The organism is Halomonas sp. SIMBA_159 (genome assembly GCF_046536035.1).
Lineage (GTDB): Bacteria > Pseudomonadota > Gammaproteobacteria > Pseudomonadales > Halomonadaceae > Vreelandella > Vreelandella venusta_A.
Map to the genome: position 1 here is coordinate 56,962 of NZ_JAWJBT010000011.1, position 57,671 is coordinate 114,632.

Annotated in this window: 47 protein-coding genes and 4 tRNA genes (2 of these 51 only partly in view); 30 read left to right on the forward strand and 21 right to left on the reverse strand. The window is 57.0% G+C overall.

Annotated elements, in window-relative coordinates:
- Positions 1-1,201: the 3' portion of an adenosylcobalamin-dependent ribonucleoside-diphosphate reductase gene (locus R0J87_RS08725; protein WP_498885616.1), read on the forward strand. Its footprint begins 911 nt before the window's first position; only the last 1,201 of its 2,112 coding nucleotides appear in the window; the start codon falls outside the window, past its left edge; it ends in the stop codon at positions 1,199-1,201.
- Positions 1,202-1,250: 49 nt separating this feature from the next.
- Positions 1,251-2,012 (forward strand): ribonucleoside-diphosphate reductase, encoded by a 762-nt coding sequence (locus R0J87_RS08730; protein WP_498885618.1) that lies wholly within the window; start codon positions 1,251-1,253, stop codon positions 2,010-2,012.
- Positions 2,013-2,021: 9 nt separating this feature from the next.
- On the opposite strand, the gene R0J87_RS08735 is transcribed toward R0J87_RS08730, so the two are convergent.
- Positions 2,022-2,759, reverse strand: coding sequence for a Crp/Fnr family transcriptional regulator (locus tag R0J87_RS08735; protein ID WP_404344488.1), 738 nt, complete (start codon positions 2,757-2,759; stop codon positions 2,022-2,024).
- A 124-nt stretch (positions 2,760-2,883) separates the two neighbouring features.
- Positions 2,884-5,733 (reverse strand): excinuclease ABC subunit UvrA, encoded by a 2,850-nt coding sequence (gene uvrA / locus R0J87_RS08740; protein WP_498885692.1) that lies wholly within the window; start codon positions 5,731-5,733, stop codon positions 2,884-2,886.
- A 171-nt stretch (positions 5,734-5,904) separates the two neighbouring features.
- Between uvrA and R0J87_RS08745 the strand changes: the two genes are divergently transcribed.
- The 4 genes from R0J87_RS08745 (at position 5,905) to R0J87_RS08760 (ending at position 9,713) form a co-directional block, all read left to right on the forward strand.
- On the forward strand, positions 5,905-7,284 hold the full coding sequence (locus tag R0J87_RS08745; RefSeq protein WP_498885621.1) for an MFS transporter: 1,380 nt from the start codon (positions 5,905-5,907) through the stop codon (positions 7,282-7,284).
- Positions 7,285-7,381: 97 nt separating this feature from the next.
- A complete protein-coding gene (ssb, locus tag R0J87_RS08750) occupies positions 7,382-7,999 on the forward strand; it encodes a single-stranded DNA-binding protein (RefSeq protein ID WP_404344490.1) in 618 nt (205 codons plus the stop codon).
- Between the two features lie 89 nt (positions 8,000-8,088).
- Positions 8,089-8,982 carry a sugar nucleotide-binding protein gene (locus R0J87_RS08755; RefSeq protein ID WP_498885623.1) on the forward strand — a complete coding sequence of 298 codons (894 nt, stop codon included), beginning with the start codon at positions 8,089-8,091 and terminating at the stop codon, positions 8,980-8,982.
- Entirely contained in the window at positions 8,979-9,713 is a 735-nt protein-coding gene (locus tag R0J87_RS08760; RefSeq protein ID WP_498885625.1) for a lysophospholipid acyltransferase family protein, read from the forward strand. The genes R0J87_RS08755 and R0J87_RS08760 overlap by 4 nt, the downstream gene beginning before the upstream one ends.
- An 86-nt stretch (positions 9,714-9,799) precedes the next feature.
- Here the strand turns inward: R0J87_RS08760 and fabB are convergent, their stop codons facing one another.
- Positions 9,800-11,017, reverse strand: coding sequence for a beta-ketoacyl-ACP synthase I (gene fabB, locus R0J87_RS08765; protein ID WP_404344493.1), 1,218 nt, complete (start codon positions 11,015-11,017; stop codon positions 9,800-9,802).
- Positions 11,018-11,029: 12 nt separating this feature from the next.
- Entirely contained in the window at positions 11,030-11,545 is a 516-nt protein-coding gene (gene fabA, locus R0J87_RS08770; protein WP_498885627.1) for a 3-hydroxyacyl-[acyl-carrier-protein] dehydratase FabA, read from the reverse strand.
- Positions 11,546-11,818: 273 nt separating this feature from the next.
- On the opposite strand from fabA, the gene R0J87_RS08775 reads away from it, so the two are divergent.
- Positions 11,819-13,657, forward strand: a complete 1,839-nt coding sequence (locus R0J87_RS08775; RefSeq protein WP_498885628.1) for a putative bifunctional diguanylate cyclase/phosphodiesterase — start codon at positions 11,819-11,821, stop codon at positions 13,655-13,657.
- Here the strand turns inward: R0J87_RS08775 and R0J87_RS08780 are convergent.
- The 9 genes from R0J87_RS08780 to R0J87_RS08820 form a co-directional block, all read right to left on the reverse strand.
- Positions 13,654-14,172 (reverse strand): DUF2878 family protein, encoded by a 519-nt coding sequence (locus R0J87_RS08780; protein WP_498885630.1) that lies wholly within the window; start codon positions 14,170-14,172, stop codon positions 13,654-13,656. The genes R0J87_RS08775 and R0J87_RS08780 overlap by 4 nt on opposite strands.
- A 1-nt stretch (position 14,173) precedes the next feature.
- Positions 14,174-15,442: a class I SAM-dependent methyltransferase gene (locus tag R0J87_RS08785; protein ID WP_404344496.1), complete on the reverse strand. Its 1,269-nt coding sequence runs from the start codon at positions 15,440-15,442 to the stop codon at positions 14,174-14,176.
- Entirely contained in the window at positions 15,439-16,203 is a 765-nt protein-coding gene (locus tag R0J87_RS08790; RefSeq protein ID WP_498885632.1) for a DUF1365 domain-containing protein, read from the reverse strand. The genes R0J87_RS08785 and R0J87_RS08790 overlap by 4 nt, the downstream gene beginning before the upstream one ends.
- Positions 16,200-17,549: an NAD(P)/FAD-dependent oxidoreductase gene (locus R0J87_RS08795; protein ID WP_498885634.1), complete on the reverse strand. Its 1,350-nt coding sequence runs from the start codon at positions 17,547-17,549 to the stop codon at positions 16,200-16,202. Before R0J87_RS08795 ends, R0J87_RS08790 begins: the two co-directional genes overlap by 4 nt.
- Positions 17,546-18,331 (reverse strand): SDR family NAD(P)-dependent oxidoreductase, encoded by a 786-nt coding sequence (locus tag R0J87_RS08800; protein WP_498885636.1) that lies wholly within the window; start codon positions 18,329-18,331, stop codon positions 17,546-17,548. Before R0J87_RS08800 ends, R0J87_RS08795 begins: the two co-directional genes overlap by 4 nt.
- A 65-nt stretch (positions 18,332-18,396) precedes the next feature.
- The gene (locus tag R0J87_RS08805; RefSeq protein ID WP_404344500.1) at positions 18,397-18,828 is read right to left on the reverse strand and encodes a nuclear transport factor 2 family protein; all 432 of its coding nucleotides are present in this window, start codon (positions 18,826-18,828) and stop codon (positions 18,397-18,399) included.
- 96 nt (positions 18,829-18,924) lie between these two features.
- On the reverse strand, positions 18,925-20,337 hold the full coding sequence (gene phrB, locus R0J87_RS08810; RefSeq protein WP_498885638.1) for a deoxyribodipyrimidine photo-lyase: 1,413 nt from the start codon (positions 20,335-20,337) through the stop codon (positions 18,925-18,927).
- A 34-nt stretch (positions 20,338-20,371) separates the two neighbouring features.
- The gene (locus R0J87_RS08815; protein WP_404344502.1) at positions 20,372-21,292 is read right to left on the reverse strand and encodes a MerR family transcriptional regulator; all 921 of its coding nucleotides are present in this window, start codon (positions 21,290-21,292) and stop codon (positions 20,372-20,374) included.
- Positions 21,293-21,528: 236 nt separating this feature from the next.
- Positions 21,529-22,593: an NAD(P)/FAD-dependent oxidoreductase gene (locus R0J87_RS08820; protein ID WP_498885640.1), complete on the reverse strand. Its 1,065-nt coding sequence runs from the start codon at positions 22,591-22,593 to the stop codon at positions 21,529-21,531.
- Positions 22,594-22,778: 185 nt separating this feature from the next.
- On the opposite strand from R0J87_RS08820, the gene R0J87_RS08825 reads away from it, so the two are divergent.
- On the forward strand, positions 22,779-23,681 hold the full coding sequence (locus tag R0J87_RS08825) for a TIGR01777 family oxidoreductase (RefSeq protein ID WP_498885642.1): 903 nt from the start codon (positions 22,779-22,781) through the stop codon (positions 23,679-23,681).
- 24 nt (positions 23,682-23,705) lie between these two features.
- Here the strand turns inward: R0J87_RS08825 and rapA are convergent, their stop codons facing one another.
- On the reverse strand, positions 23,706-26,651 hold the full coding sequence (gene rapA / locus R0J87_RS08830) for an RNA polymerase-associated protein RapA (RefSeq protein WP_498885644.1): 2,946 nt from the start codon (positions 26,649-26,651) through the stop codon (positions 23,706-23,708).
- Positions 26,652-26,766: 115 nt separating this feature from the next.
- The gene (locus R0J87_RS08835) at positions 26,767-27,570 is read right to left on the reverse strand and encodes a TlpA family protein disulfide reductase (protein ID WP_498885646.1); all 804 of its coding nucleotides are present in this window, start codon (positions 27,568-27,570) and stop codon (positions 26,767-26,769) included.
- A 66-nt stretch (positions 27,571-27,636) separates the two neighbouring features.
- Between R0J87_RS08835 and R0J87_RS08840 the strand changes: the two genes are divergently transcribed.
- Together R0J87_RS08840 and R0J87_RS08845 are read left to right on the forward strand one after the other, a co-directional pair.
- Complete coding sequence (locus R0J87_RS08840) at positions 27,637-27,885, forward strand: hypothetical protein (protein ID WP_498885648.1); 249 nt, start codon at positions 27,637-27,639, stop codon at positions 27,883-27,885.
- Positions 27,886-27,982: 97 nt separating this feature from the next.
- Complete coding sequence (locus tag R0J87_RS08845; protein WP_498885649.1) at positions 27,983-29,191, forward strand: ABC transporter substrate-binding protein; 1,209 nt, start codon at positions 27,983-27,985, stop codon at positions 29,189-29,191.
- A gap of 101 nt (positions 29,192-29,292) precedes the next feature.
- On the opposite strand, the gene R0J87_RS08850 is transcribed toward R0J87_RS08845, so the two are convergent.
- From R0J87_RS08850 to typA, 6 genes are all read right to left on the reverse strand, one after another.
- Positions 29,293-30,618 carry a branched-chain amino acid ABC transporter permease gene (locus tag R0J87_RS08850; protein WP_498885651.1) on the reverse strand — a complete coding sequence of 442 codons (1,326 nt, stop codon included), beginning with the start codon at positions 30,616-30,618 and terminating at the stop codon, positions 29,293-29,295.
- A complete protein-coding gene (locus tag R0J87_RS08855) occupies positions 30,618-31,622 on the reverse strand; it encodes a branched-chain amino acid ABC transporter permease (RefSeq protein ID WP_498885653.1) in 1,005 nt (334 codons plus the stop codon). Before R0J87_RS08855 ends, R0J87_RS08850 begins: the two co-directional genes overlap by 1 nt.
- 16 nt (positions 31,623-31,638) lie before the next feature.
- Positions 31,639-32,367, reverse strand: a complete 729-nt coding sequence (locus R0J87_RS08860) for an ABC transporter ATP-binding protein (RefSeq protein ID WP_404344511.1) — start codon at positions 32,365-32,367, stop codon at positions 31,639-31,641.
- 107 nt (positions 32,368-32,474) lie between these two features.
- Positions 32,475-33,245, reverse strand: coding sequence for an ABC transporter ATP-binding protein (locus R0J87_RS08865; RefSeq protein ID WP_404344512.1), 771 nt, complete (start codon positions 33,243-33,245; stop codon positions 32,475-32,477).
- Positions 33,246-33,299: 54 nt separating this feature from the next.
- Positions 33,300-34,736 carry a sodium-dependent transporter gene (locus tag R0J87_RS08870; protein ID WP_404464800.1) on the reverse strand — a complete coding sequence of 479 codons (1,437 nt, stop codon included), beginning with the start codon at positions 34,734-34,736 and terminating at the stop codon, positions 33,300-33,302.
- A 257-nt stretch (positions 34,737-34,993) separates the two neighbouring features.
- Positions 34,994-36,820: a translational GTPase TypA gene (typA, locus tag R0J87_RS08875; protein ID WP_404464802.1), complete on the reverse strand. Its 1,827-nt coding sequence runs from the start codon at positions 36,818-36,820 to the stop codon at positions 34,994-34,996.
- A gap of 163 nt (positions 36,821-36,983) precedes the next feature.
- On the opposite strand from typA, the gene R0J87_RS08880 reads away from it, so the two are divergent.
- The 20 genes from R0J87_RS08880 to rplC form a co-directional block, all read left to right on the forward strand.
- Entirely contained in the window at positions 36,984-37,967 is a 984-nt protein-coding gene (locus R0J87_RS08880) for a biotin--[acetyl-CoA-carboxylase] ligase (protein ID WP_498885656.1), read from the forward strand.
- Positions 37,964-38,803, forward strand: a complete 840-nt coding sequence (locus R0J87_RS08885) for a type III pantothenate kinase (RefSeq protein WP_404344516.1) — start codon at positions 37,964-37,966, stop codon at positions 38,801-38,803. The genes R0J87_RS08880 and R0J87_RS08885 overlap by 4 nt, the downstream gene beginning before the upstream one ends.
- Before the next feature lie 127 nt (positions 38,804-38,930).
- A tRNA-Tyr gene (locus R0J87_RS08890) sits at positions 38,931-39,014 on the forward strand.
- A gap of 106 nt (positions 39,015-39,120) precedes the next feature.
- Positions 39,121-39,194: transfer RNA gene (locus tag R0J87_RS08895), tRNA-Gly, on the forward strand.
- A 15-nt stretch (positions 39,195-39,209) separates the two neighbouring features.
- Positions 39,210-39,284 (forward strand) — tRNA-Thr (locus R0J87_RS08900).
- 150 nt (positions 39,285-39,434) lie between these two features.
- A tRNA-Trp gene (locus R0J87_RS08905) sits at positions 39,435-39,510 on the forward strand.
- A gap of 72 nt (positions 39,511-39,582) precedes the next feature.
- Positions 39,583-39,966: a preprotein translocase subunit SecE gene (gene secE, locus R0J87_RS08910; protein WP_188640082.1), complete on the forward strand. Its 384-nt coding sequence runs from the start codon at positions 39,583-39,585 to the stop codon at positions 39,964-39,966.
- Positions 39,967-39,974: 8 nt separating this feature from the next.
- Complete coding sequence (nusG, locus tag R0J87_RS08915) at positions 39,975-40,508, forward strand: transcription termination/antitermination protein NusG (protein WP_159340656.1); 534 nt, start codon at positions 39,975-39,977, stop codon at positions 40,506-40,508.
- 122 nt (positions 40,509-40,630) lie between these two features.
- Entirely contained in the window at positions 40,631-41,062 is a 432-nt protein-coding gene (rplK, locus tag R0J87_RS08920) for a 50S ribosomal protein L11 (RefSeq protein WP_009098963.1), read from the forward strand.
- A gap of 2 nt (positions 41,063-41,064) precedes the next feature.
- Positions 41,065-41,757 carry a 50S ribosomal protein L1 gene (gene rplA, locus R0J87_RS08925; protein ID WP_404344517.1) on the forward strand — a complete coding sequence of 231 codons (693 nt, stop codon included), beginning with the start codon at positions 41,065-41,067 and terminating at the stop codon, positions 41,755-41,757.
- Between the two features lie 301 nt (positions 41,758-42,058).
- Positions 42,059-42,565 (forward strand): 50S ribosomal protein L10, encoded by a 507-nt coding sequence (gene rplJ / locus R0J87_RS08930; protein WP_404344518.1) that lies wholly within the window; start codon positions 42,059-42,061, stop codon positions 42,563-42,565.
- Between the two features lie 112 nt (positions 42,566-42,677).
- Positions 42,678-43,049 (forward strand): 50S ribosomal protein L7/L12, encoded by a 372-nt coding sequence (rplL, locus tag R0J87_RS08935; RefSeq protein WP_018917741.1) that lies wholly within the window; start codon positions 42,678-42,680, stop codon positions 43,047-43,049.
- Positions 43,050-43,414: 365 nt separating this feature from the next.
- Positions 43,415-47,491 carry a DNA-directed RNA polymerase subunit beta gene (rpoB, locus tag R0J87_RS08940; RefSeq protein ID WP_404344519.1) on the forward strand — a complete coding sequence of 1,359 codons (4,077 nt, stop codon included), beginning with the start codon at positions 43,415-43,417 and terminating at the stop codon, positions 47,489-47,491.
- 10 nt (positions 47,492-47,501) lie between these two features.
- A complete protein-coding gene (rpoC, locus tag R0J87_RS08945) occupies positions 47,502-51,716 on the forward strand; it encodes a DNA-directed RNA polymerase subunit beta' (protein ID WP_498885660.1) in 4,215 nt (1,404 codons plus the stop codon).
- A 197-nt stretch (positions 51,717-51,913) separates the two neighbouring features.
- The gene (rpsL, locus tag R0J87_RS08950) at positions 51,914-52,288 is read left to right on the forward strand and encodes a 30S ribosomal protein S12 (protein WP_009098973.1); all 375 of its coding nucleotides are present in this window, start codon (positions 51,914-51,916) and stop codon (positions 52,286-52,288) included.
- A gap of 141 nt (positions 52,289-52,429) precedes the next feature.
- The gene (gene rpsG, locus R0J87_RS08955; protein ID WP_016915771.1) at positions 52,430-52,900 is read left to right on the forward strand and encodes a 30S ribosomal protein S7; all 471 of its coding nucleotides are present in this window, start codon (positions 52,430-52,432) and stop codon (positions 52,898-52,900) included.
- 167 nt (positions 52,901-53,067) lie between these two features.
- Complete coding sequence (fusA, locus tag R0J87_RS08960) at positions 53,068-55,191, forward strand: elongation factor G (RefSeq protein ID WP_404344521.1); 2,124 nt, start codon at positions 53,068-53,070, stop codon at positions 55,189-55,191.
- Between the two features lie 29 nt (positions 55,192-55,220).
- Entirely contained in the window at positions 55,221-56,414 is a 1,194-nt protein-coding gene (gene tuf / locus R0J87_RS08965; RefSeq protein WP_311065888.1) for an elongation factor Tu, read from the forward strand.
- A 159-nt stretch (positions 56,415-56,573) separates the two neighbouring features.
- Positions 56,574-56,885: a 30S ribosomal protein S10 gene (gene rpsJ, locus R0J87_RS08970; RefSeq protein WP_009098983.1), complete on the forward strand. Its 312-nt coding sequence runs from the start codon at positions 56,574-56,576 to the stop codon at positions 56,883-56,885.
- A 152-nt stretch (positions 56,886-57,037) separates the two neighbouring features.
- Positions 57,038-57,671, forward strand: partial view of a 50S ribosomal protein L3 gene (rplC, locus tag R0J87_RS08975; protein ID WP_188640073.1) — the 5' portion only. It continues 5 nt past the right edge of the window; only the first 634 of its 639 coding nucleotides appear in the window; it begins with the start codon at positions 57,038-57,040; the stop codon falls past the right edge of the window.

A 57,671-nucleotide genomic window follows, 5' to 3' on the forward strand; every position in this document is an offset into this window, starting at 1 on the left:
CAACTGGTTCTGCGAGGATATCCGCGCCACTAACCCCTGCGGCGAGCAGCCGCTGCCGCCGGAAGGCGCGTGCCTGTTAGGGTCTATCAACCTGACGAAGTTTGTGATCGAGCCGTTTAGCGCCGAGCCGCGCTTCGACTGGGAGCGCTACCGCAAAGTTGTAGCAATTTTCACCCGCATGCTCGACAACGTGGTGGAAATTGCGGGCCTGCCGCTCCCCCAGCAGCAGCGTGAAATTGAAGCCAAACGCCGCCACGGCATGGGCTTTTTGGGGCTGGGTTCGACGCTCACCATGCTGAAAATTCCTTACGGCTCCCAGGCGTCGCTGACGTTCACTGAAGAAGTCAGTCGTCATTTGGCCCTGGAAGGGTGGAAGCAGGCGTTGGAGCTTTCAAAAGAGAAGGGGATGGCGCCTGTGCTTGAAGAGGAGCACACCATTACGCCCAAAATGATGCGTGAGCGCCCTCAGCTCGCCAGCGACGGCTATGAAGTGGGCGACAAAGTGCCGGGCCGCATTCTTCACGCCCGCTACAGCCAATACATGGCGAAAGTGGCTGAGCTTGAGCCGGAGCTGGTGGCACAGCTTGCTGAACACGGCGCACGCTTTACCCACCACAGTTCGATTGCACCCACGGGTACCATATCGCTTTCCATGGGTAATAACGCCTCCAATGGCATTGAACCGTCATTCTCACATCGCTACTTCCGCAATATCATCCAATCGGGCAAGAAAACTAAAGAGCAGGTGGAGGTGGTGTCGTTTGAACTCGCCGCTTATCGCCACTTTATCGCGGCGAATGCGGTAGAAAGCGACCTGCCGGATTACTTTATTACCGCTGACTCTGTGGCTCCTGAGCAACACGTAGCGGTGCAGGCGGCAGCTCAGCAATGGGTGGACTCCGCGATCTCTAAAACGGTGAACGTGCCGACCGATTTCCCGTTCGAGCAGTTCCAAGACCTCTACTTGCAGGCATACGAGAGCCGTTTAAAAGGCTGCACTACCTTCCGTTTCAATCCAGAGGCCTTCCAGGGCGTGCTGGTGCGTGAGGATGACCTGAAAAACACCACCTACGTCTTTGAGCTTGAAAACGGTGAAACCCTTGAGCTAACCGGTGATGAAAAGGTGCTTTACGACGGTGAAGAGCACAATGCCGCCAACCTGTTTGATGCCTTGAAAGAGGGCACCTACGGCAAGTGGTAAACCCAAGCGCTGGCTTGATGAACTGTCTAAAGACCTGGGAGAGAACGTTATGGCGGTAGAAATTACCTCGAAAATTGTCGGTTACCGGATCAAACAGCAAGGGCAGCCAGCCCCTGCTCTAGAGCTTCAGGAAGAGGACCCGCTGACGGTACGCATACCGTCGCGCCCGGAAGGCACTCTGGAGGCGGTGTCGGAAAAAATTTCCTATGTCGGGGCTGAAGGGCGCAAAAAAGTCTACCTGCTGGTCTCGTTTATGCCCGTGGAAGGTGTCATTGGCGGCCAGCGAGTGGTGATTGAGCGCCCGGTGGAGTTTTTCTTCCCCTCCGGCCAGCTCTCCAGCGAGCACCAGTGGATTACCGCCACTATGCGCAGCCTGTCGTTGGCGGCACGCGGTGGCTATGTCACTCAGGCCGTGGCCGATTTACGTAAGGTAGCGTGGGATAAAGGCTTAGTACGTTGCGGCATGAATCGCTGGAATAAGCCCATGTTTCACGATTCTGAAGTGGCGGCGATTGCTTGGTCGATCCAGCAGATTCTTTATCGTCGTGGTTTTTTAGACCAGGAGGGTAACCAAGTGCCGGTGGAAACGCTGGTTGCTCGCTATGCGCATCGTATGCAGCATGGTCATGCTTGGCAGCCGGAGGAGCCTCCAGTGGCTGAAGACGCTGCCAACACGGCATCTGCCGCGTTGGGTGAAACAAGCAGTGGCCCCGCCACGGTAGGCACTTGCCCAGAGTGCCGGGGGGATTTGATCATGATGGATGGCTGCCCGACCTGTTATGCCGGGTGCGGCTGGTCAAAATGTGGCTAGGGGCGAGCATCAGTCGTTGAGTAGCGGCCTGACGTTATCGGTCAGGTAGCAGTCGTCAAATTCCCCTTCCGTGGCCAGCGCCTCAAGGTCTGGGATAGAGAGATGGTGGCGGTCACGGAAGACTAATCCATCTTCGCTGAGCGCGCTAAAGGTGCGGCTCACATGCACAGGGCTTAGGCCTAAGATATCCGCCAGTTGCTCTTGGGAAAGCGGCAGGCGGAACTGCCCGCTAATGTCGTCGTTGGTTTGGCGCAGGCGTAGGTACATTTCATGGAGAAAGTGCGCCATTTTTTGCCGGGCGCTGCGCCGTGCCAAATTGACCAAGCGCTCGGTGAGCAGTGCCTGCTGGCGGCTGCCGATCGCAAACATGACCGATGTGAGCGGCAGCGACTGGCGAAATAGCTCCAGCATGCGCTTATGGGGAAAGTGACAGACTACCCCATCGGTAATCATGCGCACATTTTCAAGTCGCTGAGAAAAAGCAAACTCCCTTAGGCCAATGATATCGCCAGGAAGAAACACTTCTAGAATCTGCCGGTCACCGTTTTCAAGGTGGCGGTAGGAGTAAGCCCAGCCGCTGCGCAGCGTGCAAAACTCGTTGGCGGGCGAGCCCATCTCCCATAGGAGCGAGCCTGATTTAATCTCGGTGGGGCTCTCCTCTAGCGAGCTGAGCAGCTGTTTTTCATCGTCCGTCAGCGTGCAGTAGTGGCTAAAGTGGCGAATAATGCAGCTCTTGTCCTGTTCCACAGCGTCCTTCTCCTCAACGGTATTCACCATTGTTAAACGTCACTGCTACCTACTATAAGCAGGGATGCCGGGCCTCGCTTACTCTTTTCATGTTCCCGGCACTGGCGTGCCGGGAAACCAGGGGTTAAGCCTTAGAGGTCGCGCGGTTACCCCGCTCAAGGAGGGGAGCCAGAAAGCGTCCGGTATGTGAAACGCTCTGCTTAGCGATCTGCTCTGGCGTGCCTTCAGCAATAATTTGCCCGCCGCCAGAGCCCCCTTCTGGTCCAAGATCAATGAGCCAGTCGGCTGTTTTGATGACATCCAGGTTGTGCTCAATCACCACGATGGTATTGCCGTGGTCGCGCAGGCGGTGGAGCACTGTCAGCAGCTGGCGAATATCCTCAAAGTGCAAGCCGGTGGTAGGCTCGTCGAGAATATACAGCGTTTTGCCGGTATCGCGTTTGGCAAGCTCACGGGCCAGTTTTACCCGCTGAGCTTCACCACCCGACAGCGTCGTGGCGCTTTGCCCCAGGCGAATATAAGACAGCCCTACATCCATCAGCGTTTGCAGGCGGCGGGCAATGGCCGGCACCGGGCTAAAGAACGCCAGCGCGTCTTCCACGGTCATTTCCAGCACTTCGTGGATAGTCTTGCCTTTATAGTGAATATCTAATGTTTCACGATTGTAGCGTTTGCCCTTACACACATCGCAAGGTACGTAGATATCCGGCAGAAAGTGCATCTCTACCTTGATCATACCCTCGCCCTGACACGCCTCACAGCGGCCGCCTTTCACGTTAAAGCTGAAACGGCCCGGCTTATAGCCCCGTGAGCGCGCTTCTTGGGTGCCCGCAAACAGCTCACGGATCGGGGTGAAAATGCCGGTATAAGTGGCCGGATTGGAGCGCGGCGTACGGCCAATGGGGCTCTGGTCGATATCAATCACTTTATCGAGCTGATCAAGGCCCTCTACCTTTTCATAGGGTGCCGGGGTGAGCGTGGTAGCACGGTTCAGCTCACGGGCGGCAATCGGCATCAGCGTGCCGTTAATCAGCGTCGATTTACCCGAGCCAGATACGCCGGTGACGGCAATAAACAGCCCCAGCGGTAGGCTAAGTGTAACGTTCTGCAGGTTGTTGCCTGTCGCACCGCGCACCACCAGCTGCTTTTCCGGATTGCCGGGAATGCGGTAGGGCGGTACGGCAATTTCTCGGGTGCCGGAAAGGTACTGGCCGGTGAGCGAGTTGGGGTTATCCATCACTTGCTGGGGCGTGCCCTGAGCGACGATTTCACCGCCATGAACCCCCGCGCCGGGGCCGATATCCAGCACGTGGTCCGCGGCGCGAATCGCGTCTTCGTCGTGCTCCACTACAATCACGGTGTTGCCCAGGTCGCGCAGGCGCTCCAGGGTTTTCAACAAGCGGTCGTTGTCCCGCTGGTGCAAGCCGATGGAGGGCTCGTCCAAGATGTACATCACCCCCACCAACCCGGCGCCAATTTGGCTGGCGAGACGAATACGCTGCGCCTCACCGCCGGATAGCGTATCGGCGCTGCGCTCTAGGTTCAGGTAGTCTAGGCCCACGTTGACCAAGAACTCCAGGCGGGCATGGATCTCATTGACGATCTTGTCGGCAATTTCACCTTTACGGCCCGGCAGTGCCAGCTCTGCAAAGTAGCGCTGTGCTTCGCCTATCGGAAGGCGGACCATATCGGCAATGTTACGGTCATCCACATAAACATGGCGTGACTCTTTACGCAGCCGTGAGCCGCTGCACGTGGTGCAAGGCTGAACCGCAATATATTTGGCGAGATCGTCGCGCACCATATTGGATTCGGTTTCCCGGTAGCGGCGCTGCATATTGGGCAGCACGCCTTCAAAGGCGTGCTCCCGGGTGACTTTGCGACCGCGATCGCCTACGTAAACAAACGGAATTTGCTCGTTGCCGCTGCCGTTGAGGATGATCTCGCGCTCGTGGCGAGCCAGCTCAAGCCAGGGTGTCTCCAGCTCAAATCGATAGTGCTTGGCAAGCGCCTGCAGCTGGGTGAAGTAGTAAATGTTGCGCCGATCCCAGCCTTTAATGACGCCTTCCGCGAGGGATAGTTCTGGGTGGCTAATCAGCTTGTCGGGATCGAAGTATTGCTGAACACCGAGGCCATCGCAGGTAGGGCAGGCGCCTGCAGGGTTGTTAAAAGAGAACATGCGTGGCTCAAGCTCCGAGAGCGAGTAGCCGCATACTGGGCAGGCAAAGCGCGATGAAAAGGCGAGGTCTTCCTGCTCACCCTCCATAAAGTGAATCATGGCGGTGCCGTCGGCCAGATTCAGCGCGGTCTCAAACGACTCTGCCAGCCGCTGGGCAATATCGTCACGCACTTTGAAGCGGTCCACTACCACGCTGATATCGTGCTTCTTACGCTTATCCAGCGGTGCAATATCGTCTAACTCAAGCACTTGACCATCAATCAGTACTCGCACAAAGCCTTGGGCGCGCAGCTCGCTCAGCAGCTGTAAATGCTCCCCTTTACGGCCTTTTACCACCGGGGCCAGCAGCATCAGCTTAGTGCCCTCGGCAAGGTTCATCACCTGATCGACCATCTGCGAAATAGTCTGCGCTTCCAGGTCTTCGCCGTGTTCCGGGCAGCGGGGCGTGCCTGCGCGGGCAAACAGCAGGCGCAGGTAGTCATAAATCTCGGTAATCGTGCCCACCGTTGAGCGCGGGTTGTGAGAGGTGGACTTCTGCTCGATGGAGATAGCGGGAGAGAGCCCTTCGATGTGATCCACATCGGGCTTCTCCATCATGGATAGGAACTGGCGCGCATAGGTAGAGAGCGACTCCACATAGCGGCGTTGCCCCTCGGCGTAGAGCGTGTCAAACGCCAGCGATGACTTGCCGGAGCCAGACAGCCCGGTAATTACAATCAGCTTGTCACGGGGCAGTTCCACATCGATCTGCTTGAGGTTGTGGGTGCGGGCACCCCTGACCAGAATGCTGTCCATCAACACCTCGAATCGCGCGGTAAAAGAGGGATTATACGTTTGCACTCCCGCTCCCGGCAAAACTGTCTCAGCTTTCCACGCTGCGCTTGGCGTTTCCAGCGTGGTGACAAAGCGCTAGAATGGGCGGTTATCTCAGGCCGTTCCGGCCCATCCACCATACACAAGGGCATTATGCGCAAGGTTTCTGCACTGCTGCTGGCCGCTGAACGCCGTGCAATCAGCGGCTTGGCCGGCCTTTATGCGTCTCGTATGCTGGGGCTGTTCATGGTTCTGCCGGTGCTCGCGCTTTACGCTGACACCTTGGCAGGGGCTACACCGCTATTAATAGGGGTGGCGTTAGGAGTGTATGGCTTAACCCAAGCGATGCTGCAGATTCCGTTCGGCCTGCTGTCTGATCGCATTGGGCGTAAGCGTGTGATTGCGATGGGGCTGCTGATTTTTGCCGCAGGGAGTGTGGTGGCGGCCATGGCAGACACCATTGGTGGGGTTATTTTTGGACGCGCCCTCCAGGGCGGCGGTGCGGTAGCGGCGGCCATCATGGCACTGCTGGCGGACCAAACCCGCGAGCAAGTACGTACGGCTGCCATGGCGACCATTGGTCTGTCGATTGGCGTCTCGTTTGCGATTGCGATGGTGCTGGGCCCTTGGCTGGCGGCCTGGGCGGGGCTTTCTGGCGTGTTCTGGTTTACGGCGCTGTTGACCTTGGTGGGGCTGCTTGTACTGTGGCGCTGGGTGCCGCCTGCGCCGCGTCGGTTACGGCACCGAGATGTCGGGCTTGATCGGCAGCAGTTTAAAAGTGTCATTACGCGGCCCGATTTATGGCGGCTTGATCTGTCGATCTTTGCGCTACACCTCGTGTTAATGGCTATTTTTGTCGCCATTCCTTTCCGTTTGCTCAATGCAGGCGTGGCGGTGGAGTACCATGGCTTGGCTTACCTGGGCATTATGGCGCTCTCCTTTGTGGCCATGGTGCCGCTGGTGATCGTTGCCGAGAAGCGACAGCGTATGAAGCTCATGTGCCTGCTGGCGATTGGCGCGATTGCGCTCAGCCTTGCCAGCCTCGGGCTGCCTCTTTCTCAGGGCCACTGGCTGTTTGTATGGCTATTTGTGTTCTTTACCGGATTTAATTTGCTGGAGGCGACGCTGCCTTCCATGCTCAGTAAGCTGGCCCCGGCGGGTGCTAAAGGCACCGCCATGGGGGTGTACTCAACCAGCCAGTTTTTAGGCGCGTTTTTGGGCGGCACCCTGGGCGGCTTGTTAGCCAATTTCTGGGGGCTAAACGCCGTATTTATAGGCTGCGCCGTGCTGGCGCTGGGGTGGTGGATGGCCATGTGGCGCATGCGGTCTCCACCACCGCTCTCCAGTGAAGTGATGGCGCTGCACGATACCCAGCCTGATGCGATGAATTTACTCATGGAGCATCTGGCCGACGTCGTAGGCGTGGAAGATGTAATGGTCGTGCCCGAAGAGCGCTTGGTTTACTTGAAAGTCAACCGCGAGGCACTGGACCAAGCGGCGCTAGCGAGATTGATGTCGCCGCCACGAACTTAAGACTGACCGCTGACTAGTCTTTAACAGACTTCTATGCTGTTAAAGAGAGTGAGTGAACCGCTAATCTATACGATGAATGATGACGAGGAGCGACCTTATGGCGCGCGGTATTAACAAAGTTATTTTGATTGGCAACCTAGGCCAAGATCCAGAAGTACGCTTTACTCCCTCCGGTACCGCCGTGGCTAACCTGAATCTGGCCACCTCTGACACCTGGATGGATCGTCAAAGCGGCCAGCGCCAGGAGCGCACGGAATGGCACCGCATTGTGCTGTTCAATAAAACCGCAGAAATTGCTCAGCAGTATCTGAAGAAAGGCTCCAAAGTCTATATTGAAGGCCGCCTGCAGACCCGTAAGTGGCAGGATCAGAATGGCCAAGATCGTTACAGCACTGAAATTGTCGCCAATGATATGCAGATGCTGGACGGTCGCAGTGGAGACTTCCAGGGTGGCGGTGCACCTCAAGGTGGCTATGCCCAGCAGCCGCCGGCCCAGCAAGCGCCTGCACAGCAAAACTACGGCCAAGGCGCGCCCCAGCAAGGTGGCGGCGGCTACCCGCCCCAAGGTGGCGCGCCTCAGCGCGGAGCTCAGCCTGCCCAGCAACAGCCGCCGGCTCCTCAGCATCAGCAGCCTGCACCCAATCACCAAAATAGCAGTTACGGTGCGCCGGATCCGGGCAATTTCGACGATTTCGACGACGAGATCCCGTTCTGATCGGTACCTTTTCAAGCGTGTTTCACACATGTTTATCGCGGCCTAGCACCGTCGCCGCCACGTTTTTGGGTTGAGGGAGAGGGTCTGACTTGAAGCTGCTGATACTGGATGCCGGGCACTGCTTAAGCTTAGCACTCGCCCGGGAGGCGAGCCGGCGCACGGATACCGAACTCGTCATTGAGCAAGGCCTTGCTGTTTCGCCGAGCCAGTTGCAGGCGATAGCGCCCGATGCGGTGATTATTCCACCGCTGGCACACCCGCTCAGCATGACGCCCGCCGAGGTGAAAGCCCATGCGGATGCGGTTGATCGCTGTGTGGATGCTTGCCAAACCCAAGGTGTGGCGTTGGTGTGGTGCGTGTCTGATCAGCTCTACGAAGAGGGGTTTGATATCCCCATCGATGAGCATGTGGTGCCAGCGCCCCGCGATGAATGCTTGCGCCGTCTGGTGCAAACCGGTGACCGCATTCGCGCCGAATATCATCGCCACCTGATTGTCCGCTTAGGCCCGCTGTTTGCGCTGGAAGGCAGCCATGCTTGGTTAAGTGAGATGATCGATAGCTTTGTCGCAGGCCAGGCCGTACGCGCCGCAGAAGACGTGGTGTTTTGCCCCACCTCTGCAGACTCGGTGGCGATGGCGCTGATTGGCATGCTGCAGCAGCAGGTGTGCGGAGCAGATGCCTGGGGAGCGTACCATCTGGCGGGCACCGAGCCGGTTAGCGCGTTCACCTTTACCTCTATGGTGCGTACGCAGCTGGCAACACACCTGGAAGGGCGCGGCGAAAAGATCACCCTGGGCGACGTTCACGCTTTGAATCATCACCATGATGCGAAGTTGCGCCGGGTATTAAACTGCCGTCGGGTGTTGGACATTTTTGGCGTTCACCAAAAACCATGGCGGCTAGAAGTGGGGCGTATGCTGGATGCGTGGTGTTTAACTCGTGAACAGCAGCGTGTAGATGCTGGGACAGGAGAGTCAGTTTGATCAATGTGGTTCGCAGCCTGCTGTTTTACATGGGTTATTTTTTCGCCATGCTGCTTATTGGCGTCCTGTTTTTGCCCATCGCTCCGTTTCTGCCGTTGGCAGCACGCTATCGACTGTTAAACCTCTATAACTATTTTCTCATGGTGTGGTTTCGCATTGCCTGTGGCGTGCGCTACGACATTCAAGGCCGAGAGAATATCCCCGACGGCCCCTGTGTGATTCAGGCAAACCATCAGTGTGAATGGGAAACCGTGTTTTTGCAGGTAATGAAGCCGCCGGTTTGCACTGTGCTAAAGCAAGAGCTGCTGCGGATTCCGATCTTCGGCTGGGGGTTGCGCCTGCTTCGCCCGATAAGCCTAGACCGTTCTAAGCCCGCACGGGCAATGAAGCAGGTACTCACTCAAGGCGTTGAGCGTTTAGGCACTGGGCTATCGGTGCTTATCTTCCCTGAAGGTACCCGCGTCGATCCTGGCGTACGTAAGCGCTACAACAAAAGCGGTAGCGTGGTGGCGTGCCGAGCCGGTGTGCCCGTACTACCGGTGGCACATAACGCAGGCGAGCGCTGGCCGGGGCGGCATTGGGTCAAGCGTCCTGGGGTGCTGCGGGTGCGTATCGGGGCGCCTATCGAAACAGTAGGACGCATGCCCGATGAGGTGTTAGCAGATGTAGAGGCCTGGATAGAGTGGCAGCTGCAGGAGATTTCAGACGTTCCAAGGCCGACCTCTCGCTAATCGGCTATATGTCTGACGCTATACAAGAACGGCGCCGAAAGGCGCCGTTCTTATGTGCTGCTTGTCTATACTCGCTATGGATTGACTCAGCCGTTGTAGCGCTGGAAAACCAAACAGGCGTTGGTGCCGCCAAAGCCAAAGCTATTAGACAGTACGCGATCAAGGGTGACGTCATCACGACGCTGGCTCACGATATCAAAGCCATCAGCCTGCTCATCCAAGTGCTCAATGTTGGCAGACGCCGCTACAAAGTTGTGCTGCATCATCAACAGAGAGTAAATGGCTTCCTGTACGCCCGTTGCGCCCAGGGAGTGGCCGGTCAATGACTTAGTCGAGCTCATAGCGGGCGTTGAGTTACCAAACACGCCACGAATGGCCTTTAGCTCAGCCACATCGCCAACGGGGGTGGAGGTGCCGTGGGTGTTGATATAGTCGATATCGCCCTGCACCGTGGCCATGGCTTGTTGCATACAGCGCATGGCGCCTTCGCCGGACGGAGCGACCATATCGTGACCGTCTGACGTGGCCCCATAGCCGACTAGCTCGCCGTAAATTTTCGCGCCGCGGGCTTTGGCATGCTCCAGCTCTTCAAGTACCAGCATGCCGCCGCCGCCAGCGATGACAAAACCGTCGCGTGCCTGGTCGTAGGGGCGAGAAGCTTTGTCAGGCGTGTCGTTGTAGTGGGTCGAGAGCGCGCCCATGGCGTCGAACAAGCACGACAGTGTCCAGTGCTCCTCTTCGCCACCGCCTGCAAACACCACATCTTGCTTGCCTAGCTGTATTTGCTCCATGGCGCTGCCAATGCAGTGAGCAGAGGTCGCGCAGGCAGAAGAGATAGAGTAGTTAACGCCTTTAATTTTAAACGGCGTTGCTAAGCAGGCGGATACCGTGCTGCCCATGGTGCGGGTAACGCGGTAGGGGCCTACACGGCGCAGACCTTTTTCACGCATCAGATCAGCAGCCTCGACTTGGTTGGCACTAGAGGCGCCCCCCGAGCCTGCAATCAGCCCCGTACGTACGTTAGAGACTTGCTCTTCCGTTAGGCCTGCGTCTTCAATGGCCTGAGCCATCGAGACATAGGCGTAGGCCGCTGCGTCGCCCATGAAGCGGCGCAGTTTGCGGTCGATCAGCGCATCGAGATCGATATCAACGCTACCCGCCACATGGCTACGGAAGCCGCGCTCGGCGTACTCTTCCTTAAAACGAATACCGCTACGCCCGCTTTTGAGCGCGTCTAGGACCTGTTGCTGGTCGTTGCCTAAACAGGACACGATGCCAAGGCCGGTGACTACCACTCGTCGCATGGGAGCCTCCTATTAGAAATTCGCAGTGGAGGTGAATAGGCCAACGCGCAGGTCATTAGCCTGATAGATGTCGCGTCCGTCGACGGAAACCGTACCGTCGGCAATGCCCAGGATAAGCCGACGCGTGATAATGCGTTTCACATTAATGCGATACGTCACTTTCTTCGCGTCTGGCAGAATTTGGCCGCTAAACTTCACTTCGCCGCAGCCTAGCGCACGGCCACGGCCAGGATGACCAAGCCAGCCTAGATAGAAGCCAACCAGCTGCCACATGGCGTCTAAGCCCAGACAGCCAGGCATCACCGGGTCACCGGGGAAGTGGCAATCAAAGAACCAGAGGTCAGGCGTAATATCCAGCTCGGCGATCAGTTCGCCCTTGCCATGCTCACCGCCTTCTTCATGAATGTGCATGATGCGGTCAAGCATGAGCATGTTAGGAGCTGGCAACTGAGCGTTACCGGGGCCGAATAGCTCGCCGCGTGAGCAGGCCAGCAGTTCTTCGCGATCAAAGGAATGTTGCTTGGTCACTGAGTCGTTCCGAGTATCAAGATGGTTGTTGCGCCTAGTCTACTTCCCGAAACCTCTGAATGCACGCCGCAGGCGTTTTATCGTCGTTTTCTAACGCTGTTTAGGACATGGCTGATGATAAAAATGACACTCTTGTGGCCTTCGCCGTGGCGAATTCGCACAATAAACGACCTATTGACGTAATATGCTCTATCCAAGTTTTTGGTTAGGCGGCATGATGTCGCCATCGATTATTTTTTGTTAGTGACTGCTGATAGGACAACAAGAACCGCCATGTGGCTGCCTGTTTCTCTTAATCGTCCGCTGGTGTGGATGGCGCTGTTGGCGTTGCCCGCGTGTGTGTGGATTCCTGATGCTGCTCTGCGCACGCTAGCAGCGAGTCTTGTCGCTTGTGGCCTGTGGGACGCCTGGAACCAGGTGCGACAGCAGCGCCTGCGGTTGCGTCTTGCTCAGGACGCTATAGGCCTGGCGGGAGATGCCATGGTGATTAGCGATGTGCACAACCGGGTGCTGACCGTTAATCCGGCGTTTACCGACATTACCGGCTATGAAAGCCAGGAGATGATTGGCCGTAAACTTGAAACCCTCGCGGCTCAGCGTCATGACAAAGCGTTTTATCAGAGCTTTTGGAGCACACTAAAAGCGACAGGCCGGTGGGAAGGGGAAATGTGGAACCGCCGTAAACACGGCGATGAGTACCCCGAGTGGCTCAAAGTACGTGCGGTGACGGATAAGCGCGGCAAGATTACCCACTTTATTAGTCTGTTCACCGATATTTCTGCCCAGAAAGCCCGCGAGCGTGATTTACGCCGCATTGGCTATGAAGACCCGCTCACTGGCCTGCCTAATCGTCGCCGTCTGCATGACTTAATGTCCTCTCGCCTACGCCACCTGCGGGCCGGAGAGAGCCTTGATATGGCGCTGATTGATATCGATGGCCTGAAGTCAGTCAACGATAGTCTCGGCGTTGAGCAGGGCGACCGCCTGCTGGCGCGTTTTGCCCAGCGGCTGACCAGCTATATGGCGGGCAGCGTGGTAGGGCGTCTTGGCGGCGATGAGTTTTTAGTGATTCGTACCACCACATTTGATGATCATGATAAATGGATCGTGACGCTGCGCGATCATATGTGCAGCCCTTTTGAGATCAATGAGCATTCGCTGCGCTTAGGGCTGACCATCGGCAGCTGTCGCGCGCCAGAAGACGGTCGAGACTCTGGCGTGCTGTTCCAGCGTTTAGAGTCAGCCCTTTACAGCGCAAAGCGCCTGGGCCGTAACCACAGCCAGCGCTTTCGCCCGGCGCTGGATAAGCAGGACAACCCACAGTTGGCGCTGGTCAGCGATCTGCGTGCTGCGCTGATTTCCGGTGACCAGCTTGAACTGCACTATCAAACCCAGCACCACCCCGGTAGCGGTGAACTGATGGGGATGGAAGCGCTGCTGCGCTGGCGTCATCCTCTGGATGGCATGATTTCACCGGGAGACTTTATTCCCTTGGCTGAGCGTCACGGCTTGATGTCTGAGCTGGGTAGCTGGGTGATTGAGAAGGCCTGCGCCCAGCAGGCGCACTGGCAAAATAGTGGCATGCCCAAAGTTACCGTATGGATCAATATTTCAGCGCTACAGCTCTTCCAAGGCGATTTGGAAACTCAGTTGGCTACCTGCTTGGAGCGCTACAGGCTGAAACCGTCGCAAATTGGCCTGGAGCTGACCGAATCGGTGCTGTTGGATGAGCGTGCGGGCGATATGGGGCCGCGCCTGCAGGCACTGCGTGAGCTTGGCTATGCCATTGCCATTGATGACTTTGGCACCGGCTACTCATCGCTGGGTTATTTGAAACGCTTGCCGGTAGACAAGATAAAGCTGGACCGAGCCTTTATCCGCGAACTGCCCAATGACCCAGCGGACGCTGCGATTGTGACAGCCGTCTTGGCCATGGCAGAAGGCATGGGGTTAGAAGTGGTGGCGGAAGGCGTTGAGACACAAGAACAGTGCCAGTTTCTAGTGAAAGCGGGCTGTACGGTGGTGCAGGGATTCTATTTTGCTAGGCCGTTGCCTGCTGCCGAACTCGAGCAGCGTTGGGCTCCAGCGGCCTTAGCCGAGGGTGCCAGTTAAGCAGCCGTCACGATGCGCTGGGCATAGCGGCTAATGCCCAGGCAGAGCACTGCCCAAATCACTGCCTGCACCGGCAGCAGCCATGGCGCTAGGCTAACATTAGCCAGCGCCGCCCCCCCTAGGTAAGAGAGCGGCCCGCTAACGGCCCCGCAGGCCGCCGCGACCAGCGGATAGCGCCACAGCCAAACGAGTGAATGAAACACCAGAGTGGCAAATAGCGGCCACAGCATCCACAGCCACAGCGGTAGCAGGCCTGCGACAAGCGTTTGCTCGCCAAAATCAAAACCACCCGCCAAGTGTAGCCCACCATCCAGTGCCAGCCCTAACAGGGCAAATAGCGCAATAAAGCGCCACTCGCCTGGCTTGGCCCAGTGCCAGAAGTGCCAGCCAAGCAGCACTGCTCCCGTAACCGCTGCGACCCACGATCCACCCAGGACGCACAGCATCCAGCCCGCCTCAAAGCGCAGCGCGTTAAAGAGGATTGCGCGCACCGGCATTGGGGATGGCTGGGTCATTTTATAAGGCTCCTGTGAGCGGTACCGGTTTTGCGGCAGGCTTTGCTAAGAGCAGGTGGCAGGTGCCGATAGAGCGCTCAATAAAGCCGCCCTCGCAGTAACACAGGTAGTAACGCCACATGCGAATAAAGCGCTCATCGTAGCCTTGGCTGCGTACTTGGTCGAGGCTGGCTTCAAAGCGATGACGCCACTCCCGCAACGTGCGCGCATAGTGCTGGCCAATTTCATCAAGAGCGACCACGTTCAGCGACGTTTTACGCATCACGCTCGACAGCATGGCGTGGTGAGAGGGTAAAAAACCGCCAGGAAAAATGTAGCGTTTGATAAAGTCCATGTCCCGCTTGGCCTCTTCAAATCGCTGGTCGCGGATCGTGATCGCCTGCAGCATCGCTTGGCCATCGTCGGTCAGCAGGCTGTCGACTTTCTCCAAGTATGTATTGAGATACTGATGGCCCACGGCTTCAATCATCTCCACTGAGATGAGGCGATCAAAGCGCCCGGTCAATTCTCGGTAGTCTTGTTTTAGCAGCGTGATTTTGTCCTCAAGCCCCTCTTCCTTGATGCGCTTCGCCGTATGGGCGTGCTGCTCTTCAGAAATCGTCGTGGTAGTGACTCGGCAGCCTCGCGTTTTGGCCGCGTGAATCGCAAGGCCTCCCCAGCCTGTGCCAATTTCTAGCAGGTGGTGTTCAGGCCGGACATCCAGCTTCTCCAGCATGATATCGAGTTTGTACGTAGACGCCTCTTCTAAGCTGGCCTCCGGGTAAGGGAACACGGCGCTGGAGTACATCCAGTGGCGCTGATCTAGAAACGTCGCAAACAGGTCATTGCCGATGTCGTAGTGCGCGGCAATATTGCGCTTGGAGCCGGACAGGCTGTTGCGCTGGAAGCGATAGGCAAGCCCGAGCAGCCAGCGGGTGAAGCGTGCGCTGCCGTTCTCCATCTGGCCATTCACATGATCCAGGTTGGCGGCAAACAGGCGCACCAGTGCCACCAAGTCATCGGCATCCCAGTCGCCATCCATGTAAGACTCTGCCGCGCCCACTGTGCCGCCAAAGGCGAGCCGTTTCCAGGCGCGGGAGTGGCGAATCACTACGGTGACCTGAAGTGGCCCTTCTTGGCCCAGGTGGTGGCACTGATTGCCTTCTATCAGCGTGATACGACCGCCACGAAAGGCGTCAAGCTGGGCCAGCAATCGCGGCTTTAGCCATCGGGTAAAGCGATCTTGGCGGGCAGGCTGGCTGTTAGGCGGTGTGGTACGCAGGGTGGTCACTTTGAAGTCTCCTTGCGTTTAGGGTGGTTATAAACGGGGATGCGCTTAAGCCACAGGCGAAGCGCTTCAAAATGGATTCCCGCGACCGTTTTAAGGCTCATCCAAGGGTGCTTGGCGAGGGTAGCTAGCAGAACACCGCGAGTGGCAGGTGCTGCTTCAAGGGTGAGCGTGGCATCAAAATGACGCTGCTCATGCTGCCAGTTTTCCATATGTAGATAGAGCTGTTCGCCGGGGGCATTAAACTTCCAGCGGTAGCTCATCTCCATGGGATTGAAGGGCGAAACGTGCATAGCTTTGGCAAAATTTGCCTGATGTGCATGGCGGTCGGTGTCGACACGGCAGGCGTAACAGGTGCGCTCGCGCCAGGGCATATTAGTGACCTCGCCGAGTACAGCTGCCAAGCGGCCATGCTCATCGTAGGCGTAATAAACGGTGATCGGATTAAACATCATGCCGAGGGTGCGTAGCTGGGTCAGCATGCAGATTCGACCGGTGGGCGCGTTACCCAGCTGGCGGGTCAGCTCTTCGCGTACGGCGGTGCGCAGGGGCCGGTCGGTGGGCGCGAGGTAGTCTTCCCGGCGAAAGCGAGCCAGAGCAGGGCCTCGGGCGCTAAACCCGGGTACGCCATCAAATAGCGTCGGCAGCTCGTCAAGGTCGAGCCATGCCATCCACATTTGATAGCTAAACGCATGTGATTTTGGCGTAAAGCGGCGGTGGCGGAGCGTGCCGCGATAGATGCGCGAACGCGGCGCGGCAATCATCCCAGCCCCTCCCCCACGCTGTTGGGCATCAGTTCATGCGCAGGCAGTGCGCTAGGCGTGGTAGGTGGCTTTGCCGCTTCATCGCAGCCGAGCGCCTGCGCCACGCGCAGCGCGCTCCAAACGCCGTCTTCATGGAAGCCGTTGCGCCAATAGGCACCGCAGAAGTGGGTGCGCCGGGCCACTGACGAGATTTCATCGTGGCGCATTTGGGCGGCTTGGCCCGCTAGGGTGAACTGCGGGTGCGCGTAGGTATAGCGCCCCAGTACCTTGTTGGGGTCAATAGTGTCAGTGTCATTCAGCGTGACGCAGAAAGTGGTATCCGCCTCTAGGCACTGCAAGATATTCATGTTGTAAGTCACCGAGACGCGCTCATCAGCACCTCGCCCGTCCAAGCGGTAGTTCCAGCTCGCCCAGGCGCGCTGACGGCGGGGTAGCAGCGCGGTGTCGGTATGCAGCACCACCTCGTTATCCTGGTAGGGCATTGCCGATAGAATATCGCGCTCCGCAGATGTCGCATCGCCTAACATGGCCAACGCTTGGTCGGCGTGGCATGCCAACACCACCTGATCAAAACGCTCGCTGCCTTGGGCGGTGGTAATGATCACGCCAGTATCGCTACGGGTAATCTTCGTCACGGGCGTGTTCAGGCGAATGCGCGCAGCATAAGGAGCGGTCAGCGCAGGAATATAGCGCTTTGAACCGCCTATCAAGGTGTACCACTGGGGGCGGTGATTCACCGACAGTAACCCATGGTTGCGGAAAAAACGCACGAAGAACGTCAACGGAAAGGCACGTAAGTCGCCGATGCTGGCTGACCAAATGGCTGCCCCCATAGGCAGTAAGTAGCGGCGCTGAAACGCTTCACCGTAGCCATTGCGGTCTAGATACTCGCCTAGGGTCATCTCCTCAGGCAGGCGTTTACTCTCAAGGTCGGCGGTGGCCTGCTTGTTAAAGCGCAAAATGTCGCTGAGCAGGCGATAAAAAGAGGGGTTGAGCAGGTTGCGGCGCTGGGCAAACAGCGAGGCGAGCGTATGACCATTGTACTCAAAATCCACATCCGTCTCGTGAACCGAAAAGCTCATTTCAGTGGCTTGGCTGGGCACGCCAAGCGTGGCCAGCAGGCGCTGAAAGTGAGGATAAGTCCAATCATTAAAGACGATAAACCCGGTGTCGATGGCGTAAGAAGTACCGTTGACCTCCACATCCATCGTGGCGGTGTGGCCGCCTAATCGGCCATCAGCTTCAAACAGCGTGACCTCATGCTGTGAGGAGAGGTACCACCCGGCCGCCATGCCGCTGATGCCGCTGCCGATAATCGCAATGCGCTGTGACGCTGTGCCGCTCATGAGTGCTCCTTAGTTTGCCGCGTCATGCGCAGGCCAATCCACCGCCGCAGGGCAGGGGGTAAAATCCCCAAACATTTGACGATATACGTGAAGCGTCGGGGAAAGTGAATATCTAAACGCCCTTTTGCAAGCCCGGCAACAATCGCTTTGGCCGCGTCATCGGCCGTCACCTGCATGGGCATAGGGAAGTCGTTGCGATCTGTGAGCGGCGTTTTTACAAAGCCAGGATGGATCAAGCTCACGTCGATGCCCTCTTGGTGAAGGTCAAGACGCAGCGATTCTAAAAAGTAGCTCACTGCTGCTTTCGACGCGCCGTAGGCCTCGGCACGGGGAAGCGGCAGATACGCGGATGCACTCGACGTGGCGGCGAGTCGTGCCGGTTTGCCCTCTTTGCGGGCTTCACGCAGCAGCGGAAGGGCGGCTTCAACGCCGTAGAGCGTGCCAAATAGATTGGGTGTAAAGACACGCTCGACCAACGCCATGTCGAAGTGCTGGGCATCTAAATATTCACAGGTGCCTGCGTTAAAGAGGGCAATATCCAGCGCGCCTAGCCATTGGGCGATCTGCTCTCCAGCGGCCAGTACCGCTTGGCGGTCACTGACATCTAGCGGCAGTGGGAAGGCGTTCGCATGGCCTTCACACAGCGCGTTAAGCGCCTCTTCGTTACGAGCGCTGAGCACCACCTGATGGCCCTCGGCAATCAACTGCTTGGCAAGCGCCTCCCCAATACCGGAGGTGGCACCGGTTAACCAGATGCGTTGAGGTGTTTTCCATGTGCTCATCTTGCTCTCCTATAGCGGCCTGTTAGCACGCAACCTGCGTGCGTATAAACGAGGTCACACACCTGTCAGCTAAGGCGTTGCTTTAACCAGCGTATGACGCGACCCATGACAGGGAGGTGTTCATATAGCATCGCCCCAGCATCGAAGTAGTCGCGGTGGTGCGATACTCTTCCTTCATTATCAAACGTTAACGCGCTGCAGCCCTCCACGCGGATGGGTTGTCCGCGGGCTAGACGTGGATGAATGAACTCCATCGTCCAGGTGACAAAGGCTTGATTCGCTTGCTGTTGCTGCGTGTGATAGGTGAACTGGCAGCGCTCAACGTTCTCGTACATCGTGGCGAAATAGCGCTCAAGCGCCTCGCGACCTTCAATGTGATGTAGCGGATCGTTGAAAACAACTGTTTCAGTATATACCTCGTATAGTTTTTCTGTACAGGTGTTGTCTAGTTTGTTGAAGAAGGCGCAAAAGTTGGCCAAGGCTTGATCGTTGGTCATCACAGATTCCTTGCCTAAAAGCGTTGCGTGTTGGGAGAGAGGGTAGTGAGAAGCATAGCGGCGTGCTGCCGCTATGGGGAGGAGCTGAAGGTGACGTTACTGGGTAAGCGCTTTAAAGGCATCCAGAGCCCGCTGGCGCGCCGCTTTGTGGTCAACGATAGGTGCCGGGTAGTCGGTAGGGTTCAGCATATCCTGGGGCGGTGCATGGCGCGCCTTGGCGGGCAGCGACGCTAGCTCGGGCAGCCACTTGGCAATGAACTCGCCGTCCTTGTCGAAGCGCGTGGATTGGGTGGTAGGGTTGAAGATACGAAAGTAAGGAGCCGCATCAGTACCCGTCGAGGCCGCCCACTGCCAGCCGCCGTTATTGGCGCAAAACTCGCCATCGACTAAATGGCGCATAAAAAATGCTTCGCCGCGCCGCCAGTCGATCAGCAGGTGCTTGCTGAGAAACATGGCCGTCACCATCCGCAGGCGATTGTGCATCCAGCCGGTTGTCACGAGCTGGCGCATGGCGGCATCCACGATAGGGTAGCCGGTGCGGCCCTCGCACCAGGCGGCGAACCCTTCATCGTCATCGCGCCATTGGAGCTTTCTGGTGTGTTCTTGAAACGGTTGATAGCGACATACCTGGGGAAAGCCGACCGCGACGTGCTGATAAAACTCGCGCCAGATGATTTCGTTTACCCAGGTGGTAAGGCCTGCATCGCCATCGGCAAGGTGCCCATCGTTTTCGCTCATGACCGCTTGAAGGCACTGGCGGTGGGAAATAACGCCCAGCGCTAAGTAGGGCGAAAGCTCGCTCGTGCCGCGCACCTTAGGAAAGTCACGCTGATCTTTATAGTGACGACCGCGAAAGCGTAAAAAACGCTCAAGGTTATCGCTGGCAGCATTTTCACCCGCAGGCCAGAGACGCCCATCCAGCGGCTCATCATCTAGCGTTGGCAGTGCTGGTAATGGATCACTGTCAATGGCTAGCGGTGACTGCACGCTGGGCGTGTCGCGCAGGGCTAACTGCTCGGCGGTAACTTGTTTGTGCCACGCTTTTGAAAACGGGGTGAAGACGCCGTAGTAGTCGCCTTTGCCTGTCAGCAAGGTACCGGGAGCAAACGCCACCGCGTCGTGATGGCCTTGGGCGGTAATACCGGCCTGCTGAAATGCTTCTAGAACCGCTTGGTCGCGGCGCAGTTCGTTGAGCGGATACTCGTAGTTAAAGTGGAGCTGCGACACTTTATGTTCGCGGGCAATTTCCAAGAGCGCCTTAGGAGCATCTGCAAACTGCTCGATATCACGGTGCAGCAGCGGAATGTTCAGCCCGTTGAGCGAAGTCTTGATCGCGCTGACATTGCGCGCCCAAAAATCGAGCTTATTGGCGCCGTGGCCATGGTCACGCCACTGCTCAACGCTGCGTAAAAAAACCGCCACTACCGGCCCTTTGGCGGCAGCGGCGGCAAGTGCGGAATTGTCATGGATACGCAGGTCGCTGCGTAACCAAACAAGCTGCAGATTCATGCAAAGTCCTTAGATTGGCCGCCCTGGCGTACGCTTAAAGAATGCCTGATTCACGCAGTAACGGGCGCAGCCGAGCAATGGCTTGGGGCAGGTCGTCGCCGAGCATGTGAACGGAACCATCGCGCAGTTCGTTTTCTCGCAGGCGCGCGACTTCACCGCATATGCCGATCGGCACGCCCAACGCTTGTGCTGCTTTGGGCAGTGCGACGCGAATATAGTTGTCGCTTTCCCGCTGGCCGCTTGAGAGCAGCACCATCGACGAGTGCAGGCGGGACACCGCTTGCGGGAGGTCGTCGAGTGACAGCGAGTGGTCGAAGAGCTGCACGCGATAGCCCTGTTCGCTGGCCATGAGTGCACACATCAACACCCACAGCGGGCCGGGGTCGTCGGGCATTGCGCTTAGCAAAATCAGCGGGCCACGGGTCGCTTGGTTAGCGTAGTGCAGGCGAATACCTACCTGGCTACGTAAAAAAGCTTCAAACGTACGACGTACCAGATCATCTGGCTGCGCGGCCCATTTAGCTTCTAGGGTAAGAATGACCGGCTGCCAAAGTTCGTTAATCGCCACGCTCAGCGGGTAGAGCGCTAAGCTTTGATGATAGAGCGCTTCTAGCTTTGGCAGATCAACGGCTTCAATGACCGCTTGCAGCTGCTGGCGCTGGCTGGCCCAGTCGCCGGCATTGGGGGCCGGTGTCTCTACCGTTTCGGGCTGGTCGAGCAGGTCGGCTACTTGGCTAACCGGTACGCCTCGATTGAGCCACTGCAAGATGCGCTCAATGCGACTAATGTCGTCCTGAGCATAAAGCCGGTGGCCTTTGGGGGTACGCTGTGGGCGAATTAACCCGTAGCGTCGCTCCCAGGCGCGCAGGGTGACCGAGTTCACACCCGTTAAACGGGAAACTTCCCGGATCGGATAGAGCGGGGTATCGGGTGGGTGGGTCGCCTTGTTGCTCATGGGCGCCATTGCCTCTTGGTTGCCTGCAGCCAACGCTGCAGGGGTCTGTCAATAATTGCGATGGCCGTGTTGTCGCGCCAGCTCGGCGCAAGGCCACTTAGTCGTATAGCGATTCGTTGAATAGCACCTAATCGGTTAGATAGGGTCACGCTATTATAGGCACCTTTGTACAACTTGTGGCTACTGGGTACAACCTTTGCTGTGTCCATGTAGGTGCACCTTGGCCTTGGTTGGTATTAGACCGACCGGCCTAATAACGCCTCTGCTAACTCATCCCCAGAGAGCCAAGCATCCTCGATTCGGCTGCCGCGAAAGCTGTCACCGCACAGCGATAAGCCGCGCTCGCTGTATAAGAAAGACTGACTGCCCGCGGAGGCGGGTTGGGCGTAGCGCCAACGATGGGCGCCCAGCTCAAGCAAAGCGGGCAGCTCGGTATGGCTGGGCAGCAAAGCGGTGAACGCGTCTAACAGCTGTTGAGCCGCTGCGTCAGGCGCTTCTTCAATATGAGCATCGCTCCAGTCAAGCTGGGCCAGTAGGCTTAGGCTCTCAGGCTGAGCTTCCCGGCCTGGCTTGGTGTGATTGCGTGATACTAAACGCAGCGCAGGGTGCTGGGCATGCAAGCTTTGCCAAGCGTCATCAACATTAGGTAGTGCGGGTAGCGTTGACTCAAATATGGCCCACGCTGCCCAGCAGCCTCGCTGAGGCTGCGCTTCACATGCCGCCGCGAGCACAGGCTCCCAGTCAGCCAGCAGCGCCTTGGCCTGTGGCGGTGGTGCGCTAATCACCACGTGATCAAAGGGCCCGTGTTGTACGCCGTGCGCATCCATTAATTGCCAGCCTAACCCGGTTTCCTCAAACGACGCTATTGGGGTCTCTAGAGTGAGAGAGGCGTCAGGAAAGGCACTTAGGGAGTCGGCTAAATGGCGAGTAATGGCGCTCATTCGCGGCACTCCGCAGTAGCGCACCTGACCGTCATGGTGTGTTTGCCAGCCGGATGCACTAGCCTGATAGCTGTGCACCGGCCACTTAGCCACGCAGCCAGCGTCTTGCCACTCGGCGACTTTACGGATAAAGCGAGTGTCGCGGGCGGTAAAGGCTTGAGCGCCTAAATCAAGCGTCGCAGAGGGCCGCTGCTTGCTGGACATACGACCGCCAGGGCCACGAGCTTTATCGAATAGCTGAACGTGAACACCGTGTTGTGCCAGCCGGTGGGCGCAGGCAAGGCCCGATAGCCCTGCGCCAATAATAGCGACGCGTGACGCAGTAGTGAGGGTCGACATCGGGTTTGCCAGTGCAGCCATAAGTCCTCGCGGGGGCATATTACGTTGAACTAAATTTATTGTAGCAGTTGTGTATAGATATCGTACAATTTAAAAATATGCAACGATCCCCGGTGTGCACGTTAAGCGACGGGCATTCACACCGTGCTGGAACAGCATGAGATCAATCAGTGCTCAGGCACTCACTAGGCCAAAGGAGTGACACTATGCGGGTATTAATCACTGGCGGCAGCGGCTTCGTTGGCCAGCGACTTTGCCAACAGCTAATTGCACAAGGGCACGAGGTGCAGGTGGTATCCCGAACGCCGCACCAAGTGCGGGGGAAGCTGCCTAAAGGGTGTGACATTCGCGATAGCGCCCAAGCCTTTGTAGATACACCGCCGGATGCGCTGGTGAACTTGGCCGGTGAGTCCATCGCCGCAAAACGCTGGAGCGATCACCAGAAAGAAACGCTGATTCGCTCCCGTGTCACTAGCACGCAGCAGCTGATTGCACTTTGTGAGCAGCTAGAGGCAAATGGTCAGCCGCTACCCAGCGTGATGGTGAGCGGGTCTGCGATGGGCTATTACGGTGACCAGGGCAGCAAGGTGGTGGATGAATCCACGTCTCCTCATGACGAGTTCGCCCATCGGCTTTGCGCGCAGTGGGAAGCCGCGGCAAAGCCCGTAGAAGCCATGGGCGTCAGGCTAGCGATTGTGCGGATTGGCTTAGTGCTAGAGGCGGGCGGCGGTACGCTGCAGAAAATGCTGCCACCGTTCAAGCTGGGGTTAGGCGGACGGTTTGGCGATGGCACACAGTTTATGCCTTGGGTGCATCGTGATGACTTAGTAGCTGCGATCATCTTTTTGATCAATGAGCCGACGCTTTCAGGCGCCTTTAACGGCAGCGCGCCGCACCCGGTGACCAACGCTGAATTTACTAAAACGCTGGCCAAGCAGCTGCACCGCCCTGCGATTTTCCCAGTACCGGCTTTCGTGCTGAAAGCGGGATTTGGCGAGATGTCGCAACTGCTGTTAACCGGTGCAGATATGCGTCCGGCGCGCCTTCGCGAGGCAGGATTCGACTTTCAGTACCCAACGTTGGACAAAGCGCTGGCGGCGATTTTATAGCGCCGCCAGCGGCGTTTTGCTTCGTTAGGCATTCGGGTCGACGGTAATCACCACGCGCACGGAGTCAAGCCGCAGGCGGGTGTTCTCGATAGCACTGCTAAGCGCTTGACGCTCTTGTTTAAGCGCTTCTAGCTCTTCGCTGCGTACTGCTGGGTTGTGCTCTGCTAGCGCCGTCAGGCGGGCAAGCTCGGCGTCTAACTGGGCGCGCATACGCGTTTCGGCGGTTTCGACAATGCTGGGCAGTTCACGCTCAGCTTCACCCTCGCCTTGAATCAGCAGCTCGCGCAGCTGGTCATGGCGGCTTTTGATCAGGTCGCGTGCCAGCGATTTATTGACCTTTTGCAGGTTTTTACCCAAACCGGTGAAGGAGATTTTGCTGGTCAGGTTGGCACCCGACTCATCCAGCAGCACGCGTACCGCCGTGGGCGGTAAAAAGCGATTCAGGTGCAGCGATTTAGGGGCCGGGCAGTGGGTGCGGAACACCAATTCAGCCATTAAGCGGCCGCTGGGAATGGCGGGATGGCGCAGCAGCGCTAAAGCGGTGTTGCCCATGGTGCCGTCTAAAATACGCCCCATCATCTCCCGCAGCAGCGGGTGTTCCCAGGAGAGTCGCTGAACGTCGTCTCGCGCCAGCGCTTGGGCGCGGCTGTAGGTGGCTGAAAAGCCCTCTTCGCCTTTTACCAAGCCCGGCAGGCCGTCGAGCATATGCTGGCTGGGCTGAAGGTACAGCAGGCCCTTGCCAATCTCTTGGCTATCGACCCCAAAGATATCCAGCGCGCGTTCCACGTAGCGGGGCAGTGCTGGGTCTTCGTCTAGCTCGCGAACTGCCTCAATCACCTGCTGCGCCCGCGCTGGGCGGCAAGCATTAAGCTCCAGCAGACGGTTGCGGCCTGCATCCCGCTCGGACAGCTTGGCGGTGAACATCTCGCGCGTCTCTTCGATAATCTCGTCGAGCGCTTCGTCGTCGAGCAGCGCATCGGCCAGGGCATCGCCAAAGGCATCAAACAGGTCGCTGCCGATGCCGTGGGGGGCGCTGAAAGCATCCATCCCCTCGTGGTACCAGCGCATCAGGCGCTCGCCCGGGCTGCCGGTAAAGCTAGGCACGTGCAGTTCAATAGCGTGGCGTTGACCAATGCGGTCTAGGCGTCCAATGCGCTGCTCTAGCTGGTCCGGATGCTGGGGCATATCGAACATCACCAGGTGGCGGCAAAACTGGAAGTTGCGCCCTTCAGAGCCGATCTCAGAGCACACCAGTACTTGGCAGCCCTCTTCTTCATCGGCAAACGCCGCTGCCGCACGGTCGCGCTCTATCAGCGACAGGCCTTCATGAAACACGGGCGCTTGATAGCCGCCCAGCACCCGCAGGCCTTCTGCTAGCCCTTCGGCGGTTTCGCGGTGGTGAGCAATCACCAGCACTTTGTCGTTGGCAAAACCGGATTCACTGTCGTCGCTGAGTTTTTCCAGCAGCCAGTTGACGCGTGGGTCGATATGCCACCAGGACTCGGTGTTCAGCGGGTCGTTGCTTAACTCGCGGTACATGGCATCCGGGTAGATCAGTACATCCGGGTGATCCATGCCGGTTTCGATCAGCAGCTCATCCAGGTAGTCCTCGTCACGCTCCAGGCGGCGCAGCACGCGGCGATAGGCGGAGGGTAGCTCAAGCTGTGCCAAATGCAGACGGCGCTCAGGGAAGCCGCCCACGTGGCGGCGACTGTTGCGGAACATCACGCGCCCTGTGCCGTGGCGGTCGAGCAGTGCATCGCGCAGCTGGGCGCGGGCGGCGTCTTGCTGTTCGCTGCTGGCTTCGGCGTTGCACAGCGTGGCGAGCAGCGCTTGGCTATCGCGGTCGTCGGCCACTGTGGCAACGCGCTCGCGGGCGCTAGCGGTTTGGGGGAGTTCATCCAGGGCATCGATGGCGCTGGCCACCGCCACGTAGTGCTGCTCTTCGTCTTTGAAGCGCTCGATATCGTGGTAGCGCTCGGCGTCTAGCAGGCGCAGGCGCGCAAAGTGGCTCTCCAGCCCCATCTGTTCCGGCGTGGCGGTGAGCAGCAGCAAGCCCGGGATCTCAGCGGCCAGCTGTTCCACGCACTGGTAGCCGGGGCCGCTGCTTTCTGGGCTCCAGTCCAGGTGATGCGCTTCATCGACAATCAGCAGGTCAAAGCGGCTGGCCAGGGCTTGGTCTTGGCGGTGAATATTGGCGAACAGCCAGCCTTGGCTAGCCAGCACAAGCTGTGCGCTTTCAAACGGATTAGCGCTGCCGTGGGCTTGGCTCTGGTGTTCATCCAGCAGGGTGACGTTCAGCGAGAAGCGGCGTAAAAGCTCCACCAGCCACTGGTGGGTCAGGCTATCGGGCACCAGAATCAGCGCACGCTCTACACGGCCTGCCAGCAGCAGGCGGTGGAGGATCAAGCCCGCCTCAATGGTTTTGCCCAGGCCCACTTCGTCGGCCAATAGAACGCGTGGCGCATGGCGTCCGGCGACTTCATCGGCGATATACAGCTGGTGGGGAATGAGATCAATACGCGGTCCGGCAAAGCCTAACGCGCTGTGCTGCTCAATGCGCTGGAAGTGGTGCAGGGTGCGAAAGCGCAGATCAAACCAGTCGTTGCGGTCGACTTGGCCGGTGAGCAGGCGGTCACGGGCCTGGTCAAACTGCATGGTATCGGCCAGCTTGGCTTCGGGTAGTTCACGCAGGCTGCCTTCGCTATCTTCACCGATGTAGGTGATCAGGCCACGGCTCTCTTTGCTGTCATTGACGATCATCTGCCAGCCGTCGGCAGACAGGACGCGGTCGCCGCTGCCGAACATGACGCGGGTGAGCGGCGCTTGGCGGGTGTTATAGGTGCGGGTTTCCTGGCTGGCACTGAACAAAATGGTAACGCTACGGGCGTCGCAGTTAAGCACGGTGCCGAGCCCAAGCTCAGCTTCGCCGTCACTAATCCAGCGCTGGCCGGGAGAAAAATCGCTCATGATGCCTCGAGGAAGTCGTCGAAATCGGGTGGTACGCCGCCGGGGCAGGTCACCGGCGGCCAACAGGGCGGGGGATTCTAACGCAAAGCAGCGGGGGTATTAAGGTCTATCGTGGTCAATCGTTTAACCAGCGCTCTAACTGTGCGCGGGTGAGTTCGCCGACGTGTACGTCCAACGTCTTCCCGTGTTGATCAAACAGCACCGTGGTGGGCAGACCTGGTGCTTGGAACTGAGCCATCAGGGTTTGCTGTGGATCGCGCAGCGGGTAGCGAAAAGCGAGCGACTGCTCATCTAAATAGCGAGCAATAGGCAGTAAATCTTCGCCCTGGTTGACCACGACCACGCTGACGCCTTCACGCTGATCGGCCTCTTCCAATAACGGCATTTCGCGTAGACAGGGTGGGCACCAGGTGGCCCATAAATTGACGATAATCAGGTCGCCCTGGTTCGCTAGTGAGGTAAGTTGAACGTCATTACCGTCTAGGTCTTCAAGGGTGACGTCGGGCAGTGACGCCACAGGAAACGGCTGCCCTAGCGGTGCCAGCGTGATCATCACTAACCAGAGGCTAGCGGCGCCCATCGTCATCGCCAGCCCGCCCATCATGGCCAGCAGCCGCCCACGCAGCCTCCAGGCGGTCCACATGAGGCCTGCCAAAAGCCCGCCAAGGGGGTTGTAACCGGGTTGCCACAGTTTGATAGCGTCTATGGGCGTCGCGCTATAACTCTCCCAGTTAAGGGCCACAAACGCCACGCGTGCCCCCAGTAGCCACACCACCAGCAAGCCATTAAACCAGCGGCCATGCTGCTTAGCGGGCAGCCCAAGCAGGTAGCGACTGCCCAATAGCAGCAGCAATGCACAGCCAAAGGCATAGAGGCGGGGCGTGGAAATCAGCAGTGGGCCGAGGGCGATGGCATTCATAGTCGTTCCGATAAGCAGGTACACTGGGCCACCATATCATGCACGCTTCACATGACGGAGATGTCGATGCCGCAATCCTCTTTTGACACGCTGCGGGCGCTGGCCATTGGCTCCCAGGCGCTGGGCCTTGCGCTGATTATTACCTTAGAGACCGTGCTGGGGGATGGGGCACGCCCCTGGCAGGGCGTTGTGTTAGCCGCCATGGTGGCGGCCGCGCTGGCGATTGCGCTGGTGCGCATGTACCGCAATAAGCGCCGCCAGAAGCAGCAGGCCGAGCGCTTGGATGCACCGGATGCGAAAAACACCGAGCGTTAGAAAGCGTTGCTTGTGTTTTTGGCGTTACGGTTCCAGATTAAGGGTAGCCCTGCGCTGGACAGTCGGGGCACTTAACATACTGGGAGCGACAAACAATATGATTAATAAGCGCGCATTAGCCATTGCCGTAGCGGCCTCATCACTTGCCTTAAACGGGATGGCCCAGGCGGAGGTCAAAGTTGGCTTCTTGGGCGGCTTTACTGGGGGCATTGAGAGTTTGACGCCGCCGATCTTTGCAGGTGCTCAGCTGGCGGTGAAGCAAGTCAACGAGCAGGGCGGCATTTTAGACGGGCAAACCCTGGAAATGCCTTCGGGGGATACCACCTGTTCCGACGCATCGGCCGCCTCTAACGCCGCCGACCGTATGGTGAACTCTGAAAACGTGACCGCTATCGTCGGCGCGCTGTGTACCGGTGCCACAATTGCCGCTGCTAACAATGCCGCGATTCCTGGCGGTGTGCTGATGGTCTCCCCGGCGTCGACCGCACCTGCGGTATCGGAGCTGGACGACAATGACCTAGTGTTCCGCACCGTGCCTTCCGATGCTTTCCAGGGTGAAATGCTCGCTAAGCTGCTGCTGGATAAAGGCATCGACTATGTCGCGGTCACCTTTGTGAACAACGACTACGGCCGTGGCCTGTCCGATGCCTTCAGCACGGCGTTTACCGCGGGGGGCGGTGAAGTGGCAGAAAACCTAGCCCACGAAGATAACCGTGCCGACTACCGTTCTGAGCTAGGCTCGCTCTCTGCCAGCGGTGCCGATACGTTAGTGGTGCTGGCTTACGCAGACACCTCGGGTCAAACCGTGCTGCGCCAAGCCTATGAGAGCGGTATGTTTACCCAGTACGTGGGTGCTGACGGTATGGTGGGCGACAGCCTCGTCGAAGCGATTGGTGCTGACATTCTAGACGGCATGATTGCCACTCGCCCCGGTAGCCCAGAGCTTCCCGGCACCGAGCTATTCAATAACGCCGCCACGGAAGCAGACATTGACCCTAGCGCTGTGTTTGCCGCTCAGGCGTACGATGCGGCCTTCCTGGTAGCATTAGCCATTGAGCAGAACGGTAGCGCCGACCGCGAAGGGCTTTCAGAAGCGCTGCGCAGTGTCTCCAGCGCGCCGGGTGAAGTGATCCTGCCGGGCGAATGGGAGAAAGCCGTTGAGCTGATCGCCGCAGGTACCGACATTAACTACGAAGGTGCCTCCGGTTCTCACGAGTTTGATGACAACGGTGACGTCCCCGGCGTGGTGGTTGAGATGGTCGTCGAGAACGGCAGCTTTACCGGTAAAGGTCAGGTAGATCTGTAAGCACCTGCCATTTCTCGATAATAAAACCCTCGACAGTTAAACCCTCGATAGTAAAACGCCCCGCTCATTGAGCGGGGCGTGTTTTTGGTGATGCCGAGGAGTTAGCCGTGGCTCTTAATCTTCTCAGGCAGCAGGCCTTTGGGCGCAAAGCGCAGTACCAGGGTGATCAGCATGCCGATCACTAATACCCTAGCCTGTAGCGCTCGGCTGTCCATATTGCTGGGCGCCTCCCAACCAAAAGTGCCTTCGCCAAACGCGACGGCTAGCTGCATTAAAAACAGCGCCAGGGGCTCTGACATAATCCAGATAATGTAGACCGCCACGGCCCCAAAGATGGTACCCAGGTTATTGCCGGGGCCGCCCAAAATAACCATCACCAATACTAAGAAGGTGTGGTTTAGGGGCAGGTAGCCCTGCGGGTCGAACAGGCTGTTGAACGTGCCCAGCATGCCGCCCCCCAGGCCCATCAAAATGCAGCCCAGCACGAAAATCTCCAGGCGACGCTTGTTGATGTCCTTACCCATGGCCGCCGATGAGACTTCGTTATCGCGAATTGCGCGAATCATCCGCCCCCAAGGAGCGTGGTAAGCGCGATGCAGAAGGAAGAAAATCACCGCAATGACCACCGCCGTCACCGACAGGTAAATCGCGCGGGAAAGGGTAAACCCCAGCTCGGCAGGGCCAGGCGTCGGCCAAGGTAACGGGGAGACAGTCGCCGTACCACGGGTGAGCCAGTCGGAGTTTTTCAAAAACGCCTTGATGATCTCGGCAATGCCCAGCGTGGCAATGGCGAGGTAGTCGCTGCGCAGCCCAAGGCACACATGGCCGATAAAGTAGCCCACGCCACCGGCCAGCGCGCCGCCGACGATCCAGCCCACCCAAGGCGGCAGGCCAAACCCGCCCACAAAGCCCGCCTGGGACTGGATTTGGCTGGTCACATCGCGCAGCAGGCTGATCACCACCAGATAAAGCACCACCGCCAGCACCACGGCGATGACGGTGCGCAGCGTTTTGGGTACGCCCAGCCGGTCGAGCTTGGTGGCACCGACGACCACGACCGTGGCTGCGAGGCCATAGAGCAGCACTTGCCCTAGCTCGCCCGGTAGCTCCGTGCCCCAGAAGGCATCGTTGACCGGCACGCTAAACAGCATGGCGCAGAAGCCGCCCAGGGCCACAAAGCCCATCACCCCGGCATTAAACTGACCGGCGTAGCCCCACTGAATCGTTAGGCCCAATGCCAGAATGGCGTAACAGGCGGCTTCGACCAGCATGCGCGTGCTGTACGCCGCGCCCATCAGGGCGTAAACCGCCAGTACGGCGGCAAACAGCGCGCCAAACAGCACTAGTTCGCGCAGCGGGAAGCGGCGCTGTGGCGTAGCGTCTTTCGGCGTGTAGGCCGGGTTGCGAGTATTGGTTGGATGGCTCATTAGATCACCTTGCCTTTAAACAGGCCGGTCGGGCGCCACACCAGGATGGCCACCAGAATAAAGAACGGCACCACAATCTTATATTCAGTGCCCACGAAGGCGAGGTTCGATGGCAACGTCAGCCACTCGGGGAAGCTGTCTTGGAAAGGGCGCAGCAGCACGTTCCAGTTAAATACCGCCAGGGTTTCGGCAAAGCCCACCACAAAACCACCGGCAATCGCGCCGTAGGGGTGGCCCACCCCGCCAACAATCGCCGCCGCGAAGATCGGCAATAGCAGGAAGAAGCTAAGGTCTGGTTTGAAGGTCACGTCCAGCGAGAGCAGCGTGCCCGCAATGGCGGCCAGGCCGCCTGCAATCACCCAGGTGACCGCCACGATGGTATTGGTGTTAATGCCTGATGCCTGGGCCAGCTCCGGATTATCCGACATGGCGCGCATGGCTTTGCCTAACCGTGAGCGGTTCAAGAACAAGTGCAACGCGATCACCGCCACGATGGTAATCACGAACAGGTAGATCTGCGGCTCGGTGATCACAATCGGAGCCCGCGCGCCCTCAAACGGCAGTGCAATGCGGAAAATCTCTTTGCGGTCATCCACGTAGAGGCTCTGCCCGCCGGTACCTGAGAACAGACGAATGAGGCCCTGCAGCATCAGCGTGACGCCCAACGAGCCAATCACCATCACGATCGGTTTCACGCTGTGGGCGCGCAGCGGCTTGTAAAACGCCTTATCGATACCCACTGCGAGCAGGGCGGTGAGCAGCATGGCCAGCGGCAGCATGATCAGCGCCGTGGGGACGCCGATGCTGGCGCCCACCGCAGGGAACGCCGTGGTGAGCAGCAGCACCATAAAGGCACCGAAGGTCATCATGTCGGCATGGGCAAAATGGGCAAAGCGCATAATGCTGAAAATCAGCGTGACGCCAATCGCGCCAATGGCGTAAATCGAGCCAGTGACACTGCCCGCAATCACCACGTTATTAATAAAAAAAGCCAGTTCGTTCACGCGTTTCTCCCCCGGGCTAGCCGCCCAAAAAGCTTTTGGCGACATCAGGGTCGGCCAGTAGGGCCGCCCCGGTATCCGTAAAGCGGTTCTGGCCTGCTGCCAGTACAAAGCCCTTGTCAGCAATGGCCAAGGCCTGCTTAGCGTTCTGCTCGACCATTAAAATGCCCACGCCGGCGGCGTTGATCTTCTTCACGCGGTCGAAAATCTCATTCATATAGAGCGGTGACAGGCCCGCTGTGGGCTCATCCAGGAGCAGCAGGCTAGGTTCCGCCATTAAGGCGCGCCCCATGGCGACCATCTGGCGCTGACCGCCTGAAAGCTCGCCAGCAGGCTGGTGGCGCTTTTCGACCAGCGGGGGGAAAAATTCGTAGACCTGTTCCAGCATACGCTTCACGTTTTGCGGCTTCAGGTAGGCGCCCATTTCCAGATTCTCTTTGACCGAGAGGCTGGGAAACACGTTTTTTTCCTGGGGCACAAAGCCCATGCCGCGCTCAACGAGCTGATTAGGTGGCAGGTTGTGAATCGGCTGGCCGTTAAGCAGGATTTCGCCCTGGTTCACGTTGAGCAGTCCAAACACGGCTTTGAGCATGGTGGACTTGCCCGCGCCGTTGGGGCCTACAATGACGCCGACCTCGTCGGCATACAGCGTCATATTGACCCCGTTTAAAATATTCATGCTGCCATAGCCGCCGTGCACATCGCGTGCATCAAGCAGTGGCTGGGGTGATGCTTGTGTGGATGACATAAACGCGTCTCAGCAAGCGTCGCGCTGGGATCTCCAGTCGCGATCATGTTGTTGTAGCCAGTAGTGGTGGCTAATTATTATGGCGATGATGAGTGTAAAGCAGTGGCTTAGGCGGCATCAGAGCCAAAGTAGGCTTCAATAACCGCCGGATTATTTTGTATGTCTTCAATGTGGCCTTCGACCATCACGCTGCCCTGGGCCAGTACAATCACAGGGTCGCAGAGCCGCGAAATCATATCCATATCGTGCTCAATCACTAAGAAGGTGTAGCCCATTTCGCGGTTGAGCCGCTCAATATTGCCCATTAAATCGCCCAGCAGGGTGCGGTTTACCCCGGCGGCAATTTCATCCAGCAGCACTACCTTGGCATCGGTCATCATAGTACGGCCCAGTTCCAGCAGCTTTTTTTGGCCGCCGGAGAGGTTGCCCGCCAATTCGTTGCGCACGTGATGCAGGCCCACAAAATCTATCACCTCCAGTGCGCGACGGCGCACCTCAGCCTCTTGCTGGCGCACCAGCCCAGGCTTAAACCAAGTGTTGAAGAGGCTTTCGCCGGCCTGCTGGGGCGGCACCATCATCAAATTTTCCAGCGCGCTCATCTGGCTGAACTCGTGGGCAATTTGGAAGGTGCGCAGCAAGCCTTTATGAAAGCGCTGGTCGGCACTGAGTGAGGTGATATCTTCACCATCCAGCAGAATGTGGCCGCTGTCGGGAGTGAGCGCTCCTGCAATCAGGTTAAACAGCGTCGATTTACCCGCCCCGTTAGGGCCAATCATGCCGGTAATCGAGCCTTTCTCTACTCGGATGGAGCAATCGTTGATGACGTGTAGCCCACCGAACGCTTTATTAACGTGTTGTACTTCGATAAGCGGTTGCATGGTGTCCTCGTACGGCAGGCGACCCGTGGGTCGCCTGCGGCATGGATGTTGTTGTTAAGTCTTGGAGTGGCGCAGCCGCTGGCTAGCGGCAAAGGCACCTACAATGATGAGCGACCCCAGGGCAGGAATGGCGTAGCCCTCTACCTGAGGAATGGTGCGTAAAAAGACAAAGGAAACCGCTGCCGGGCCTACAAAGCGCACGAGAAAACGCCAGATCTTAAACCATGTCGCGTTGGTGCCAAGCTCTTTTATCACTTCACTTTGCGTCAGCGCCCAGCCTGCAAATAGCGCAATCATCAGGCCGCCTATGGGCATAAAGATATTGGTCAAAAGCTCAATAAACTCAAAGGCGCTACGGCCAAACAGCGTATGGAAAATCGTCCCTTCTGCCCACACGTTAAAACTCATGACGGTCAGCAGGCCCATGGCCCAAGCGGCGACGACCATAATGGTGACGGCCTGCGGGCGGGTCATATCAAAACGTTCCACTAGGAAGGCGGCCACTGGCTCAATAAGTGAAATGGACGAGCTAATCGCCGCACCCAGCACCAGGATGAAGAACACGCCGCCCACCAGAGCCCCAAACGGCATTTCGGCAAAGGCCAGCGGCAGCGTCACAAACATCAGTCCTGGGCCTTGCCCTGTTTCCAGTCCAGCACCAAAGACCAGCGAAAAAATTGCCAGCCCCGCCACCATGGCCACCGCTGTGTCCACAAAAGCCACGGCGATAGCGGTACGGGTCAGCGAGGCGTCACTCGACATGTAAGCCCCATAAGCCATGATCGCGCCCATCCCCAAACTCAAGGTAAAGAAGGATTGGCCCATCGCCTGCAGCCAGCCTTCCAGGCTCAGGTCGCTGATATTAAACGTGAACAAGAAGCTCGCAGCGGCGCCTACATCACCATTGATGATGCCGTAGATCAGCACCACGATCAGAATGACAAACAGCGCAGGCATCATAATGCGCAGGCCAGACTCGATGCCTTTATGGATACCCATGCCAACAATCAGCGCTGAAGCTGCGATAAACAGCGTGTGATAGAGCGTCATCAGCCCCGGTGAAGCGAGTAGGGTATTAAAGCCATCGCTGATCGTTTGTGCATCGGCACCTACTAACGAGCCGGTGAGCATCAGCCACGTGTAGTGCAGCGCCCAGCCGGCAATCACCGAGTAAAAGCTTAGTATCAAAAAGGCGGAGGCGGCGCCTAGCCAGCCAATAGATTCCCACGCCCGCGACGTTTTATGAGTTTTGGTTAAATGCCGCATACCCATAATCGGGCTGCGTCGGCTGGTGCGTCCCAGCATGGTTTCGGCGATTAAAATCGGTATGCCAACAGCGAAAATGGTCAGTGCATACACCAAGATAAAGGCACCGCCACCGTTTTCGCCGGTGAGGTAGGGAAAGCGCCAAAGATTACCAAGACCAACGGCAGAACCAACCGCTGCCAGCAAAAAAGTGCCTTTGTGAGTCCAGACGTTATGACCGCTCATGTGAAGGAGTGTCCGTGTAGGGGTGCAAGGATGGGGGTAGGTATCCAAACACTTGTATGAATTGTGGCGTGTCAGCTGCCCGAGGGCGTGCTGAGGATAGCGCTACTTTGCGATAGAACGATCACGCTTACCAGCGTGCAAGCGTTTAGGTTGCGTTAACGAGGTCGTTTGGTAGTGCGTGTAACAGGCAATAATGCGAAGAGGCTTTTCATAAAAAAGCCCGCACAGCGGCGGGCTTTTGACGAACGGCGGTTAGCTTACTTCTTGCTAGCGCGCTTACGCTCGTTTTCGGTCAGGTGCTTCTTGCGCAGGCGGATGTGGCTGGGCGTGACTTCTACCAGCTCATCGGAGTCCAGGAACTCAATGGCTTGCTCAAGGGTAAACTTGATCGGCGGCGTCAGAACGATGTTCTCATCGTTACCGGTAGAGCGCATGTTATCGAGCTTCTTGCCCTTAGTCGGGTTCACCACCATGTCGTTGGCACGGTTGTTAATACCGATCAGCATGCCTTCGTAGACTTCAGTTGCGTGGTCGATGATCAGCTTACCGCGCTCCTGAAGAGCGTACAGTGCGTAAGCCAGCGCCTTACCGCCTACCATAGACACCAGTACGCCGTTGCGACGCTCGATAGATGCATCCGGCTTCAGCGGGCCGTAGTGGTCAAAACGGCTGGTCAGGATGCCGGTGCCGGAAGTCAGGGTCAGGAACTGACCACGGAAGCCGATCAAACCGCGTGCAGGAATGATGAAGTCCAAACGAACGCGGCCTTTACCATCCGGGTTCATGTTGGTCATCTCACCTTTACGGTAGCCCAGCTCTTCCATGATGGAGCCTTGGTGCTGCTCTTCACAGTCGATGATGACTTCTTCGTAGGGCTCTTGCTTAACGCCGTCGATCTCTTTGATGATCACTTCCGGGCGGCCAACGGCCAGCTCGAAGCCTTCACGACGCATGGTCTCGATCAGTACCGACAGGTGCAGTTCGCCACGACCAGAGACTTTAAACTTCTCGGGCGTTTCGCCTTGCTCAACGCGCAGAGCGACGTTGTGGATCAGTTCCTGCTCTAGACGATCTTTGATGTTACGGCTGGTGACGAACTTGCCGTCTTTACCGGCGAACGGCGAGTCGTTGACCTGGAAGGTCATAGACACGGTCGGCTCATCAACAGACAGCGGCGGCAGTGCTTCAACGGCGCTCGGGTCACACAGCGTGTCGGAGATGGCCAGGTCTTCGATGCCTGTGATGCAGACGATATCGCCAGCGGTGGCTTCGGTGGTTTGAACTCGCTCAAGGCCCATATGGGTCATCACCTGACCGATTTTGCCTTTCCGAGTCGTACCATCAACGCTGATGACCGAGATCTGCTGGTTAGGCTTCACAGAGCCACGTTTGATGCGGCCAAGACCGATGACGCCGACGTAGCTGTTGTAGTCCAGGGCAGAAATCTGCATCTGGAACGGGCCGTCAACTTCGACGCGGGGCGGCTCAACGATGTCCACAATCGCTTGGAACATCGGATCCATGTTGTCGGCCAGCGCTTCCGGGTCCATGCCGGCAATACCGTTCAGCGCCGAGCAGTAGATAATCGGGAAGTCGAGCTGTTCGTCGGTAGCACCCAGGTTGTCGAACAAGTCAAAAATCTGGTCGATAACCCAGTCAGGACGTGCACCGGGGCGGTCGATTTTGTTCACTACCACGATCGGCTTCAGGCCCTGAGAGAAGGCTTTCTGGGTCACGAAGCGCGTTTGTGGCATCGGGCCATCTACGGCGTCAACCAGCAGCAGAACCGAGTCCACCATGGACATAACACGCTCAACTTCACCACCGAAGTCGGCGTGCCCAGGGGTATCCACGATGTTGATGTGGTAGCCCGTACCATTACCATCCTGCCACTGAATAGCGGTGTTTTTGGCCAGGATGGTAATACCACGCTCCTTCTCCTGGTCATTGGAGTCCATGATACGCTCTTGACCTTCGGCCTTACGGTCGAGCGTGCCAGACTGGCTTAACAGTTTGTCTACCAAGGTAGTTTTACCGTGGTCAACGTGGGCGATGATGGCAATGTTGCGAAGATTCTCGATCACGACGCGATCCTGCTAGAAAAATAGGGCGGCATTATAGGGTCTGGGGGCGGTCCACTACCAGCGCTGTCTTAAATAAAGCAGCAAGTCAATAACCTAAACGCGGCAGTTTTCGCTGTTGTGACGCTTCCGTTAAGATAGGCGTTTTCCCAATTGGGGCAAGCACATGACCATCGGTAACCTGATGCGTTTGTTGAGCGATGGCGAGGTTCATTCCGGTGAACAATTAGGTGAAACGTTAGGCGTTTCCCGAGCCGCCGTGTGGAAACAGCTAAAAAAATTAGAGACGCTGGGGGTGGAGCTGGTAGCGGTTAAGGGGCGAGGCTATCGATTGGCGTGTCCGTTAGAGCCGCTGGATGGAGCAAAAATCGTCGAGCGCCTGCCCGCCGATGCTCGTCACTTACTGGCACGGTTATTTGTTGAAGACCATCTCCCTTCTAGCAATGAGTATCTGCGCGAACGCTTCACGCAGGGGGCCGGCCATGGTGAGGTGTGCTTTGCGGAGTTGCAAACCGCCGGGCGCGGGCGTCGGGGGCGCGTATGGTCAACGCCCTGGGGGCAAAGTCTCATGGTCTCGATGGGCTGGCGGTTTGAATCGGGCATCAACGCGCTGGAAGGGTTGAGCCTTGCAGTGGGTGTTGTGGTTTCTCAGGTGCTGGAGCAGTACGGCGTGTCGCCCAAGCTGAAGTGGCCCAACGATGTGCTGCTGGCTGAGCAAGGCGATGAGCTAGGCAAGCTGGCCGGTATTTTGATTGAGGTCACCGGTGATGCAGCAGGCCCCTGCGAAGTGGTGATCGGAATGGGGATGAATCTATCGCTACCCGAGCGCCTGCGTGCCACCATTGATCAGCCGGTGGCGGCGCTGTTTGATGCTAAGGCGGGCATTTCCCGTAATCAGCTAGCGGCCGATATGGTGGCAGGGCTGCTGGATTTGCTGGCAGGCTTTGAAGCAAACGGTTTTGCCCCCTGGCGCGATGGCTGGAACCAGCGGCACGCCTATGCCGGGCTGCCTATCCGCGTTATTCAAGGTGAGCGCTCAAGCGATGCCGTCGCAGGAGAGGTAGATGAGAGTGGTAACCTGTGGGTTACCGAACACGGTCACTCGCGACGCCTATCGGGCGGTGAGATCAGCGTACGTAGGCGTCTATGATTTTGGATTTAGATATCGGCAACACGCTGTCGAAGTGGCGGCTTAAGGATGCCGAGAGCAGCGAGATACGCTCGCGAGGTGCCGTATGGACGCGGGAAGAGTGGCGGCCAGGGGCGGATATTCCCGACTTGGACGTGGTCGAGGCCGTTCGTATCTCAAGTGTTGCGCGAGCCGCTGTGCTGGAGGAAACCGTGGCGCTACTGCGCCGTCAGGTGCGACATGTGTACGTTGCGCGTTCTACCCAAGAGGCGCTCGGCGTAGTGAATGGCTATGAGGAGCCAGGACGGTTGGGCGTTGACCGCTGGATGGGGGCGCTGGCGGGCTATCAACTGGCAGGTGGTTGCTGCGCAGTAGATTGTGGAAGTGCGATTACGATTGATTTCGTACTGCCCGGCGGCGTGCACCTAGGCGGCTTTATCATCCCTGGTCTGCGCTTAATGAAAGAGAGCCTGAAGCTTGGCACCCGCAATGTCGCGATCGACCCCGAGAGCGAAGCTGATGCGCTTCTGGAGCCTGGGCGGCGTACGGTGGATGCGGTGAATCACGGTATCTATATGGCGGCGGTGAGCGCCATTAATCGTATTTACAGTGAGGTATGCGATCAGCAGGGGGTCGCGCTCCCCATGCTGCTTACCGGGGGGGATGCCAGGGTGGTATCGCGAGGTGTGCAAGTACCCCACGCGGTATGGCCGGACATGGTGTATGGCGGGCTTGAGGCAAGCTATCCCTTAACCTTTGCTGAGCGAGCGGGCAAAATGTCAGGCGCGCCGCGAGTGCCTGAGCCCGTATCGTTAGAAAAAATTCGCGCAGGCCTTGCATTCTCCATGTTGCTTTGACAGAATGCAGCGCGTTCCAGAGCGGAAGCAGCGCTAGAAGTAGCGTCGCCTCCAGCAAGCTTTGATAAATAAAGAGTTTGCAGGCTTGACACCGTTTTGGAGGCTGGCATAATATGCCGCCACAGCTGGAGAGGTTCCCGAGTGGCCAAAGGGAGCAGACTGTAAATCTGCCGCGAAAGCTTCGAAGGTTCGAATCCTTCCCTCTCCACCAAGTTTATCAGCCATTGAAGTGTTCGGTGGTTGGGAATGAAAAGCCGGTAAGCGGGCATTAGCTACTGTTTCTCGTGCAGCGGATTGTCATTCTATAGGCAAGTTCGGCGGGCGTAGTTCAACGGTAGAACCTCAGCCTTCCAAGCTGATGGTGCGGGTTCGATTCCCGCCGCCCGCTCCAGTTTGATGTGTTTTGGCTCATGTAGCTCAGGGGTAGAGCACACCCTTGGTAAGGGTGAGGTCGACGGTTCAATTCCGTCCATGAGCTCCATATTGCGAAGAAAGCGAGCGAAGCTCGCTTTTTTTGTCTTTGCCTTCTGTGTTTCGCAGAAGGTGGTAAGTAGGGGTTGTCAGGCGGTATGTTCTCCGCTACTATGACGCCCGCTATTGCGTAGGCGATTGCTTGCGCATGTGACGATACAGGCCAGTAGCTCAATTGGCAGAGCAGCGGTCTCCAAAACCGCAGGTTGGGGGTTCGATTCCCTCCTGGCCTGCCAACCTTCCCCAGGTTGGTATGTCTTTTCTAGAATTCCTTTGTCGCTCGCTGCACCCTTAGGAGTCTCGTTTTTATGAAGCCTAGTTCCGTAAAACATGGCGCAGAGGTGCAACAGACGCGCCATGACGGGCTCAAATGGGCAGCGGTTGTGGCGTTGCTTGTCGTTGCAGTCGTTGGTAATACCTATTTTGCCGATATTGGCCTGCTCTACCGCGTCTTAGGTGTGGTGGTGTTGTGTGCGCTTGCTGGTTTGATCGCCTTAACAACCACGAAAGGTCGCGATTTAGTTGAGCTTGCCATAAGCGCCAAGAAAGAGATTCAGCGCGTTGTATGGCCGACCCGTCCCGAAACTATTCAGACAACCGCGATTGTGCTGGTGGCTGTATTGGTGGTGGGTTTGATGCTGTGGTTGATTGACACTCTTCTTGGCTGGGCGATGTCCGGCGTCATTGGTTAGGAGTTTTCATGTCCAAACGTTGGTACGTCGTCCACGCTTATTCCGGCTTTGAAAAGCATGTCATGCGCTCGCTTATCGAGCGTGTGAAGATGTACGGCATGGAAGATCGCTTTGGCGAGATCCTGGTGCCGACGGAAGAAGTGGTTGAGATGCGCGACGGTAAGCGCCGCAAGAGTGAGCGCAAGTTCTATCCGGGCTACGTGCTAGTCGAGATGGAGATGGTAGATGAAACCTGGCACTTGGTGAATGAAACGCCACGCGTCATGGGATTTATCGGTGGCACCAAAGAGAAGCCTGCCGCGATTACTACACGCGAGGCAGAAGCGATTCTGCGTCGTGTGAAAGACGGTACTGACAAGCCGCGGCCTAAAACCATGTTTGAGCCGGGTCAGTCGGTCCGCGTTATTGATGGTCCGTTCGCTGACTTCAACGGTGTTGTTGAAGAAGTGAATTACGACAAGAGCCGTCTGCAGGTCAGTGTGCTGATCTTTGGACGTGCGACACCTGTTGAACTTGAGTTCTCTCAGGTAGAAAAAGAGTAATTTCAAAATGTTGCAGGGTGGTGCGCAATGCGTGCCACCCTGGATTCATGTAAAGCAGCCCAGCGCTGCTTTACGCGTACCGGGGAGCCGTCAGGCGCTATCACCCAACTGGAGTATTTACCATGGCCAAGAAAGTACAGGCTTATATCAAACTGCAGGTTGCTGCAGGTAAAGCCAACCCGAGTCCGCCCGTAGGCCCCGCGCTGGGTCAGCACGGTGTGAACATCATGGAATTCTGTAAGGCGTTTAACGCTGCGACTCAAGAAATTGAGCCCGGCCTGCCGACGCCTGTCGTGATCACTGTGTACTCTGACCGCAGCTTCACGTTCGTCACCAAGACGCCGCCTGCTGCCGTACTGCTGAAAAAAGCAGCGGGCATCAAGTCTGGTTCTGGTGAGCCGAACAAGAAGAAAGTCGGCACCGTGACCCGCGAGCAGCTCGAAGAGATCGCCAAGACCAAAGAGCCGGATATGACGGCTTCTGATCTCGACGCCGCGGTGCGCACCATTGCTGGTAGCGCTCGTAGCATGGGCTTAAACGTGGAGGGTCTCTGATCATGGCTAAACTGTCTAAGCGCGCGAAAGTTATTCGCGAGAAAGTAGACACGAACAAAGCATACTCTCTGGAAGAAGCCGTTGCGCTGCTTTCCGAGCTGTCTACTGTTAAGTTCAAAGAGTCTCTTGACGTTGCGATCAACCTTGGCGTTGACCCGCGTAAATCTGACCAGGTTGTACGTGGCGCCACCGTTATGCCTAACGGTACTGGCAAAGACGTACGCGTAGCGGTCTTCACCCAGGGTGCAAACGCCGACGCTGCTAAAGAAGCAGGCGCTGACATCGTGGGCATGGAAGATCTGGCTGACCAGGTCAAGAAAGGCGTGATGGACTTTGACGTTGTTATCGCTTCTCCGGATGCGATGCGCGTTGTAGGTCAGCTGGGCCAGATTCTTGGTCCGCGCGGCCTGATGCCTAACCCGAAAGTTGGCACCGTAACGCCTGACGTGGCGACTGCGGTTAAAAATGCCAAAGCGGGTCAGGTGCGTTTCCGTACCGACAAAAACGGCATTATCCACACCACGCTGGGTAAAGTTGATTTTGACGCTGCCGCTGTTCAGGGCAACCTGGAAGCGCTGGTTGCTGACCTGAAGAAGCTCAAGCCGAGCTCCTCTAAAGGTATCTACTTTAAGAAGATTACCCTGTCCACTACCATGGGCCCGGGTTTGACTCTCGACCACTCTGCGCTGGTATAAGCGAGTTGTCGGCAGGTTTTTAGTAAGAACCGAGCAAGAACTTTGCGGTCCCTCGTCGGGTGTTACACCCAGCGAGGCGCCGTCAAAGACCGCAGGTGCCGCCTTTTCTGATGAAAGTAGGCGGCTTAATCGCCCAAGAGCGCCTGCGCAGATGGTGTGGCCGCCAGTTGGTTAACGCTTTTCGCAAGCCGCTTTCTGGTGAGCACCATCCCCTAAGGCTTCCAGTGTCAGTTGTTAGTACCTGGAAGAGATGGTAACCACCGGAGCCTTTTATGGGTTCCGGCACGAAGGAGTGATCACTGTGCCACTAGCACTTGAAGGCAAGAAAGCGATTGTTGCCGAGGTCAGTGAAGCGGCCAAGGGCGCACTCTCCGTCGTAGTTGCCGATTCTCGCGGCGTTACGGTCGGTAAAATGACCGTTCTGCGTAAGCAGGCGCGTGAGAATGGTGTAGAGCTGCGTGTTGTTCGTAACACGCTGGCTCGCCGCGCCCTCGAGGGCACTCAGTGGGAGTGTCTGAACGAGAGCTTTGTTGGTCCTACTCTGTTGGCTTTCTCTACTGAGCACCCGGGCGCTGCCGCTCGCTTGTTCAAAGATTTCGCTAAAGACGAGAAGAACTTCGAAGTTAAGGCGTTGGCCTACGAAGGTGAGCTGATTCCGGCTGCTGACATCGATCGTCTAGCAACCCTACCGACTTACGACGAAGCAATTGCCAAGTTGATGTCGGTAATGAAAGAAGCCTCCGCTGGCAAGCTGGTTCGTACTCTGGCCGCACTGCGCGACCAGAAGCAAGAAGCAGAAGCTGCCTAAGCAGCGTTTCTTGCAGGCGGCGTGAACGATGTGATCGATACGCTGCCTGAACCGAGCAATGAACCCCGAGTCCTCGGCTGACCGAGACTCCCGCAAAGTTAGGAATGAAACAATGGCACTGTCCAAAGACGATATCATCAATGCTGTAGCCGACATGTCCGTAATGGAAGTTGTCGAGCTGATCGAAGCAATGGAAGAGAAATTCGGCGTTTCTGCAGCGGCAGCCGTTATGGCTGGCCCGGCTGGCGGCGGCGAAGCAGCTGCTGAAGAGCAGACTGAATTTGACCTGGTTCTGACCTCTGCTGGTGACAAGAAAGTTAACGTCATCAAAGCGGTTCGTGAAATCACCGGTCTTGGCCTGAAAGAAGCTAAAGGTGCTGTTGACGGAGCTCCGGCGACCATCAAAGAAGCGATGTCTAAAGACGACGCTGAAGCAGCTAAGGCTAAGCTGGAAGAAGCGGGCGCATCCGTCGAGCTCAAGTAATTCTTGTGCTGATGGCTTTACGCGCTGCGTAAGCTTCCACGGCTGGCGGCGGGCTATCCCGCTGCCGGCCTTTTTCTGTTGTAATATGCTGCAAGGCAATACATCAGAAGCGCTGCGGTAAAAAGCAGCAAAACAGTAAGACCGTTGTTGTGAAGCGTACGTTGTTGTAACGCGTAAGTTGTGAAGCGCGAGTGATGCTAGAGCAAGCGACAGCAAAGCGCGAACAGCACTACTGTAACACTGTTATCTATCAAGATTTTTGACGGCGAGCTACCGATTTAGGAGCTTGCTGTCTGCGTCTGAAACGCCCGCGGGGCAGATGACCACGCATCGGTCACCCATGGTGAACAAGCTGGGGAATACAGATGGCTTACTCATATACTGAGAAAAAACGCATCCGCAAGGATTTCGGCAAACTGCCCCAAGTGATGGATGTGCCTTACTTGCTGGCCATCCAGCTTGATTCCTACTACGACTTTCTCCAGCAGGATCGTTCGCCCGACGAGCGCCACGAGGTTGGCCTGCACGCGGCGTTCAAGTCCGTGTTCCCGATCGAGAGCTTCTCCGGCAATGCGGCCCTGGAGTACGTTAGCTACCGCTTTGGTACGCCGGCGTTCGACGTTAAAGAGTGCCAGCTGCGTGGTGTGACATACTCCGCCCCGCTGCGTGTCAAGGTTCGCTTGATCATCTATGATCGCGACTCCTCGAACAAGGCAATCAAGGATATCAAAGAGCAAGAAGTCTACATGGGGGAAATCCCCCTGATGACTGAGAACGGTACCTTTGTGATCAACGGTACTGAGCGGGTTATCGTTTCCCAGCTCCACCGCTCACCCGGTGTGTTCTTTGATCACGATAAAGGCAAGAGCCACTCTTCTGGTAAGTTGCTCTACTCTGCTCGCGTGATTCCTTACCGTGGCTCCTGGCTGGACTTCGAGTTCGACCCCAAAGACAACGTCTTTGTCCGTATCGACCGTCGCCGCAAACTGCCGGCGTCCGTGTTGATGCGCGCGTTGGGCATGAGCACCGAAGAGATCCTGGCGGAGTTCTTCGAAACCAGCAAATTCCACATTGAGAAGTCTGGCTTCTCCGTGGAGCTGGTGCCGTCACGCCTGCGTGGTGAAACCGCTACCTTCGACATCAAGGATGGCGAAGGTGAAGTGATTGTTGAAGAAGGCCGCCGGATCACCCAGAAGCACATTCGTCAGCTTGAAAAAGCCGGCCTTGAGCGCCTGGAAGTGCCGATGGAGTACCTGTTCGGCAAAACGCTGGCGAAAGACCAGATTGATACCAAAACCGGTGAGCTGATCTGCCCGTGTAATACGGAGATTACCCCGGAAGTCCTCGAGCGTATGGCTCAGGGCGGTATCACGCATATCGAAACGCTGTACACCAACGACCTCGACTGCGGTTCGTTCATTTCCGATACCCTGAAGCTTGATGGTACGGGTTCAGCGCTTGAAGCGCTGGTGGAAATCTACCGCATGATGCGCCCCGGCGAGCCGCCCACCAAAGAGGCCGCTGAGACGCTGTTCCATAATCTGTTCTTCACCGAAGACCGCTACGACCTGTCGGGCGTTGGTCGCATGAAGTTCAACCGCCGCCTGCGTCGTGAAAGCGACACCGGTTCCGGCGTACTGGATCGCAAAGACATCCTGGATGTGCTGCGCGAGCTGATCAATATCCGTAACGGCTTCGGCGACGTGGACGATATCGATCACCTGGGTAACCGTCGTATTCGCTGCGTAGGCGAAATGGCCGAAAACCAGTTCCGTGTCGGCTTGGTGCGCGTTGAGCGCGCGGTGAAAGAGCGTCTTTCCATGGCGGAAAGCGAAGGCCTGATGCCGCAAGATTTGATCAACGCCAAGCCCGTTGCGGCGGCGGTGAAAGAGTTCTTTGGTTCTAGCCAGCTTTCCCAGTTCATGGACCAGAACAACCCGCTCTCTGAGGTGACTCACAAGCGTCGTGTGTCTGCACTCGGCCCGGGTGGTCTGACCCGTGAGCGTGCAGGCTTCGAAGTACGTGACGTACACGCCACGCACTACGGCCGTCTGTGCCCAATCGAAACGCCGGAAGGCCCGAACATCGGTCTGATCAACTCACTGGCAACGTACAGTCATACCAACAGCTACGGCTTCTTGGAAACACCGTACCGCAAAGTGAATGCCTGTCAGGTCACTGACGATATCGTTCACCTGTCAGCGATTGAGGAAGGTGACTTCGTTATCGCCCAGGCATCGGCGGCGGTTGACGAGTCTGGCAAGCTGATTGATGACCTGGTACAGGTACGCCACCGTGGTGAAACGACCTTTATGCGTCCTGAGCAAGTGACGCTGATGGACGTATCTCCGCGTCAGGTTGTATCGGTCGCGGCGGCACTGATTCCGTTCCTTGAGCACGATGATGCTAACCGCGCCTTGATGGGTGCGAACATGCAGCGTCAGGCCGTTCCGACGCTGCGCGCTGATAAGCCGCTCGTGGGTACCGGTATGGAGCGTTTCGTTGCCCGTGACTCCGGTGTTTGTGCCGTGGCACGTCGTGGCGGTGTGATCGACTCCGTTGATGCGCGTCGCGTGGTGGTTCGGGTTCATGAAGATGAAATCATTGGCGGTGAAGCCGGTGTCGACATCTACAACCTGACCAAATATACCCGTTCTAACCAGAACACCTGTATGAACCAGCGCCCCATCGTGCGTCCTGGTGACAGCGTTGCACGTGGTGACATTCTGGCCGATGGCCCGTCTGTCGACATGGGTGACCTGGCGCTTGGCCAGAACATGCGCATCGCGTTCATGCCCTGGAACGGTTACAACTTCGAGGACTCCATCCTGCTGTCAGAGCGGGTTGTTCAAGAAGACCGTTTCACCACAATTCACATTCAGGAACTGACCTGTGTGTCTCGCGACACCAAGTTAGGGCCGGAAGAGATTACGTCTGATATTCCCAACGTCGGTGAATCCGCGCTGGGTAAACTGGACGAAGCGGGCGTTGTGTACATCGGCGCTGAAGTTGGCCCCGGCGACATTCTGGTCGGTAAGGTAACGCCGAAAGGTGAAACCCAGCTGACACCAGAAGAGAAGCTGCTGCGTGCCATCTTCGGTGAGAAAGCGTCTGACGTTAAAGATACTTCCCTGCGTGCCCCTACCGGCATGAAAGGTACGGTCATCGACGTTCAGGTGTTTACTCGTGACGGCGTTGAGAAAGACTCCCGTGCGCTCTCCATCGAGCAGATGCAGCTGGACGAAGTGCGCAAGGATCTTCAGGAAACCTACCGTATTGCCGAAGACGCAACCTTTGAGCGTCTCAAGCGTACGCTGGATGGCCAAGCGGTTAATGGCGGCCCGAACCTGAAGAAAGGTGACGTGCTGGACGAGGATTACCTCGACGAGCTGCCGCGTCAGCAGTGGTTCAAACTGCGCATGCAGGATGAAGCCTACAACGAACTGCTGGCCCAGGCCGATGAGCAGCTCGAGAACCGCCGTAAAGAGATGGACGAGCGTTTCGAAGATAAGAAGCGCAAGCTGACCCAGGGCGACGACCTCGCACCGGGCGTGCTGAAAATCGTCAAAGTCTACATGGCGGTGAAGCGTCGCATTCAGCCCGGTGACAAGATGGCCGGTCGTCACGGTAACAAAGGTGTTATCTCTGCGATCATGCCCATCGAAGACATGCCGTTCGACGAGAAGGGCGAGCCGGTGGACGTGGTGCTGAACCCGCTGGGCGTACCGTCGCGTATGAACGTCGGTCAGATCCTGGAAACCCACTTGGGTATGGCGGCACGTGGTCTCGGAGTCAAGATTGACGCCATGCTGCGTGATGCTCGCGGCCAGCAGGTTGCTGAAATTCGTGACTTCCTGGGCCAGGTGTATAACACGCCGGGTACCCGTGTTGAGGATATCGACTCGCTGACCGATGACGAAGTTATCGCGCTGGCGAAGAACCTCAAAGGCGGTGTGCCGATGGCCACGCCGGTGTTTGACGGTGCCAAAGAGCACGAGATCAAGCATCTGCTGAAGCTAGCGGACATTCCTGAGTCTGGCCAAATGGCGCTGTACGATGGTCGTACTGGCGATGCGTTTGACCGTCCGGTTACCGTTGGCTACATGTACATGCTGAAGCTTAACCACTTGGTAGACGACAAGATGCACGCGCGTTCTACCGGTTCTTACTCGCTTGTTACGCAGCAGCCGCTGGGTGGTAAGGCGCAGTTCGGTGGTCAGCGCTTCGGTGAGATGGAAGTGTGGGCGTTGGAAGCATACGGCGCCGCGTACACGCTACAAGAGATGCTCACCGTCAAGTCGGACGACGTCGAAGGCCGCACCAAGATGTATAAAAACATCGTGGATGGCGACCACACCATGCAGGCAGGCATGCCGGAATCCTTCAACGTACTCGTGAAGGAAATCCGCTCGCTGGGCATCGATATCGAGTTAGAGAGCTAGGAGCCGTCATATGAAAGATTTGGTGAAAGTACTCAAATCGCAGTCTCAGTCCGAAGAGTTCGACGCGATCAAGATTACCCTCGCGTCGCCGGACATGATTCGCTCCTGGTCGTTTGGCGAGGTGAAGAAGCCTGAGACCATTAACTACCGTACCTTTAAACCGGAGCGGGACGGCCTGTTCTGCGCCAAGATTTTTGGTCCGGTAAAAGACTACGAGTGCTTGTGCGGCAAATATAAGCGCATGAAGCACCGCGGTATCATCTGTGAGAAGTGTGGCGTTGAAGTCACCAAGGCTGCCGTGCGCCGCGAGCGCATGGGCCATATCGAGCTGGCATCGCCGGTCGCTCACATTTGGTTCCTGAAATCACTGCCGTCGCGTATCGGTATGTTCCTCGATATGACCCTGCGTGATATCGAGCGCGTGCTCTACTTTGAAAGCTTTGTCGTTATCGACCCAGGCATGACCACGCTGGAGCGTGGTCAGCTGTTGAACGACGAGCAGTACTTCGAAGCGCTAGAAGAGTTCGGCGACGACTTCGACGCCCGTATGGGTGCTGAAGCGGTCCAAGAGCTGCTGAAAGACATCGATCTGGAAGAAGAGATTAACCACCTGCGTGAAGAAATTCCGCAGACCAACTCTGAAACCAAGATCAAGAAGCTGTCTAAGCGCCTGAAACTGCTAGAAGCGTTCTATCACTCCGGCAATGCGCCGGCGTGGATGGTCATGGAAGTACTGCCCGTGCTGCCGCCGGATCTGCGTCCGCTGGTACCGCTGGACGGTGGCCGTTTCGCGACCTCCGATCTTAACGACCTTTACCGTCGTGTGATCAACCGTAACAACCGTCTGAAGCGTCTGCTGGACCTCAATGCACCGGATATCATCGTGCGCAACGAGAAGCGTATGCTGCAGGAAGCGGTCGACGCACTGCTGGATAACGGCCGCCGTGGCCGTGCGATTACCGGCTCTAACAAGCGCCCGCTGAAATCGCTTGCCGATATGATCAAAGGTAAGCAGGGTCGTTTCCGTCAGAACTTGTTGGGTAAGCGCGTAGACTACTCAGGCCGTTCGGTGATTACCGTCGGCCCGACCCTGCGCCTGCACCAGTGTGGTCTGCCGAAGAAAATGGCGCTTGAGCTGTTCAAGCCGTTCATCTACTCCAAGCTTCAATCGCTGGGCCATGCGTCCACGATCAAAGCGGCGAAGAAGATGGTTGAGCGCGAACTGCCTGAAGTCTGGGACATCCTGGCCGACGTTATCCGCGAACACCCGGTGCTCTTGAACCGTGCGCCGACGCTGCACCGTTTGGGCATCCAGGCGTTTGAGCCGCTGCTGATCGAAGGTAAGGCGATCCAGCTGCACCCGCTCGTTTGTGCGGCCTATAACGCCGACTTCGACGGTGACCAGATGGCGGTTCACGTACCGCTGACGCTGGAAGCGCAGCTCGAAGCCCGTGCGCTGATGATGGCCACCAACAACGTGCTGTCGCCTGCCAACGGCGAGCCCATCATCGTACCGTCGCAAGACGTTGTTCTGGGTCTTTACTACATGACCCGCGAAAAGATCAACGCCAAAGGCGAAGGCATGGTGTTCTCTGGCCTTAATGAGGTAGAGCGCGCATTTGGTACTCAGTCCGTCTCACTTCACGCCCGCGTGAAAGTGCGTCTGGACGAAGTGGATGTCGAAGAAGAGACCGGTGCGCGTAGTTTCCACCGTCGCGTTTACGACACCACTGTGGGCCGTGCGCTGCTGTTCCGCATTCTGCCGGAAGGTGTGCCGTTCGCACTGATCGACCAGCCGATGAAGAAGAAGGCGATCTCCAGTCTGATCAACGAAGTGTATCGTCGTGCTGGCCTTAAGCCGACCGTCATCTTCGCTGACCAGCTGATGTATACCGGTTTCCGTCTGGCGACGTGGTCCGGCGCCTCTATCGGTGTTAACGACTTCGTTATCCCCGATGCCAAAACCGAGATCGTTGACGCCGCGGAAGCGGAAGTGAAAGAGATCGAAGATCAGTTCTCTTCTGGTCTGGTAACGGCGGGTGAGAAGTACAACAAGGTTATCGATATCTGGTCCAAGGCGAACGATAAAGTTGCCAAGGCCATGATGGTCGGTATCTCGAAAGAGACGGTCATTGATCGTGACGGTAATGAAGTAGAGCAAGACTCCTTCAATAGCGTCTTCATCATGGCCGACTCCGGTGCTCGTGGTAGTGCTGCACAGATTCGTCAGCTGGCGGGTATGCGTGGCCTGATGGCCAAGCCGGATGGCTCGATCATCGAAACGCCGATCGTGGCCAACTTCCGTGAAGGTCTGAACGTACTTCAGTACTTCATCTCGACCCACGGTGCACGTAAAGGTCTGGCGGATACGGCCCTGAAAACGGCCAACTCCGGTTACCTGACGCGTCGTCTGGTCGACGTTGCCCAGGACTTGGTCATTACCGAGACCGACTGTGGCACTGAAAACGGTCTGACGCTGCACCCGATCATCGAGGGTGGCGACATCATCGTACCGCTGTCTCAGCGCGTACTGGGTCGTGTGGTAGCCATTGATGTTGTTGATCCGAGCACGGAAGAAGTATTGATTCCGCGCGGCACGCTGCTCGACGAGAAGTGGTGCGCATCGCTGGATACCATGGGTGTGGACGAAATTATCGTTCGCTCAACCATCACCTGTGATACCGCTCACGGCGTGTGTTCGTCCTGTTATGGACGTGACCTTGCCCGTGGTCACCAGGTCAACATCGGTGAGTCTGTCGGTGTTATTGCCGCACAGTCGATCGGTGAGCCGGGTACCCAGCTGACCATGCGTACGTTCCACATCGGTGGTGCGGCATCGCGTTCATCTGCGGTCGATAGCGTTCAGGTGAAGCACGGCGGTAAAGTGCGCCTGCACAACATCAAGCACGTTGAGCGCGCCGACGGCAAACTGGTTGTCGTGTCTCGTTCAAGCGCCCTGGCCGTTGCCGACGATCATGGTCGTGAGCGTGAGTACTACAAGCTGCCCTACGGTGCTGAGCTTTCCGTACGTGATGGCGATGTCGTTGATGCCGGTGCCGTGGTCGCTAAATGGGATCCGCACACGCATCCGATCATTGCCGAGGTAGAAGGTAAGGCGCAGTTCATCGACCTCGACGAAGGTGTCACCATGCACCGCAGCGTCGATGAGATGACAGGCCTGTCGTCTATTGAAGTTATTGAGTCTGCCGCTCGCCCGATGGCGGGTCGCGATAAACGCCCGATGGTGATGCTGAAAGACGCGGCGGGTGAGTACGTATCTGTTTCTGGCTCCAACACGCCGGTACAGTACCTGTTGCCCGGTAATTCTATTATCTCTGCAGATGATGGTGCGACGATTGGGGTGGGTGAAGTGGTTGCCCGTATCCCGGTTGAGGCCTCGGGTAACAAAGATATTACCGGTGGTCTGCCGCGCGTTGCCGACTTGTTCGAAGCGCGTAAGCCGAAAGAGTCTGCGATTCTTGCAGAAATCAGCGGTGTTATTAGCTTTGGTAAAGAGACCAAAGGTAAGCGTCGTTTGACGATTACACCGGAGTCTGGCGATCCGTTTGAAGCGCTGATCCCGAAATGGCGTCAAATCGCCGTCTTCGAAGGTGAAGCGGTTGAGAAGGGTGAAGTCATTTCGGATGGCCCGAGCAACCCCCACGATATCCTGCGTCTGCTGGGTGTGGCGGAACTGGCCAAATACATCACTGCCGAAGTACAGGACGTTTATCGTCTACAAGGTGTAGGCATCAACGATAAGCACATCGAAGTTATCGTGCGTCAGATGCTGCGTAAGGTAGAGATCACTGATTCTGGTGACTCTGACTTCATCACCGGTGATCAGGCAGAGCTCGTGCGTGTGCTTGAGCAGAACGCACGGCTTGAGAAAGACGGTAAGTTCCCAGCCAAGTATCAACGCTTGCTGCTGGGTATCACCAAGGCCAGCTTGGCCACTGAGTCGTTCATTTCGGCGGCGTCGTTCCAGGAAACGACTCGCGTACTGACCGAAGCAGCGGTTACCGGCAAGCGCGATTATCTGCGTGGCCTGAAAGAGAACGTGGTGGTTGGACGTCTGATTCCGGCAGGTACCGGTCTGACTCACCACGCAGAGCGTCGTCGCAAGCGCGAAGACGTAGAGCGTCTGTTCAATCCCTCGGCGACCGAGGTCGAACAGGAGCTTGGTGCTCAGTTGACCGCCCTGGACTCAGACGACGATCTGTAACCAGCGGTAGTTAGTGAGCAACAACGAGTGGCTGGCCCTGAATGGCACGATCTTGCTGGTAAACGACCGGCAAGACTTGACGCCACCTAGGGTCAGCCTTTAGAATGCGCAGCCTTTAACAGTGGGGTGGGTGCGCCCGCATCCGCTGCCCGTATTTGTTTAAAGGCTAAGGCAACCATTGGAGTCAGCTAAACACCATGGCAACGATTAATCAGCTAGTGCGCAAGCCGCGCAAGCGCCCCGTCACCAAAAGTGACGTGCCTGCGCTTCAGGCATGCCCGCAAAAACGTGGCGTATGTACGCGCGTTTACACCACCACCCCTAAGAAGCCTAACTCAGCCCTGCGTAAGGTTTGCCGTGTGCGCCTGACGAACGGCTTTGAAGTGTCTTCTTACATCGGTGGTGAAGGTCACAACCTTCAAGAGCACTCTGTTGTTCTGATCCGCGGCGGTCGTGTAAAGGATTTGCCAGGTGTGCGTTATCACACCGTTCGTGGCGCCCTTGACACCTCTGGCGTACAGAACCGTAAGCAGGGTCGTTCTAAGTACGGTACTAAGCGTCCGAAGTCCTAAGACAGCTTATCGCAGCGCATGTGGCGCTGTGGCGTTACCTTTCACACGAATATGATGGTCTGATAAGAGTAAGGTCGGGCAACGCTTTTAGCGCATGTTAGCCCCGGGTTTACCTGAAGGATCCTTAATTGAGGGCTTATCATGCCTAGAAGAAGAGTTGTAGCTAAACGCGAAATCCTGCCGGATCCTAAGTTCGGAAGTGAGCGTCTGGCGAAGTTCATGAACCACCTGATGGTCAGCGGCAAGAAGTCCGTAGCTGAGCGTATCGTCTATGGTGCGTTGGACAAGGTTGCCGAGCGTAGTAAAGAAGAGCCGCTGGAAATCTTCGACAAAGCGCTGGAAACTATCCAGCCGATGGTCGAAGTAAAATCGCGCCGCGTAGGTGGTGCGACCTATCAGGTACCGGTTGAAGTTCGTCCGTCACGCCGCCAAGCGCTTGCAATGCGCTGGCTGGTAGACGCTGCGCGTCGTCGCGGTGAGAAAACGATGGTTCAGCGCCTGGCAGGTGAAATGCTGGATGCCGCTGAAGGCAAAGGCTCGGCTGTTAAGAAGCGTGAAGACGTGCACCGTATGGCAGAAGCCAACAAGGCCTTCTCTCACTATCGTTTCTAAGCTCGGCGTTTCTAAGTTTGTGTTTTCTTTTGCCGGTTGCGCTGCGTTGAAGAAATTTTTCGTCATGTTGCAACACGTCGCCGCTATCGTTATCGATGGCGGCGGTGGCATAGGCAAAGACTGCACCGCTGAATTAACGAGCATCGCCAACTAACGGGAGCTTCACCGTGGCACGCAAGACTCCACTAAATCGCTATCGCAATATCGGTATCGTCGCTCACGTTGACGCGGGTAAAACCACGACAACTGAACGCGTACTGTTCTACACCGGTCTTTCCCATAAAGTGGGTGAAGTACACGACGGTGCAGCGACCATGGACTGGATGGAGCAGGAGCAGGAGCGTGGTATTACTATCACCTCAGCTGCAACTACCTGTTTCTGGCAGGGCATGAGCAAGCAGTTTGATGAGCACCGTATCAACATCATCGACACCCCTGGGCACGTTGACTTCACCATCGAAGTTGAGCGTTCACTGCGTGTTCTTGATGGTGCGGTCGTTGTACTGTGTGGTTCCTCCGGCGTTCAGCCGCAGACCGAAACTGTATGGCGTCAGGCTAACAAGTATGAAGTTCCGCGCATGGTCTTCGTCAACAAGATGGACCGTACCGGCGCTGACTTCTTCATGGTTGTTAACCAGCTGAAAGAGCGTTTAGGCGCTAAAGCTGTGCCGATCCAGATTAACTGGGGCACGGAAGAAGATTTCAAAGGCGTTATCGACCTGATCGAGATGAAAGCCATCTTGTGGGACGAAGACAGCCTGGGTATGAACTTCGATCTCGTGGATATTCCGGCGGAACTGCAAGAGACCGCTGAGAAATATCGTGAAGAGATGGTCGAAGCTGCCGCTGAAGGCTCTGAAGAGCTGATGGACAAGTACCTTGAAGAAGGCGAGCTAACGGTCGCTGAAATCAAGGCTGGTCTGCGTGCGCGCACGTTGGCAAATGATATCGTTCTGGTTACCTGTGGTTCTGCCTTTAAAAACAAAGGCGTTCAGGCGGTACTGGACGGCGTTATTGAATACATGCCTTCGCCGACAGAAGTTAAAGCGATTGAAGGTGAGTTGGACGACAAAGACGGCACCATCGCTACCCGTGTAGCCGATGACAGTGCACCGTTTGCGGCGCTGGCATTTAAAATCGCCACCGACCCCTTTGTTGGTACTCTGACGTTCATCCGCGTTTACTCAGGCGTTCTGAAATCTGGTGACGGCGTTTATAACTCCGTTAAGCAGAAGAAAGAGCGTGTTGGTCGTATCGTACAGATGCACGCCAACTCACGCGAAGAGATCAAAGAAGTACTGGCGGGCGACATCGCTGCTTGTATCGGTCTGAAAGATGTGACCACGGGTGACACACTGTGTGACATCGATAACAAGATCGTTCTCGAGCGTATGGAGTTCCCGGATCCGGTAATCTCGGTTGCCGTTGAGCCGAAGTCTAAGGCTGACCAAGAGAAAATGGGTGTTGCACTGGGCAAACTGGCTCAGGAAGATCCCTCTTTCCAGGTCAAAACTGATGAAGAGACCGGCCAGACCATCATTTCTGGTATGGGCGAACTTCACCTGGACATCATCGTTGACCGTATGCGTCGCGAGTTCAAGGTTGAAGCTAACATCGGTAAGCCGCAGGTTGCCTATCGTGAAACGATTCGTGGCAACATCGAGCAAGAAGGCAAGTTCGTACGTCAGTCGGGTGGTCGTGGTCAGTATGGTCACGTATGGCTACGTATCGAGCCGCTGACTGCAGAAGAGAAGGGTGAAGGCGAAGAAGAGATCTTCTTCAAGTTCAACTCTGAGATCGTAGGCGGCACGGTTCCTAAGGAATACGTACCTGCGGTTGAGAAGGGTGCTTTTGAGCAGCTCAAAAACGGTGTCATTGCGGGTTACCCGATGATCGACGTTAAAGTAACGCTGTTTGATGGCTCCTTCCATGACGTGGACTCGAACGAGACTGCGTTTAAGATTGCTTCTTCTATGGCAGTAAAAGAAGGTGCCAGGAAGGCCAAGGCCGTGCTGCTGGAGCCGGTGATGAAGGTCGAAATCGTGACCCCCGAAGAATTTATGGGTGACGTCATGGGTGACCTGAGCCGTCGTCGCGGTCTGGTGCAGGGTATGGATGACTCCTCTTCTGGTAAAGTCATTCGTGCGACGGTGCCACTGGGCGAGATGTTCGGTTATGCAACCGATCTGCGCTCACAAACCCAGGGCCGTGCGAGCTACTCCATGGAGTTCTCGAAGTACGACGAGGCGCCCTCCAGCGTCGTTGAAGCCGTCATCAATCAAAACGGTTAACCGTTAGCTAACGTAAAGAGGTTATAGCAGTGGCTAAGGAAAAATTTGAACGTTCCAAACCGCACGTCAACGTCGGCACCATCGGTCACGTCGACCACGGTAAAACGACTCTGACAGCGGCCCTGACCCGCGTTTCTGCCGAAGTATTCGGTGGTGACTGGCGCGAGTTTGATACCATCGATAACGCTCCGGAAGAGCGTGAGCGCGGTATCACCATCGCTACGTCTCACGTTGAGTACCAGTCTGAAGAGCGTCACTACGCTCACGTTGACTGCCCGGGACACGCTGACTACGTCAAGAACATGATCACCGGTGCTGCGCAGATGGACGGCGCGATCCTGGTATGTTCTGCTGCTGACGGCCCGATGCCGCAGACTCGCGAGCACATCCTGCTGTCTCGCCAGGTTGGCGTACCGTTCATCGTTGTGTTCCTGAACAAAGCGGACATGGTTGATGACGAAGAGCTGCTCGAGCTGGTAGAGATGGAAGTTCGCGAACTCCTCGACCAGTACGACTTCCCGGGTGACGACACGCCGATCATCACTGGTTCTGCCCTGATGGCACTGAACGGTGAAGACGAGAACGGCATGGGTACTACTGCGGTAGCTAACCTGATCAAAGCTCTGGATGAGTACATCCCTGAGCCGGAGCGTGCTATCGACCAGCCGTTCCTGATGCCGATCGAAGACGTATTCTCTATCTCTGGCCGTGGTACTGTTGTTACCGGTCGTGTAGAGCGCGGTATCGTGAAAGCCGGTGAAGAAGTGGAAATCGTGGGTATCCGCGACACCACCAAAACCATCGTTACTGGCGTTGAAATGTTCCGTAAGCTGCTCGACGAAGGTCGTGCTGGTGAGAACGTTGGCGCCCTGCTGCGTGGTACTAAGCGTGATGACGTCGAGCGTGGTCAGGTTCTGGCCAAGCCGGGCACCATCAAGCCGCACACTACCTTCGAAGCAGAAGTATACGTACTGTCCAAAGAAGAAGGTGGTCGTCACACGCCTTTCTTCAAGGGCTACCGTCCCCAGTTCTACTTCCGTACCACTGACGTAACTGGTACTTGTGAACTGCCGGAAGGTGTTGAAATGGTCATGCCGGGTGACAACGTGCAAATGGTTGTTACTCTGATCGCTCCGATCGCCATGGACGAAGGTCTGCGCTTCGCTATTCGCGAAGGTGGTCGTACCGTTGGTGCTGGCGTTGTGGCCAAAATCGTTCAGTAATCTGATTACTTGATGATTAGAGGGGGCTCTTGCGAGCCCCCTTTTCTGCGCACCAAGAGCAAATGTTTGACATGTGCTTTTGGCGTGCCTATAATGCGCATCCTTTGAATGCGTGGGTAGACGGCTCGCGCCGTCGACATCCATTGGAGTTTAGGGCAAATGCAGAACCAAAAGATTCGCATTCGGTTGAAAGCGTTCGACCATCGCCTGATCGATCAGTCCACAGCGGAGATTGTTGAAACCGCTAAGCGCACTGGTGCTCAGGTACGTGGTCCGATTCCGCTGCCGACCAATCGCGAGCGCTACACCATCCTGATTTCACCGCACGTCAACAAAGATGCGCGTGACCAGTATGAGATTCGTACGCACAAGCGCGTGCTCGACATTGTTGAGCCGACCGAGAAAACTGTCGATGCATTGATGAAGCTCGATCTCGCCGCTGGCGTAGACGTGCAAATCAAGCTCGACTAATTACACTAGACACTTCGCGGCCCAGCGCTCACCGTTTCTAGTATGTGAGCAGCAGCCGCCGCGCCGTGAGGCGCCACACAATGTGCTAGTGGAATGCTCTGGAAAGGGCAGCCATAGCGGGTGATAGCCCCGTACACTATAGGAGACTGAGTATGACTATCGGTTTAGTCGGTAAAAAGGCCGGGATGACCCGTGTCTTTACCGAAGATGGCGCATCCGTGCCCGTGACCGTTATTGAAGTTGATCCTAACCGTGTAACGCGCGTTAAGACCATTGAGTCTGACGGCTACGCAGCGGTTCAGGTGACTACAGGTTCTCGTAAAGCCAAGCACCTCACCAAAGCGCAAGCTGGACAGTTTGCCAAGGCGGGTGTTGAGGCTGGTCGTTCACTGATGGAATTCCGCCTTTCTGAAGGCGAAGAAGCTCCTGAAGTGGGTGGCGAAATCACCGTATCCCTCTTTGAAGCTGGTCAGATGATTGACGTGACCGGCACCTCTAAGGGTAAAGGCTTCCAGGGTGCTGTTAAGCGCTGGAACTTCCGTACCCAAGACAACAGCCATGGTAACTCCCTGTCGCATCGTGCGCCGGGTTCTATCGGCATGTGTCAGACACCTGGTCGCGTATTTAAAGGCAAAAAAATGGCCGGTCAAATGGGTAACACCCGTTGCACCGTACAGAGCCTTGAGATCGTCCGTGTCGACGCCGAGCGTAACCTGCTGCTGATCAAGGGCGCTGTACCGGGAGCTACCGGTAGCAACGTTATCGTTCGCAGCGCCGTGAAAGCTG

Bases quoted from the DNA above. Each gene is read 5' to 3' on its own strand.
- R0J87_RS08730 (WP_498885618.1), top strand. From the start codon at position 1,251: ATGGCGGTAGAAATTACCTCGAAAATTGTCGGTTACCGGATCAAACAG.
- uvrA (WP_498885692.1), bottom strand. From the start codon at position 5,733: ATGGACAGCATTCTGGTCAGGGGTGCCCGCACCCACAACCTCAAGCAG.
- R0J87_RS08745 (WP_498885621.1), top strand. From the start codon at position 5,905: ATGCGCAAGGTTTCTGCACTGCTGCTGGCCGCTGAACGCCGTGCAATC.
- ssb (WP_404344490.1), top strand. From the start codon at position 7,382: ATGGCGCGCGGTATTAACAAAGTTATTTTGATTGGCAACCTAGGCCAA.
- fabB (WP_404344493.1), bottom strand. From the start codon at position 11,017: ATGCGACGAGTGGTAGTCACCGGCCTTGGCATCGTGTCCTGTTTAGGC.
- R0J87_RS08775 (WP_498885628.1), top strand. From the start codon at position 11,819: ATGTGGCTGCCTGTTTCTCTTAATCGTCCGCTGGTGTGGATGGCGCTG.
- R0J87_RS08780 (WP_498885630.1), bottom strand. From the start codon at position 14,172: ATGACCCAGCCATCCCCAATGCCGGTGCGCGCAATCCTCTTTAACGCG.
- R0J87_RS08790 (WP_498885632.1), bottom strand. From the start codon at position 16,203: ATGATTGCCGCGCCGCGTTCGCGCATCTATCGCGGCACGCTCCGCCAC.
- R0J87_RS08795 (WP_498885634.1), bottom strand. From the start codon at position 17,549: ATGAGCGGCACAGCGTCACAGCGCATTGCGATTATCGGCAGCGGCATC.
- R0J87_RS08800 (WP_498885636.1), bottom strand. From the start codon at position 18,331: ATGAGCACATGGAAAACACCTCAACGCATCTGGTTAACCGGTGCCACC.
- R0J87_RS08805 (WP_404344500.1), bottom strand. From the start codon at position 18,828: ATGACCAACGATCAAGCCTTGGCCAACTTTTGCGCCTTCTTCAACAAA.
- phrB (WP_498885638.1), bottom strand. From the start codon at position 20,337: ATGAATCTGCAGCTTGTTTGGTTACGCAGCGACCTGCGTATCCATGAC.
- R0J87_RS08815 (WP_404344502.1), bottom strand. From the start codon at position 21,292: ATGAGCAACAAGGCGACCCACCCACCCGATACCCCGCTCTATCCGATC.
- R0J87_RS08820 (WP_498885640.1), bottom strand. From the start codon at position 22,593: ATGGCTGCACTGGCAAACCCGATGTCGACCCTCACTACTGCGTCACGC.
- R0J87_RS08825 (WP_498885642.1), top strand. From the start codon at position 22,779: ATGCGGGTATTAATCACTGGCGGCAGCGGCTTCGTTGGCCAGCGACTT.
- rapA (WP_498885644.1), bottom strand. From the start codon at position 26,651: ATGAGCGATTTTTCTCCCGGCCAGCGCTGGATTAGTGACGGCGAAGCT.
- R0J87_RS08835 (WP_498885646.1), bottom strand. From the start codon at position 27,570: ATGAATGCCATCGCCCTCGGCCCACTGCTGATTTCCACGCCCCGCCTC.
- R0J87_RS08840 (WP_498885648.1), top strand. From the start codon at position 27,637: ATGCCGCAATCCTCTTTTGACACGCTGCGGGCGCTGGCCATTGGCTCC.
- R0J87_RS08845 (WP_498885649.1), top strand. From the start codon at position 27,983: ATGATTAATAAGCGCGCATTAGCCATTGCCGTAGCGGCCTCATCACTT.
- R0J87_RS08850 (WP_498885651.1), bottom strand. From the start codon at position 30,618: ATGAGCCATCCAACCAATACTCGCAACCCGGCCTACACGCCGAAAGAC.
- R0J87_RS08860 (WP_404344511.1), bottom strand. From the start codon at position 32,367: ATGTCATCCACACAAGCATCACCCCAGCCACTGCTTGATGCACGCGAT.
- R0J87_RS08865 (WP_404344512.1), bottom strand. From the start codon at position 33,245: ATGCAACCGCTTATCGAAGTACAACACGTTAATAAAGCGTTCGGTGGG.
- R0J87_RS08870 (WP_404464800.1), bottom strand. From the start codon at position 34,736: ATGAGCGGTCATAACGTCTGGACTCACAAAGGCACTTTTTTGCTGGCA.
- R0J87_RS08880 (WP_498885656.1), top strand. From the start codon at position 36,984: ATGACCATCGGTAACCTGATGCGTTTGTTGAGCGATGGCGAGGTTCAT.
- R0J87_RS08885 (WP_404344516.1), top strand. From the start codon at position 37,964: ATGATTTTGGATTTAGATATCGGCAACACGCTGTCGAAGTGGCGGCTT.
- secE (WP_188640082.1), top strand. From the start codon at position 39,583: ATGAAGCCTAGTTCCGTAAAACATGGCGCAGAGGTGCAACAGACGCGC.
- nusG (WP_159340656.1), top strand. From the start codon at position 39,975: ATGTCCAAACGTTGGTACGTCGTCCACGCTTATTCCGGCTTTGAAAAG.
- rplK (WP_009098963.1), top strand. From the start codon at position 40,631: ATGGCCAAGAAAGTACAGGCTTATATCAAACTGCAGGTTGCTGCAGGT.
- rplA (WP_404344517.1), top strand. From the start codon at position 41,065: ATGGCTAAACTGTCTAAGCGCGCGAAAGTTATTCGCGAGAAAGTAGAC.
- rplL (WP_018917741.1), top strand. From the start codon at position 42,678: ATGGCACTGTCCAAAGACGATATCATCAATGCTGTAGCCGACATGTCC.
- rpoB (WP_404344519.1), top strand. From the start codon at position 43,415: ATGGCTTACTCATATACTGAGAAAAAACGCATCCGCAAGGATTTCGGC.
- rpoC (WP_498885660.1), top strand. From the start codon at position 47,502: ATGAAAGATTTGGTGAAAGTACTCAAATCGCAGTCTCAGTCCGAAGAG.
- rpsL (WP_009098973.1), top strand. From the start codon at position 51,914: ATGGCAACGATTAATCAGCTAGTGCGCAAGCCGCGCAAGCGCCCCGTC.
- rpsG (WP_016915771.1), top strand. From the start codon at position 52,430: ATGCCTAGAAGAAGAGTTGTAGCTAAACGCGAAATCCTGCCGGATCCT.
- rpsJ (WP_009098983.1), top strand. From the start codon at position 56,574: ATGCAGAACCAAAAGATTCGCATTCGGTTGAAAGCGTTCGACCATCGC.